This is a genomic window from Nocardia bovistercoris (assembly GCF_015674855.1).
GTDB lineage: Bacteria > Actinomycetota > Actinomycetes > Mycobacteriales > Mycobacteriaceae > Nocardia > Nocardia bovistercoris.
Genome location: NZ_JADMLG010000007.1, coordinates 224834 through 280828 on the forward strand (window position 1 = coordinate 224834; position 55995 = coordinate 280828).

At 68.5% G+C, this 55995-nt stretch carries 62 protein-coding genes (2 of these 62 only partly in view); 46 read left to right on the top strand and 16 right to left on the bottom strand.

Going from position 1 to position 55995, the window contains the following annotated elements:
• The 8 genes from IT779_RS18675 to IT779_RS18710 all read left to right on the top strand — a co-directional run.
• Nucleotides 1–636 carry the 3' portion of an alpha/beta fold hydrolase gene (locus IT779_RS18675; RefSeq protein ID WP_196150624.1) on the top strand. It extends 183 nt beyond the left edge of the window, so 636 of the gene's 819 nt are visible here — the last part of the coding sequence; the start codon falls outside the window, past its left edge; the stop codon is at nt 634–636.
• A 129-nt stretch (nt 637–765) separates the two neighbouring features.
• Entirely contained in the window at nt 766–2190 is a 1425-nt protein-coding gene (mshA, locus tag IT779_RS18680; RefSeq protein WP_196150625.1) for a D-inositol-3-phosphate glycosyltransferase, read from the top strand.
• Between the two features lie 15 nt (nt 2191–2205).
• On the top strand, nt 2206–2724 hold the full coding sequence (locus tag IT779_RS18685; RefSeq protein WP_196150626.1) for a type III secretion system chaperone family protein: 519 nt from the start codon (nt 2206–2208) through the stop codon (nt 2722–2724).
• A 176-nt stretch (nt 2725–2900) separates the two neighbouring features.
• Nucleotides 2901–3794, top strand: a complete 894-nt coding sequence (locus tag IT779_RS18690; RefSeq protein WP_196150627.1) for an ROK family protein — start codon at nt 2901–2903, stop codon at nt 3792–3794.
• Nucleotides 3795–3873: 79 nt separating this feature from the next.
• Nucleotides 3874–4614 carry a phosphoglyceromutase gene (locus tag IT779_RS18695; protein WP_196150628.1) on the top strand — a complete coding sequence of 247 codons (741 nt, stop codon included), beginning with the start codon at nt 3874–3876 and terminating at the stop codon, nt 4612–4614.
• Nucleotides 4615–4736: 122 nt separating this feature from the next.
• Nucleotides 4737–6788, top strand: coding sequence for a CocE/NonD family hydrolase (locus IT779_RS18700; RefSeq protein ID WP_196150629.1), 2052 nt, complete (start codon nt 4737–4739; stop codon nt 6786–6788).
• 246 nt (nt 6789–7034) lie between these two features.
• Complete coding sequence (locus IT779_RS18705) at nt 7035–8270, top strand: sensor histidine kinase (RefSeq protein ID WP_196150630.1); 1236 nt, start codon at nt 7035–7037, stop codon at nt 8268–8270.
• Entirely contained in the window at nt 8267–8956 is a 690-nt protein-coding gene (locus IT779_RS18710; protein WP_196150631.1) for a response regulator transcription factor, read from the top strand. The genes IT779_RS18705 and IT779_RS18710 overlap by 4 nt, the downstream gene beginning before the upstream one ends.
• A 63-nt stretch (nt 8957–9019) precedes the next feature.
• Here the strand turns inward: IT779_RS18710 and IT779_RS18715 are convergent, their stop codons facing one another.
• On the bottom strand, nt 9020–9352 hold the full coding sequence (locus IT779_RS18715) for a hypothetical protein (protein ID WP_196150632.1): 333 nt from the start codon (nt 9350–9352) through the stop codon (nt 9020–9022).
• A 152-nt stretch (nt 9353–9504) separates the two neighbouring features.
• Complete coding sequence (locus tag IT779_RS18720) at nt 9505–10332, bottom strand: hypothetical protein (RefSeq protein WP_196150811.1); 828 nt, start codon at nt 10330–10332, stop codon at nt 9505–9507.
• A gap of 119 nt (nt 10333–10451) precedes the next feature.
• Here IT779_RS18720 and IT779_RS18725 point away from each other — a divergent pair, with 119 nt between their 5' ends.
• From IT779_RS18725 to IT779_RS18765, 9 genes are all read left to right on the top strand, one after another.
• Nucleotides 10452–11483 carry a Ppx/GppA family phosphatase gene (locus IT779_RS18725; protein ID WP_196150633.1) on the top strand — a complete coding sequence of 344 codons (1032 nt, stop codon included), beginning with the start codon at nt 10452–10454 and terminating at the stop codon, nt 11481–11483.
• Nucleotides 11480–13603, top strand: coding sequence for a hypothetical protein (locus IT779_RS18730; protein WP_196150634.1), 2124 nt, complete (start codon nt 11480–11482; stop codon nt 13601–13603). Before IT779_RS18725 ends, IT779_RS18730 begins: the two co-directional genes overlap by 4 nt.
• A gap of 42 nt (nt 13604–13645) precedes the next feature.
• Nucleotides 13646–14536 (top strand): sugar phosphate isomerase/epimerase family protein, encoded by an 891-nt coding sequence (locus tag IT779_RS18735; RefSeq protein ID WP_196150635.1) that lies wholly within the window; start codon nt 13646–13648, stop codon nt 14534–14536.
• A gap of 93 nt (nt 14537–14629) precedes the next feature.
• Nucleotides 14630–15529: a thioesterase family protein gene (locus IT779_RS18740; RefSeq protein WP_196150636.1), complete on the top strand. Its 900-nt coding sequence runs from the start codon at nt 14630–14632 to the stop codon at nt 15527–15529.
• 56 nt (nt 15530–15585) lie between these two features.
• A complete protein-coding gene (gene proC / locus IT779_RS18745) occupies nt 15586–16428 on the top strand; it encodes a pyrroline-5-carboxylate reductase (protein WP_196150637.1) in 843 nt (280 codons plus the stop codon).
• Between the two features lie 270 nt (nt 16429–16698).
• A complete protein-coding gene (locus IT779_RS18750) occupies nt 16699–16983 on the top strand; it encodes a helix-turn-helix domain-containing protein (RefSeq protein WP_196150638.1) in 285 nt (94 codons plus the stop codon).
• 241 nt (nt 16984–17224) lie between these two features.
• Nucleotides 17225–17326: a 30S ribosomal protein bS22 gene (locus IT779_RS18755; RefSeq protein WP_003402602.1), complete on the top strand. Its 102-nt coding sequence runs from the start codon at nt 17225–17227 to the stop codon at nt 17324–17326.
• Between the two features lie 217 nt (nt 17327–17543).
• Nucleotides 17544–18617 carry an NAD-dependent epimerase/dehydratase family protein gene (locus IT779_RS18760; RefSeq protein WP_196150639.1) on the top strand — a complete coding sequence of 358 codons (1074 nt, stop codon included), beginning with the start codon at nt 17544–17546 and terminating at the stop codon, nt 18615–18617.
• Nucleotides 18614–19639 carry a lysophospholipid acyltransferase family protein gene (locus IT779_RS18765; protein ID WP_196150640.1) on the top strand — a complete coding sequence of 342 codons (1026 nt, stop codon included), beginning with the start codon at nt 18614–18616 and terminating at the stop codon, nt 19637–19639. The genes IT779_RS18760 and IT779_RS18765 overlap by 4 nt, the downstream gene beginning before the upstream one ends.
• A 15-nt stretch (nt 19640–19654) precedes the next feature.
• On the opposite strand, the gene IT779_RS18770 is transcribed toward IT779_RS18765, so the two are convergent.
• On the bottom strand, nt 19655–20587 hold the full coding sequence (locus IT779_RS18770) for an HAD family hydrolase (protein WP_232541901.1): 933 nt from the start codon (nt 20585–20587) through the stop codon (nt 19655–19657).
• A 205-nt stretch (nt 20588–20792) separates the two neighbouring features.
• Between IT779_RS18770 and IT779_RS18775 the strand changes: the two genes are divergently transcribed.
• The 5 genes from IT779_RS18775 to IT779_RS18795 all read left to right on the top strand — a co-directional run bounded on the left by IT779_RS18775 (nt 20793) and on the right by IT779_RS18795 (nt 26243).
• On the top strand, nt 20793–21077 hold the full coding sequence (locus IT779_RS18775; protein WP_196150641.1) for a glutaredoxin family protein: 285 nt from the start codon (nt 20793–20795) through the stop codon (nt 21075–21077).
• Between the two features lie 264 nt (nt 21078–21341).
• Nucleotides 21342–22202, top strand: a complete 861-nt coding sequence (locus IT779_RS18780) for a redox-sensing transcriptional repressor Rex (RefSeq protein WP_196150642.1) — start codon at nt 21342–21344, stop codon at nt 22200–22202.
• On the top strand, nt 22199–23653 hold the full coding sequence (locus IT779_RS18785; RefSeq protein WP_196150643.1) for a glutamyl-tRNA reductase: 1455 nt from the start codon (nt 22199–22201) through the stop codon (nt 23651–23653). The genes IT779_RS18780 and IT779_RS18785 overlap by 4 nt, the downstream gene beginning before the upstream one ends.
• Nucleotides 23650–24681: a hydroxymethylbilane synthase gene (hemC, locus tag IT779_RS18790; RefSeq protein ID WP_196150644.1), complete on the top strand. Its 1032-nt coding sequence runs from the start codon at nt 23650–23652 to the stop codon at nt 24679–24681. Before IT779_RS18785 ends, hemC begins: the two co-directional genes overlap by 4 nt.
• Complete coding sequence (locus IT779_RS18795; protein WP_196150645.1) at nt 24678–26243, top strand: bifunctional uroporphyrinogen-III C-methyltransferase/uroporphyrinogen-III synthase; 1566 nt, start codon at nt 24678–24680, stop codon at nt 26241–26243. The genes hemC and IT779_RS18795 overlap by 4 nt, the downstream gene beginning before the upstream one ends.
• 1 nt (nt 26244) lies before the next feature.
• Here IT779_RS18795 and IT779_RS18800 read toward each other — a convergent pair whose 3' ends face one another.
• Nucleotides 26245–26538, bottom strand: a complete 294-nt coding sequence (locus IT779_RS18800) for a hypothetical protein (RefSeq protein ID WP_196150646.1) — start codon at nt 26536–26538, stop codon at nt 26245–26247.
• A gap of 218 nt (nt 26539–26756) precedes the next feature.
• Between IT779_RS18800 and hemB the strand changes: the two genes are divergently transcribed.
• The 6 genes from hemB to IT779_RS18830 all read left to right on the top strand — a co-directional run bounded on the left by hemB (nt 26757) and on the right by IT779_RS18830 (nt 30023).
• Nucleotides 26757–27734, top strand: a complete 978-nt coding sequence (gene hemB / locus IT779_RS18805) for a porphobilinogen synthase (protein ID WP_196150647.1) — start codon at nt 26757–26759, stop codon at nt 27732–27734.
• A gap of 5 nt (nt 27735–27739) precedes the next feature.
• Complete coding sequence (locus IT779_RS18810) at nt 27740–28258, top strand: hypothetical protein (RefSeq protein ID WP_196150813.1); 519 nt, start codon at nt 27740–27742, stop codon at nt 28256–28258.
• Nucleotides 28259–28581: 323 nt separating this feature from the next.
• Nucleotides 28582–29145, top strand: a complete 564-nt coding sequence (locus IT779_RS18815) for a hypothetical protein (RefSeq protein WP_196150648.1) — start codon at nt 28582–28584, stop codon at nt 29143–29145.
• A complete protein-coding gene (locus IT779_RS18820) occupies nt 29142–29405 on the top strand; it encodes a hypothetical protein (protein ID WP_196150649.1) in 264 nt (87 codons plus the stop codon). Before IT779_RS18815 ends, IT779_RS18820 begins: the two co-directional genes overlap by 4 nt.
• Nucleotides 29406–29529: 124 nt before the next feature.
• Nucleotides 29530–29694 carry a hypothetical protein gene (locus tag IT779_RS18825; RefSeq protein WP_196150650.1) on the top strand — a complete coding sequence of 55 codons (165 nt, stop codon included), beginning with the start codon at nt 29530–29532 and terminating at the stop codon, nt 29692–29694.
• Between the two features lie 110 nt (nt 29695–29804).
• Nucleotides 29805–30023, top strand: coding sequence for a hypothetical protein (locus IT779_RS18830; RefSeq protein ID WP_196150651.1), 219 nt, complete (start codon nt 29805–29807; stop codon nt 30021–30023).
• A 22-nt stretch (nt 30024–30045) separates the two neighbouring features.
• On the opposite strand, the gene IT779_RS18835 is transcribed toward IT779_RS18830, so the two are convergent.
• Complete coding sequence (locus tag IT779_RS18835) at nt 30046–30438, bottom strand: hypothetical protein (protein ID WP_198428662.1); 393 nt, start codon at nt 30436–30438, stop codon at nt 30046–30048.
• A gap of 181 nt (nt 30439–30619) precedes the next feature.
• Between IT779_RS18835 and hemL the strand changes: the two genes are divergently transcribed.
• The 8 genes from hemL (at nt 30620) to IT779_RS18875 (ending at nt 37654) form a co-directional block, all read left to right on the top strand.
• Nucleotides 30620–31957, top strand: a complete 1338-nt coding sequence (hemL, locus tag IT779_RS18840; RefSeq protein WP_196150652.1) for a glutamate-1-semialdehyde 2,1-aminomutase — start codon at nt 30620–30622, stop codon at nt 31955–31957.
• 248 nt (nt 31958–32205) lie between these two features.
• Nucleotides 32206–32874, top strand: coding sequence for a histidine phosphatase family protein (locus IT779_RS18845; RefSeq protein WP_196150815.1), 669 nt, complete (start codon nt 32206–32208; stop codon nt 32872–32874).
• Nucleotides 32871–33515 (top strand): TlpA disulfide reductase family protein, encoded by a 645-nt coding sequence (locus IT779_RS18850; protein WP_196150653.1) that lies wholly within the window; start codon nt 32871–32873, stop codon nt 33513–33515. Before IT779_RS18845 ends, IT779_RS18850 begins: the two co-directional genes overlap by 4 nt.
• On the top strand, nt 33512–34327 hold the full coding sequence (locus tag IT779_RS18855) for a cytochrome c biogenesis CcdA family protein (protein ID WP_196150654.1): 816 nt from the start codon (nt 33512–33514) through the stop codon (nt 34325–34327). The genes IT779_RS18850 and IT779_RS18855 overlap by 4 nt, the downstream gene beginning before the upstream one ends.
• Complete coding sequence (resB, locus tag IT779_RS18860; RefSeq protein WP_196150655.1) at nt 34324–36003, top strand: cytochrome c biogenesis protein ResB; 1680 nt, start codon at nt 34324–34326, stop codon at nt 36001–36003. Before IT779_RS18855 ends, resB begins: the two co-directional genes overlap by 4 nt.
• Before the next feature lie 2 nt (nt 36004–36005).
• Nucleotides 36006–36974: a c-type cytochrome biogenesis protein CcsB gene (gene ccsB / locus IT779_RS18865; protein WP_196150656.1), complete on the top strand. Its 969-nt coding sequence runs from the start codon at nt 36006–36008 to the stop codon at nt 36972–36974.
• An 81-nt stretch (nt 36975–37055) separates the two neighbouring features.
• On the top strand, nt 37056–37334 hold the full coding sequence (locus IT779_RS18870) for a type II toxin-antitoxin system RelE/ParE family toxin (RefSeq protein ID WP_196150657.1): 279 nt from the start codon (nt 37056–37058) through the stop codon (nt 37332–37334).
• An 11-nt stretch (nt 37335–37345) separates the two neighbouring features.
• The gene (locus IT779_RS18875) at nt 37346–37654 is read left to right on the top strand and encodes a HigA family addiction module antitoxin (protein WP_196150658.1); all 309 of its coding nucleotides are present in this window, start codon (nt 37346–37348) and stop codon (nt 37652–37654) included.
• Between the two features lie 173 nt (nt 37655–37827).
• Here IT779_RS18875 and IT779_RS18880 read toward each other — a convergent pair whose 3' ends face one another.
• Both IT779_RS18880 and lppU read right to left on the bottom strand, forming a co-directional pair.
• Nucleotides 37828–38274, bottom strand: coding sequence for an SRPBCC family protein (locus tag IT779_RS18880; RefSeq protein ID WP_196150659.1), 447 nt, complete (start codon nt 38272–38274; stop codon nt 37828–37830).
• Between the two features lie 100 nt (nt 38275–38374).
• Entirely contained in the window at nt 38375–39010 is a 636-nt protein-coding gene (gene lppU / locus IT779_RS18885; RefSeq protein ID WP_196150660.1) for an LppU family putative lipoprotein, read from the bottom strand.
• 384 nt (nt 39011–39394) lie between these two features.
• On the opposite strand from lppU, the gene IT779_RS18890 reads away from it, so the two are divergent.
• Both IT779_RS18890 and IT779_RS18895 read left to right on the top strand, forming a co-directional pair.
• Nucleotides 39395–40000: a hypothetical protein gene (locus tag IT779_RS18890; protein ID WP_196150661.1), complete on the top strand. Its 606-nt coding sequence runs from the start codon at nt 39395–39397 to the stop codon at nt 39998–40000.
• Between the two features lie 83 nt (nt 40001–40083).
• On the top strand, nt 40084–40791 hold the full coding sequence (locus IT779_RS18895; protein ID WP_196150662.1) for a hypothetical protein: 708 nt from the start codon (nt 40084–40086) through the stop codon (nt 40789–40791).
• A gap of 1 nt (nt 40792) precedes the next feature.
• Here IT779_RS18895 and IT779_RS18900 read toward each other — a convergent pair whose 3' ends face one another.
• Together IT779_RS18900 and IT779_RS18905 are read right to left on the bottom strand one after the other, a co-directional pair.
• The gene (locus IT779_RS18900; RefSeq protein ID WP_196150816.1) at nt 40793–40984 is read right to left on the bottom strand and encodes a hypothetical protein; all 192 of its coding nucleotides are present in this window, start codon (nt 40982–40984) and stop codon (nt 40793–40795) included.
• A 120-nt stretch (nt 40985–41104) separates the two neighbouring features.
• Nucleotides 41105–41317, bottom strand: a complete 213-nt coding sequence (locus IT779_RS18905; protein WP_196150663.1) for a BldC family transcriptional regulator — start codon at nt 41315–41317, stop codon at nt 41105–41107.
• 295 nt (nt 41318–41612) lie between these two features.
• Between IT779_RS18905 and IT779_RS37885 the strand changes: the two genes are divergently transcribed.
• From IT779_RS37885 to IT779_RS18930, 5 genes are all read left to right on the top strand, one after another.
• Entirely contained in the window at nt 41613–41882 is a 270-nt protein-coding gene (locus IT779_RS37885; RefSeq protein ID WP_232541902.1) for a DUF4229 domain-containing protein, read from the top strand.
• Nucleotides 41879–42964, top strand: coding sequence for an L-cysteine desulfhydrase Cds1 (gene cds1, locus IT779_RS18915; protein WP_196150665.1), 1086 nt, complete (start codon nt 41879–41881; stop codon nt 42962–42964). Before IT779_RS37885 ends, cds1 begins: the two co-directional genes overlap by 4 nt.
• Nucleotides 42965–43062: 98 nt before the next feature.
• Entirely contained in the window at nt 43063–43281 is a 219-nt protein-coding gene (locus IT779_RS18920; protein WP_196150666.1) for a helix-turn-helix domain-containing protein, read from the top strand.
• On the top strand, nt 43281–43871 hold the full coding sequence (locus IT779_RS18925) for a Clp protease N-terminal domain-containing protein (RefSeq protein ID WP_196150667.1): 591 nt from the start codon (nt 43281–43283) through the stop codon (nt 43869–43871). Before IT779_RS18920 ends, IT779_RS18925 begins: the two co-directional genes overlap by 1 nt.
• A gap of 46 nt (nt 43872–43917) precedes the next feature.
• Nucleotides 43918–44301: a phage holin family protein gene (locus tag IT779_RS18930; protein WP_196150668.1), complete on the top strand. Its 384-nt coding sequence runs from the start codon at nt 43918–43920 to the stop codon at nt 44299–44301.
• A gap of 5 nt (nt 44302–44306) precedes the next feature.
• Here the strand turns inward: IT779_RS18930 and IT779_RS18935 are convergent, their stop codons facing one another.
• Both IT779_RS18935 and IT779_RS18940 read right to left on the bottom strand, forming a co-directional pair.
• Nucleotides 44307–45176, bottom strand: a complete 870-nt coding sequence (locus tag IT779_RS18935; RefSeq protein ID WP_196150669.1) for a 1,4-dihydroxy-2-naphthoate polyprenyltransferase — start codon at nt 45174–45176, stop codon at nt 44307–44309.
• 72 nt (nt 45177–45248) lie between these two features.
• Nucleotides 45249–45704 (bottom strand): SRPBCC family protein, encoded by a 456-nt coding sequence (locus IT779_RS18940; protein ID WP_196150670.1) that lies wholly within the window; start codon nt 45702–45704, stop codon nt 45249–45251.
• A 131-nt stretch (nt 45705–45835) separates the two neighbouring features.
• Here IT779_RS18940 and IT779_RS18945 point away from each other — a divergent pair, with 131 nt between their 5' ends.
• Entirely contained in the window at nt 45836–49270 is a 3435-nt protein-coding gene (locus IT779_RS18945; protein ID WP_332838859.1) for an AfsR/SARP family transcriptional regulator, read from the top strand.
• Nucleotides 49271–49329: 59 nt separating this feature from the next.
• Here IT779_RS18945 and IT779_RS18950 read toward each other — a convergent pair whose 3' ends face one another.
• The 5 genes from IT779_RS18950 to IT779_RS18970 form a co-directional block, all read right to left on the bottom strand.
• Entirely contained in the window at nt 49330–50154 is an 825-nt protein-coding gene (locus tag IT779_RS18950) for an ABC transporter permease (protein ID WP_196150672.1), read from the bottom strand.
• Nucleotides 50151–51143 (bottom strand): ATP-binding cassette domain-containing protein, encoded by a 993-nt coding sequence (locus IT779_RS18955; protein ID WP_196150673.1) that lies wholly within the window; start codon nt 51141–51143, stop codon nt 50151–50153. Before IT779_RS18955 ends, IT779_RS18950 begins: the two co-directional genes overlap by 4 nt.
• 216 nt (nt 51144–51359) lie before the next feature.
• The gene (gene menE, locus IT779_RS18960) at nt 51360–52493 is read right to left on the bottom strand and encodes an o-succinylbenzoate--CoA ligase (protein ID WP_196150817.1); all 1134 of its coding nucleotides are present in this window, start codon (nt 52491–52493) and stop codon (nt 51360–51362) included.
• Between the two features lie 427 nt (nt 52494–52920).
• Nucleotides 52921–53313 (bottom strand): VOC family protein, encoded by a 393-nt coding sequence (locus IT779_RS18965; protein WP_196150674.1) that lies wholly within the window; start codon nt 53311–53313, stop codon nt 52921–52923.
• 73 nt (nt 53314–53386) lie between these two features.
• Entirely contained in the window at nt 53387–54298 is a 912-nt protein-coding gene (locus IT779_RS18970; RefSeq protein WP_196150675.1) for a 1,4-dihydroxy-2-naphthoyl-CoA synthase, read from the bottom strand.
• Nucleotides 54299–54591: 293 nt separating this feature from the next.
• On the opposite strand from IT779_RS18970, the gene IT779_RS18975 reads away from it, so the two are divergent.
• Together IT779_RS18975 and menD are read left to right on the top strand one after the other, a co-directional pair.
• Entirely contained in the window at nt 54592–55038 is a 447-nt protein-coding gene (locus IT779_RS18975; RefSeq protein WP_196150676.1) for a DUF6918 family protein, read from the top strand.
• A 396-nt stretch (nt 55039–55434) separates the two neighbouring features.
• Nucleotides 55435–55995, top strand: the beginning of a protein-coding gene (gene menD, locus IT779_RS18980; RefSeq protein WP_196150677.1) for a 2-succinyl-5-enolpyruvyl-6-hydroxy-3-cyclohexene-1-carboxylic-acid synthase. Its footprint extends 1074 nt past the window's final position; 561 of the gene's 1635 nt are visible here — the first part of the coding sequence; it begins with the start codon at nt 55435–55437; the stop codon falls past the right edge of the window.

A 55995-nucleotide genomic window follows, 5' to 3' on the forward strand; every position in this document is an offset into this window, starting at 1 on the left:
GGATATTCCGGTGCGCCCGAGTCGGGGTACGACGATCCGAAGAACTGGGCCGCCGATATCGCCGCGGTGCTCGCGGCGGAGGGTGTGACCACCGGCGCGGTGCTGCTCGGCTGGTCCTACGGCGGCATCGTGGTATCGGACTATCTCGCCGCGCACGGTACGGGTGCGGTCGCCGGTGTGGTGTTCACGGGGTCGATGGCCAATATCGGCCGCGATGTGCCGGGGGCGTTGACCGGTGTCGCGTTGACGCGGGCCATGCCGGGTGTTTTCGAGGAGCGCGCGGGTCGCGCGGCGCGGGCGTTCGCGGAGTTCGGCGACGCCAATACCGGGCCGGGGGAGCGCGGCGTCGACGCGCAGCGGTTCTACGGCGCGAGCCTGGCGACCCCGCCGCGGGTGCGCAAGGCGCTGTTCTACCGGACGGTCGACAACTCCGACATGCTGCGCGCGCTGGATGTGCCGGTGCTGGTGTTGCACGGCACCGACGATCCGGTGGTGCCGGTGGAGAACGGCCGCTACATCCTGGCGACCGTGCCGGACGGGCGCGGTTCGTTCTGGGACGGGGCGAAACACGGCCTCTTCATCGAGGACGAAGCACGATTCGTCGCAGCGTGCGCCGAATTCATCGATTCGCTATAACCGCTGGTCGAACACTTCTTCGAGGAGTGGAGTATCGGAGGGTGAGCGATATCACGCGTATCCTGTGATGGCTGTCACTTGGCCGCCCGTGGTTGCGGGAGGGGTGGGCGCACCGTGCACTATGGATGTGTGAGTCAACGCCCGGATTTACGGCCCGAACGGATCGCCGTGCTATCGGTGCACACCTCACCCCTCGCCCAACCGGGCACCGGCGACGCGGGCGGAATGAACGTGTACGTGCTGCAAACGGCCGTACAGCTGGCCCGTCGCGGCATCGAAGTCGAGATCTTCACCCGCGCGACCGCGTCGAATCTGCCGCCCGTCCAAGAGGCGGCGCCCGGCGTGCTCGTGCGCAATGTTGTCGCCGGCCCATTCGAGGGTCTGGACAAACAGGATCTGCCAACGCAGCTGTGCACCTTCGCGGGCGAGGTGCTGCGCCAGGAGGCGCGGCAGCAGCCGGGTCACTACGACCTCGTGCATTCGCACTACTGGCTGTCCGGCCAGGTCGGCTGGCTGGCCAGGGACCGCTGGCGGGTGCCGCTCGTGCACACCGCGCACACGCTCGCCGCGGTCAAGAACGCCGCGCTCGCCGAAGGCGACTCCCCGGAACCGCTGACCCGCGAGATCGGGGAGAAGCAGGTCATCGCCGAATCCGACCGCATGATCGCCAACACCGCCGAAGAGGCGCGGCAACTGGTCGAGATGTACGGCGCGCGGCCGGACCGCATCGATGTGGTGCCGCCGGGCGCAGACCTCGCGCGCTACCGGCCCGGCGACAAAGCCGCCGCCCGCGCGCTGTTCGGGCTCGATCCCCGCGAACGCGTCGTCGCCTTCGTCGGGCGCATCCAACCGCTCAAGGCCCCCGACGTGCTGGTGCGCGCCGCCGCCGAATTGCTGCGCGCGCCCGACGCCGAGCGGGCCGGGCGGCTGCGGGTGCTGATCGTCGGCGGGCCGTCCGGCACCGGCCTCGACCGCCCCGACGCGCTCATCCACCTCGCCGCCGAACTCGGCATCGCCGACCGCGTCACCTTCCTGCCGCCGCAGCCGCCGCAGCGGCTCGTCCAGGTGTATCGGGCCGCCGACCTGGTCGCGGTGCCGAGCTACAACGAATCCTTCGGGCTGGTCGCCATCGAGGCGCAGGCCAGCGGAACCCCGGTGCTGGCCGCCGACGTCGGCGGACTCGGCACCGCGGTGCGCCACGGCGAGACCGGCCTGCTGGTCCCCGGCCACCGCATCGCCGACTGGGCCGCGGCCATGGGTGATCTGCTCGGTGATCCGGAACGCTTGCGTCGCATGGCGATCCGCGCCGTCGACCATGCCGCCAAGTTCTCCTGGGAGCACACGGCCGACGGCCTGCTCGCCGGGTATTCCTCGGCCATGGCCGAATTCGACGCGCACCGGCGGCGCGCCGTCGTGCTCGACGGACCGTACGGTGTTCCGCGTGTGGATCCGCGCGACCGGGTACCCGGCGAACGCGCGAGCCTCGCAGGCCAGGTGCGCGCGTCGACCGGATACCCGTCGCTGCGGCGGCGCCGGATGGGAATACCCCGCTGACATGGAGCCGCGACTATGACACCGACACCGGAGACGCCCGCCCCCGATATCGCGCGGGTGATCGACGAGACGCTGAGCGATCGCGAAATCGAGTACACCCGACCGAGCGACGACGTGTTCGTCGTCGTGCTGCCGGGCGAACGCAAACTGAAGACCACGCTCATGCTCACCGTCGGCAAGCACGGCGTGCGCGTCGAATCGTTCGTGTGCCGCAAGCCCGACGAGAATTTCGAGGGCGTCTACAAATTCCTGCTGCGCCGCAACCGCAGGCTCTACGGGGTGGCCTACACGCTGGACCGCGTCGGGGACATCTACCTGGTTGGCCGCGTCGCCGCGCACGCGGTCACCACCGACGAACTCGACCGGATCTTCGGGCAGGTGCTGGAAGCGGTGGACGCCGACTTCAATGTCCTGCTCGAACTCGGCTTCGCGGAATCCATTCGCAAGGAATGGAAGTGGCGGGTCTCGCGCGGCGAGTCGCTGAACAATCTGCGCGCCTTCGAACATCTGGTGGACGCCGAGGACAAACCCTGACCTCACCGCGTTCGAGCCGACCCGGCTGAAGCGATGAGGCCACCCGACTGAGCCGATGAGGCCGACCCGGCCGCGTGACAGGGTTACTCAACCGTTACCGTTCCCCTCCGTTATGAATGTCAGGGGACCGCGAATTCGTCGCGGTCCCGGATCTTTCGACGCTGGGGGTTGGAGATATGACGGCGCTCGCACTGGACATCGGGGCGACGAAGATGGCTGTCGGGCTGGTCGGCCCGGATGGCGTCACCCACGAGGTTGGGCGCATCCAGGTGCCCGAGGCGGGGGTGTGGGAGGCGTGCGCCGGGCTGCTGCGCGCCGCCGCGAACGGGGCCGAGATCGAGGTCGTCGGCATCGGGGCGTGCGGTCCGGTCGACGCGCCCGCCGGCGTGATGCAGCCGCTCAATATCCCGGAATGGGCCGACGGGTTCCCGATCGTGCCCGCCGTGCGCGAACTGTTTCCGAGCGCCTCGGTGCGGTTCGCGATCGACGGTGTGTGTCTGGCGTTGGCGGAGCGGCATTTCGGCGCGGCGCGGGAGACGCCGGACGCGCTGGCCATGACGGTGTCCTCCGGTATCGGCGGCGGTGTGATCGTCGGCGGCATGGTCGCGGTCGGGCACACCGGGAACGCGGGCCATATCGGACACGTGGTGGTGCCCGGCTCGACCGACCCGTGCGCGTGCGGCGGCGTCGGCTGTGTCGAGGCCATCGCCAGCGGCCCTTCCTCGGTGCGCTGGGCGCGTGAGCGCGGCTGGGAGGGGACGACCGGCAAGGAACTGGCCGAGGCGGCCAACGAGGGTGACCGGATCGCCAAGGCCGCCCTGCGCCGGGCCGGTATCGCGCTCGGCCAGGCGATCGCGTCGGCGGCCGCGCTGCTCGATGTCGACCTGGTCGTGGTCGGCGGCGGCTTCGCGCAAGCCGGTGAGCCGCTGTGGCGTCCGATGCAGGAGGCGCTCGGGGCGCACGCGCGCATCGGATTCCTGCGCGATCTCCAAGTGGTGCCATCCGAGCTCGGCGAGCACGCAACGCTGGTCGGCGCCGGACTGCTGACCGCGCTGTCGAACGGGGGCTGACGGCGGTCTCGGTCGAGCCGGTGTGCGGTACGTCGCTCGAGCGGCGTACCGGATTCCGTGTCGTGCCAGAATGGGCCGCATGACGTACACCCTCGTGCTGCTGCGCCACGGCGAGAGCGAATGGAACGCCCTCAATCTGTTCACCGGCTGGGTCGATGTGCATCTGACCGACAAGGGCATCGCGGAGGGCAAACGGGCGGGCGAGCTACTCGCCGAGCGCGGCATCCTGCCGGATATCGTCTACACCTCGCTGCTGCGCCGCGCCATCGGCACCGCGAATCTCGCGCTCGACGCCGCCGATCGGCACTGGATTCCGGTGGTGCGCGACTGGCGGCTCAACGAGCGGCACTACGGCGCGTTGCAGGGCAAGAACAAGGCGCAGGTCCGCGACCAGTACGGCGACGACCAGTTCATGCTGTGGCGGCGCAGCTACGACACCCCGCCGCCGCTGATCGATCCCGCGGACGAGTACAGCCAGGACGCCGACCCCAGGTACGCCGATATCGAGGTGCCGCGCACCGAATGCCTGCTCGACGTGGTCAAGCGCATGGTGCCGTACTGGGAGTCGACGATCTCGAAGGATCTGCTGGCGGGCAAGACGGTACTGGTCGCCGCGCACGGCAATTCGCTGCGCGCGCTGGTCAAGCACCTGGACGGGATCTCCGACGAGGACATCGCGGGCCTGAACATTCCCACCGGCATCCCGCTGCGGTACGAGCTGGACGAGCAGTTGCGTCCGGTGCGTCCGGCCGAGTACCTCGATCCCGAGGCCGCGGCGGCGGGCGCGGCCGCGGTCGCGAATCAGGGCGGCGGTAAGTAGCCGTTCCGGGCTCTTCCGCCGCGAACGCCGGAGTTGGTCGCTCGAACAGTTCTTGATCTACCAGCGAGTAGGTTTAGGTATGCTTCTCGGCATTCTCATGTTCGAGAGGTGGATCACGTCCGATGAAGTACGCGTTTCGCGCCGCGGTGGCCTCGGTCGCCGCCGCCATGCTCGTTCCACTGCTGAGTACCGGCGCCGCCGCCGCACCCGTCTCCACCGGACCCGACGGCGGCGCGGCGGGCGCGGCGTGGACGGCGACCGAGGACGCTGTCCAGCCGTATCCGAGGGTGTTCATCGAATGGGACGTGCCCATCACGATGAGCGACGGAACGGTGTTGAAGGGCAATGTCTATCGCCCCGCCGACGCCTCGGGCCGCCCGGTCGACGTGCCGACCCCGACGGTGGTCAACCTCACCCCGTACACGAAGTTGGTGTCGAATCTCGCCGACCACGCGCAGTCCATCCCCGGACTCTCCGACGCGCTGATCGACCTGCTGCGCCGCTTCGACCTCACCGGCACCCCGCTGTCCGGCCTCACCGACCTGACCAAGGCGTTCGGCGGCGGCGAACTGCGCAATTTCTCCGTCGACCGCCAGTTGATCCAGGGCGGTTACACCCAGGTCGTCGTCGACGTGCGCGGCACGGGCTTCTCGCAGGGCGAGTGGGATCTGCTGCGCGACCGCGAACAGCAGGACACCGTCGAGGTGATCGACTGGGCTTCGCGACAGCCGTGGTCGAACGGGCGCATCGGGATGAGCGGGCTGTCCTACTCCGCGATCAACCAGGTACAGGCCGCCGCGAAACAGCCGCCCGCGCTGCAGGCCATCTTCCCGGTGGTACCGGGCAGCGATCTGGTCAACGACGTGCTCGCGCCCGGCGGCGGTTTCGGCTTCAGCTTCATCCCGCTGTGGCTGACCTCCATCAACACCCTGAAATGGGTGCCGGATCTGCAGTCCGTCGTCACCGGACAGTTCGACTGGCAGTGGCTGGCCGATCGCTCGGCGTCCCCGCTGACCTTCATGGACGTCTTCCTCAACGCCTACACCTCGACCCGTTTCCAGGACGCGGACCCGCGACTGATGGAACTGCTCAACGATTCCAGCGATGCGCGGCAGCAATATCTGAGCGATCCGAGCGCGATTCGCGTGCCGACCTTCGTGGTCGGCGGCTGGCACGACCTGTTCACCTATTCCGAATCCAAGATCTACAACGAGATTCCGCTGCCGCCCGGCCACAAACAGTTGTTGATGGGCAATACCTACCACCTGAATTCCGGCAACGAGTACGGCAAGCCGGGTCTCCCGCCGCGCATCGATGTGCTCCAGCGCGCCTGGTTCGACAGGTGGCTCAAGGACATCGACAACGGCATCGACGGGTACGGCCCGGTGACCCTGCGTCAACAGGGCGGCGGCTGGGTCAGCGCCTCGGGTTTCGGTGATTCGGCGACCGGCGACGAGGTCGCGACGCACCGCAGGATGTACCTGTCGGCCGCGCGCAGCGGCACCGCGGCAGGCTTGTACGACGGATCGCTCTCGGCGACACCGGTTTCCGGCGACGCCCAGTTGACCGTCGCGCCGGGGTTGACCAACCTGTGCTCCAACGACGCGGCCCAGGGCAGCGCGGGCCTGCTCTCGATCATCGACGGCTGCGCGAAGGATTCTCGGATCGCCGAGACGAACGCGCTCACCTTCACCAGCGCGCCGGTGACCGCGGATACCGCCGTCTCCGGTCCGATCGCGGTGCGTCTCAACACCGTTCAGGACGCCGCCGACGGGTACTGGACGGTGACCGTCAACGACGTCGCGCCCGACGGGCAGTCCACCGTGTTGTCCTCCGGCCAGTTGATGGCCTCGCTGCGCGCGATCGACGAGGCGAACAGCACCCGCTCGGCCGACGGCGACTACACCGACCCAAGGCCCTTCACCTCGCTGGACACGCGGCAGCCGACCGTGCCCGGCGAACCGACCGTGCTCGATATCGCCCTGACCGCGACCGAAGCCGTGCTCCGCCCGGGACACCGGTTGCGCGTCGACGTTTTCGCGGGCAACTTCCCGAAGGGACTTCCGGTACTGCCGATGCTCGTCGACACCGGTCTGCGGCCGCAGCATCTGCGACTGGATCCGAGCGAGCCGAGCTTCGTGAACATACCGCTGCGTGGTAACCCGGGCTGGTGATCCGCGCCGGGCGCGCGAGGGTTCGCGCGCCGGGATTCCCTGCCTACTGTCCGGTCGGATTTCGGCTGCCGCGCACGACTTTCGCGGTGGCCGATTTCCGCTTTCAACGGGGATGGATTCGGAGTCGCATCGGTATGTAAAACAGTTCGTAAACGGGCGGCTAACGGCCTTGGAAGTGGTCGTGACCTGCGCGAAACTTCCTGTACCCCCCGTTGGGTAGTCGGTCCCCGACCGTACGATTCAGGAGTGAGCGTTCCGCAGGCCGTGTTGTTGGCAGTCGTCGCGGCTGTCGTCGGCCTGGCAGTCGGCGGGCTACTGATTCCGTATGTGAACGCCCGCCAGGCCGCCCGCCGCCAAGCCGACTCGGGGCTGACCATGTCGCAGGTGCTCGACCTCATCGTGCTCGCCTCCGAGAGCGGAATCGCGGTCGTCGACGAATACCGCGATGTGCTCTTGGTTAACCCGCGCGCCGAGGAATTGGGCCTGGTCCGCAACCGCCTGCTCGACGAGCGCGCCTGGGCCGCGGTGGAGAAGGTGCTCGCCTCAGGGGAGTCCGCCGAATTCGACCTCACCGCCAAGAATCCGCTGCCGGGCCGGAGTCGGATCGCGGTGCGCGGCGTCGCCCGACCGCTCTCGCCCGAGGAGACCACCTTCACGGTGCTGTTCGCCGACGACGACTCCGAACAGGCGCGGATGGAGGCCACCCGCCGCGATTTCGTCGCCAATGTCAGCCACGAACTCAAGACCCCGGTCGGCGCGATGAGCCTGCTCGCCGAGGCGTTGCTGGAATCGGCCGACGACCCGGAGGCCGTGCGGCACTTCGGCAATCGGGTCCTCGACGAATCCCGGCGGCTCGGCAAGATGGTCACCGAACTGATCGCGCTGTCGCGGCTGCAGGGCGCGGAGAAACTGCCCGAACTCGAGGTGGTCGACGTCGACACCGTCGTGATGCAGGCCGTCGACCGGTCGCGCACCGCGGCCGAGGCGGCGGGCATCACGGTCAGCACCGACCGGCCGAGCGGGCTGGAGGTACTCGGTGACGAGACCCTGCTCGTCACCGCGCTGTCCAACCTGGTCGAGAACGCGATCGCCTATTCGCCCGCGGGTTCGCACGTGTCGGTGAGCCGGTCGCTGCGCGGCGACCACGTCGCGATGGCGGTCACCGACCGCGGCATCGGCATCGCCAAGGAAGACCAGGAGCGGGTGTTCGAACGATTCTTCCGCTCCGACAAGGCGCGCTCGCGCTCCACCGGCGGCACCGGCCTCGGACTGGCTATCGTCAAACACGTGGCGGCCAACCACAACGGTGAGATCACCCTGTGGAGCAAGCTCGGCACCGGATCCACGTTCACCCTGCGAATACCCGCGCACCGCGAGTCCGACGGCGAAGAAGACGCCGACGGCGTCGTGGTGAGCATGAGAGAAATCAGCCCGCGTCCTTCGGGGGCGGGCAGACCCAACGGTGTGGAGGCACGCAGATGACCAGTGTTCTGATCGTCGAGGATGAGGAGTCGTTGGCCGATCCGCTCGCGTTCCTGCTGCGCAAGGAGGGCTTCGAGGTCACGGTGGTCGGCGACGGGCCGTCCGCGCTCGCCGAATTCGACCGTTCGGGCGCCGATATCGTGCTGCTCGATCTCATGCTGCCCGGCATGAGCGGCACCGACGTGTGCAAGCAGTTGCGCACCCGCAGCGGCGTGCCGGTGATCATGGTCACCGCGCGTGACAGCGAGATCGACAAGGTGGTCGGCCTGGAACTCGGCGCCGACGACTATGTCACCAAGCCGTATTCGGCCCGCGAGCTGATCGCGCGCATCCGTGCCGTGTTGCGCCGCGGCGCGGGCGACGAGATCGACGGCACCAACGAGAGCGGCGTGCTCGAGGCCGGGCCGGTGCGGATGGACGTGGACCGGCATACGGTACTCGTCAACGGCAAGCCGGTGACCTTGCCGCTCAAGGAGTTCGACCTGCTCGAGTACCTGCTCCGCAATTCGGGCCGGGTGCTGACCCGAGGCCAGCTCATCGACCGCGTGTGGGGTGCGGACTACGTTGGCGACACCAAGACCCTCGACGTGCACGTCAAACGGTTGCGTTCGAAGATCGAGGCCGATCCGGCGAAGCCGGAGCACCTGGTCACCGTGCGCGGTCTGGGATACAAGCTCGAGGCGTGAGCTGCGAGGGGCCGCGTCCGCACCGGCGGCGCGGCCCTCGTCGGCTCAGCCGAAGTGGTCGGCTCAGGGGAAGTAGGTCCAGGCGGGGCCGATACCGGGGACATCGACGAGCTGCAGGGTGATCCAGCCGAGGTCGTCTTCCTGCATGCACGCGTAGATCGGCACGTCGGCGCCGTTGCCGCGGCAGGCGATGGTGTGGTTGACGCCGTAGGGGCTCACGATGACGTTCTTGCCCTGGGCCTTGGCGTTCAGCGCGCTCGGATCGAGCCCGGAGACGAAGGTCGCGGTGAAGTCCGCGTACTTGGCGGGATCGCCGTTGGGCTCAGCGTGCGCGACGCCGGTCAGTGCGAAGGTGGAGCCGAGTGCGATTGCTGCGAGAGTGAACGCTTTCTTCATGACCGAGCATCCAACCCGAAGTCGGTGAAGTTCGCATGGCGAGCAGGTGTCCGCAGGGGTTTACTCAAAGTTTTCGGACCGGCCATCCGCTTCGGACGCGGTGCGATCGGCTGTCGAATCGCCTGCTCGTGAGCAAACCCACAGCGGGGTGTTCAGGCGGGCGTCGCGTTCGGCCGCGATTGCTCGGCATTGCGCTCGGCGTGCACCGTCGCCGGATGGACTGCGACGATGCCGAGCCCTTCCCGCCGCTTGCAGTATCGCGCCAGCTCCGCGTACGCGGGCTCACCGAGCAGTTCGGTCAGTTCGGGACCGTAGGACTGCCACACCGGGCGCTCGCCGACGTGCGCGTCCGGTGAACCCGTGCAGTACCAGTCCAGGTCGAGGCCGCCGGGACCCCAGCCGCGTCGGTCGTATTCGGTGATCACGGTGCGCAGGATCTGCACGCCGTCCGGGCGGTCCACCCATTCCTGGGTGCGCCGGATGGGCAACTGCCAGCAGACATCGGGTTTCACGGTGTGCGGGAGCAGGCCGCGCCGCAGCGCCATCGTGTGCAGGGCGCAGCCGACGCCGCCCGCGAAACCGGGACGATTCAGGAAGACGCAGGCGCCTTCGAAGCGGCGGGTGCGCAACGCGGGCTCGTCCTCGAGTTCGTCGAGCTCCAGATAGCCCTTGCGGGTGATCCGGCCCTTGGCGTTGGTGGCCTCGTCCATCAGCTGCCAGTCCTCGGGTGTGAGCATTCCCACAGCATCCGCGAGGCGATCTCGGTCGTCTTTGTCGGACAGGAAAGCGCCGTGTGAACAGCAGCCGTCGTCCGGGCGATCGGACAGGATGCCCTGGCAGCTCGGCGTGCCGAAGACGCAGGTCCAGTGCGAAAGCAGCCAGGTGAGGTCGGCGGCGATCAAATGCTCGTCATTAGCTGGATCGGTGAACTCGATCCACTCGCGCGGGAAGTCGAGATCGACCTCGGGACTCGGATCGATCTTCCCCGCTGGTAAGGGGCGGGTCGCGCTCACGGTTTCGCCGCGTTCGGTCACACTTCGAGACGCTAACAGTTCGATCGCCTGGCCCGCAGTTCAGGCTGACCCAGTACCGTATTCATGTGCGCCTTGGGGTTCTCGACGTCGGAAGCAACACCGTCCACCTGCTCGTCGTGGACGCCCACCGGGGTGGTCACCCCATGCCGATGAGCTCGACGAAGGCCACGCTGCGGCTTTCCGAGAACATGGACGACGTGGGGCGGATCACCATCGAGGGCGCCGAACGGCTCATCTCGACCGTCGCCGAATTCGCCAGCATCGCCGAGACCTCGCAGTGCGTGGAACTGATGCCGTTCGCCACCTCCGCGGTGCGTGAGGCGAAGAACTCCGAGCAGGTCCTGGCCCGGGTGCGCGCCGAGACCGGCGTGGATCTGCAGGTGCTGGCCGGGGTCGACGAGGCGCGGCTGACCTTCCTCGCCGTGCGCCGCTGGTACGGCTGGAGCGCGGGCCGGATCCTGAACCTCGACATCGGCGGCGGATCGCTGGAGATGAGCAACGGCGGCGACGAGGAGCCCGATGTCGCGCTGTCGTTGCAACTCGGCGCGGGCAGGCTCACCCGCGACTGGCTGCGCGAGGATCCGCCGGGCAAACGCCGCGTCGCGGTGCTGCGCGACTGGCTCGACGCGGAGCTCGTCGCGCCCGCGAGACAGCTGATCGGCGCCGGGCGACCCGACTTGGCCGTTGGCACGTCCAAGACATTCCGATCGCTGGCCAGATTGACCGGAGCTGCACCGTCTGCCGCCGGACCCCGGGCTCGACGTACACTCACGAGCTCGGGTCTGCGTCAGTTGATCGCGTTCATCTCGCGAATGACCGCCGCGGACCGGGCAGAATTGGAAGGTGTCAGTTCCGATCGGTCACAACAACTGGTGGCCGGCGCGTTGATCGCGGAGGCGAGTATGCGGGCACTGTCGCTGGATACCCTCGATATTTGTCCGTGGGCACTGCGCGAGGGGCTCATCCTGCGCAAACTGGATACCGATATGAACGGCGGACCGAGAGCGACACAGTTATCCGGCGCGGCGGGCAGTGGCACGCCGCGCTCCGATGGCGGGCCGCCGCTATCGGGCCCGATCGAAACGGTTTCGTCATGAGTGGTGAAGATTCCAAGCAACTGTCGGTCGCGGAGTTGCTGGCGCGCAACGGCGCACAGGCCGCGAACCAGTCCTCCGGCGGCGGCAGGCGAAGGCGCGGCAGTCGCGGCATCTCGGTCGCCGAGCTGACCGGTGACCTGCCGGTCATCCGGGAAGGCGGCAGCCATTCCGCGCACGCCGCACCGGAGCCGCCCGCCGACGAGTCGCCGTCCTACACCCCGCCCGCGGCCGAGACTCCGAGCTACGAGCCGAGGTCGTGGGAGTCCCCCGGCTACGAGTCGCCGCGCTTCGATCCGGCGCAGTTCGGCGCCGCGACTCCGGAAGCCGCCGCGTCCCCTGATGAGCCGAGCCACTCGCCCGTCTCGGGGCCGATCACCCGATACGATCCGCTCTCCGCCCCCGACCCGCTCGGCTACTCCGCTCGGGTGATGCCGGGCCGGGAGATGCCGGGGCCGACCGCACGGCACAGCGCTCCCGAGGTGGGCGGTGTCGATCCGTCGGCCGCCGCGCCGTACGTGCCGGATGCCGGGGCATACGGTTACGGGGCAGCGCCCAACGGCGCCGAGTCGGGAGCGTACGGGTCGGGGGCCGCGTCCTTCGCGCCGTACGGGTCCGGTTCGACGCCGAACGACCCCGCTGCCGCGCCGTTCGCTTCCGAGTCCGCGTCGTATGCGCCCGGATCGGCGCCATACGCTCCCGAGTCCGCACAGGCCGCGCCCGCGGGGTACGCGCCCGAACAGCCCGCGGCCGCCGAACCGTTGTTGCCGCGCCGCAGTGGGCGCAGGCGCAAGCACGAACCGGACGAGTCCGCCACGCAGGTGTACAAGCTTTCCGATGTCTCCGCCGCGACCCCTCGGCCCGAGCGCGCCCCGCGCAACGGCGTCGCCGGTCGGCTGGAGCGGTCGAGGCCGAGTCGGGCCGCGCGCCGCCGCGCCGCCGAGGAAGCGGAGGAGGGGCCTTCGACAGCGCCGTGGTCGCCGTCGAGCGGCGGATTCGAGGCCACCGGATTCGAGGGCAACGGGACCGGAGGCAACGGAACCGAGAGCCAGGGCTTCGAAGGCAATGGCTTCGAGGGCAACGGTTTCAACGGCGGCGGTTTCAACGGCAATGGTTTCAACGGCAACGGTTTCGAGGGCAACGGTTTCAACGGCGGTGGCTTCGAGGGCGGTGGCTTCGACGGCAACGGACCCGAGGGAAACGGTTTCGCCCCGCATGGTTCCGGCCCGAATGGCTTCGGCCCCAATGGTTTCGAAGCCAACGCCGCACCGCTCGCCCCTCCGGCCCCGCATCCGATGCCCGAGCCGCCCAACCGCAGGTCGCCGCGCCGCGGAGGTTTCGGACCGGACAACCGTGACGATCCCGACCTTCGTGACGAGCGCATCGGCCGTGACGAGCGCAATGGTCGTGACGAGCGCAATGGCCGTGACGAGCGGGGCCGTGGCAATCGCAACGGTCAGGACAACGGCGCGCTCCCCGCGTGGTCAGCGCGAAGACGCAAACCCGCCGCACCGCCGCCGGACGACGCGCCGGAATCCGGTGGTCTCTCGACCGCGGCGTGGTCGCTGGCGAGTCAGGATCAGCAGTTGCTCTCGGGCTCGACGGTCGCGGGCGATCTGCTGCGTGACGGTGTCGAGCGCGCCGAACGCGGTCAGCGCGGCAGGCAGGCGCGCGAGGCCGAGCGGGAGCCGGTGGATCTGCTCGAGGCCGACGGCGGATACACCGATGTCTACGGTCCGTACACCGGCGATATGGATGTGCTCGACGACGACGATCTCGACGAGCCGCCCGCGCGATCCGGCAAGCCGGGCCGGGCCGCGGCGCGCCGCTCGCGCGGCGGTCAGCGCGACGAGCACGAGGCCAATCGCAGGCAGTGGCTGATTCTCGGCGGTCAGAGCGCGGGCGCCGCGATCGCGGGCATGCTGCTGTTCAAGGGTTTCGAGAGCATGTGGGAGATGTTGCCGTGGGTGGCGCTGGCATTGGCCATGATCGTGATCCTCGGCCTGGTCGCCTTGGTGCGCATCCTGCGCCGCACCGACGACATCCTCAGCACGGTGATCGCGGTCGTGGTCGGCATCTTCGTCACATTGGGACCGTTGGCCTTCCTGCTCAGCACGAATTGAACGGGTCGGCGCGAGCGGGGAAGGCCGGGGAGGCGAAGCATTTTGGGTGATGCCCGCGCGCCGATTCTGGTCGGGCTCTCGACGGCTTCGGTGTATCCGCAGAACACCGAGGCGGCGTTCCGGTACGCGGCCGAACTCGGTTACGACGGTGTGGAACTGATGGTCTGGGCCGAACCGGCCAGTCAGACCGTGGAGACCGTGCGGTCCTACGTGCGCGCCTACGAGATGCCGGTGCTCGCGGTGCACGCGCCGTGCCTGCTCATCTCGCAGCGGGTGTGGGGCGCGGATCCGATCGCCAAACTCGAGCGCAGTGTCCGCACCGCGGAGGAACTCGGCGCGGGCTGCGTTGTGGTGCATCCGCCGTTCCGCTGGCAGCGCCGCTACGCGCAGGGGTTCGCGGCGCAGGTGGCCGAACTCGAGGAGACGAGTTCGGTGATCGTCGCGGTGGAGAACATGTTCCCGATGCGCGCGGACAGCCTGTTCGGCCGCAAGGCGGGGTCGGCGCGGCGGTTGGAGCGCCGGGGCGGGCCGGGGCCGGGGGTGACGGCGTTCAGCCCGTCCTACGATCCGACCGACACCGGCTTCCGCCACTACACCCTCGACCTGTCGCACACCGCGACGGCGGGCGCGGATCCGCTGGTGTTGGCCGCGCGGATGGGCGGCGGCCTGGCGCACCTGCATCTGGCCGACGGCCGCGGCGCCGCGCACGACGAACATCTGGTGCCGGGTGAGGGCACCCAGCCGTGCGTCGACATCTGCCGGATGCTGGTCGACACCGGGTTCGCCGGGCACGCGGTGGCCGAGATCAACACCCAGACCGCGCGCACGGCCGCCGCGCGCGCGGACATGCTCGGGCGCACCTTGGATTTCGCGCGCGAACACCTGAACGGCCACACCGCGGCGAACCGGTCGTCGCGGGTCACCCATATGTGAGTTGAATCCCGTTCCAGTCGGAGATACGGCCATGGCGCCGCATCGTTGTACGCTGTACGAATTCCCGTGTGGGCATGGAGGACAGGAGTGAGGATGACGACGGAGCAGATCGCCGAGGCCGCGGTGGCGAAGACGGACGACGCCCCTTTCGGCCGCGTGTGCGCGCTCACCGAACTACCCGCCGTCGATCCCGACACCGGTCGCTACGCGGGCGTCATCGACGAGGTCTGGACCATCGCCACGAAGGTGCACGGCGGCACCATGGTCGCCGCGAGCGCGGCCGCCGCCTCGAATTGGCTGCGCGCGCACGATCCCGCGCTCGCCGAGATGGCGCCCATCGCCGCCAGTTCGGATTTCCTCGGCGCGCCCGAACCCGGCGCGGTGGAGTACGAGGTGCGCATCCGCAAGGTCGGCAGGCAGATCTGTCTCGCCGATACCACCCTGGTCCAGGGCGGCCGCGGGCTGGTCCGCACCGCCCTCACCTTCGGCCGCCTCGACGCCGCCGACCCGGTCCACACCGTCGGCGAACTCGACATGCCCGCCGCGCCGCCCGCCGACGCCATCGGCTTCGAGCCGGGTTCGCGGATGGGCGATATCGTGCACGTCGGACGCGGCGCCGACCTGTTCCTCGATCGCGCCTGGTCGCCGTTCCTCGAAGACCGGCGCGGTGCGCCGCGCCTGCGGCTGTGGATCCGCCCGCGCCCCGGCGACGCGGCCGACGCGGCGGTGGCCATGTACTTCGCCATGATGTCGGCCGACATGAGCCCGCCGGTGCCGATGAACCTCGGCCACTTCGGCTGGGCGCCAACCGTGCAGATGACCACCTACCTGCGTCGCAGGCCGGCGCCGGGCTGGTTGCGCGTGATCGCGACCACCAACGAGGTCGGGCAGCGGATGTTCGATGAGGACCAGTTGGTGCTCGACTCGACGGGCGCGGTGGTCGCTCAGAGCAGGCAGTTGGCGCTCGTCCCTTCGGGTTTCCCCGGCGCGTGACGCGGGGGTCGCCCGGTTTCGGTGGCGCGCGGCGGTCCCGTCTAGCCTTACCTCCCATGACGAGAATTGCGGTGATCGGTGGCGGTCGCATCGGGGAGGCGCTGGTCGCCGGATTGCTCGAGTCGGGGCGGGCGACCAAGGATCTGGTCGTCGTCGAGACCTTCGCGGACCGGGCCGAGCTGATCGCGGGCCGCTTCGGTGTGCGGGTCACCGAGTCGGTCGAGGACGCCGTGGTCGGCGCCGACCTGCTGGTGATCGCCGTGAAGCCCGGCGATGTGGACACCGTGCTCACCCAGTTGGGTAAGGCCGAACTCAACGTCGGCGACCGGGATCAGGTGCTGGTATCGCTGGCCGCGGGTGTGCCGACCGCGCGCCTCGAGGCCAAACTACCCGCGGGCTTTCCGGTGGTCAGGGTCATGTCGAATACGCCGATGCTGGTCGGGCAGGGCATGAGCGTGCTCGCGCCGGGTCGCTACGCGCGTCCCGAGCAGTTGGCCCTGGTCACCGACATGCTGGCCGCGGTCGGCAAGGTGGTCACGGTCGCCGAATCCCAGATGGACGCCGTGACGGCGCTGTCCGGCTCGGGGCCCGCCTACTTCTTCCTGGTCGTCGAGGCGCTGGTGGACGCGGGCGTCGGGCTCGGCCTGTCCAGGGAGGTCGCCGACCAGCTCGTCGTGCAGACGATGATCGGCTCGGCCGCCTTGCTCGACGATTCCGGCCAGTCCGCGGTGGAGTTGCGCGCCGCCGTGACCTCGCCCGCGGGCACCACCGCCGCCGCGCTGCGCGAACTCGAGCGCGGCGGAGTGCGATCGGCCTTCCTCGAGGCGCTGCACGCGGCCAAGCAGCGCTCCGCCGAGCAGGGTGTCGGCGACGGTGTCGCGGGCGGCCCGCTGGCGTGATCGCGCCGGATCCGAGATCCCGTCGTGATCGACAGTCGCCGGATCGCGGCGCATCATGGATAGAACTGTGACGGGAAGAAGAACCGCCGATAACGCAAATCGAACACCGCGCGTCCGCATGGTGACTCGCCGATGCCCAGCGAGCGACGCTGATTTCTCACACCCGTCGCAGTAATCCCACTGGCAACGCTAAGCTTCAAGGAGCACGTGCGTGTCTGTTCCGCCGGTGGGGAAGCCGGCGGCGCGGACGTGCCGGAGGTCAATGGTGCAATGATGTCTTCTAACAAGATGTCTGCGAACAGTTCGGGGTCGTCCCCCGGTTCGTCGGGCCCTTCCAGTAGCCGCGTGAGTACCGGGCAGCAACCCGTACTCGGTGGTGGGACGCAATTCCTGACGGTCGCCGAGGTGGCGAATCTGATGCGAGTGTCGAAGATGACGGTCTATCGGCTCGTGCACTCGGGTGAACTGCCCGCGGTTCGGGTCGGGCGGTCCTTCCGGGTACACGCGAAAGCGGTGCACGAGTACTTGGAGACGTCCTACTTCGACGCCGGATAGCCAGGGGCGGTACCCGGTGGGTGGTCGCGCGGTCGCGCGGCTCCCACCGGTGCCGCCGTCGACAGGGTCCCGCGAATGCCCTCGCGGGGCAACGGTAAGATAGACCCTCGGTTCGTGTTCGTCCGTCGGCGGCGCCGCTTTCGTGGTGTCCGGCGCAGGCCGACGGCGCGGACGCCGAAAATAGCGCGCGTCGAGAGCGTGCGTGCCGACCAGCCGAGTAGAGAGAACGCGAGGAAACCCTATGGGTTCTGTGATCAAGAAGCGTCGCAAGCGCATGTCGAAGAAGAAGCACCGTAAACTGCTTCGCCGTACACGTGTGCAGCGGCGCAAACTCGGCAAGTAAGGCTCGCGCGCTCCGAGATCTCGAATGATGAGGCCCGTCACCCGCAGGGTGACGGGCCTCACCTTTTGAAACAGCAAGATTTGAAATGGTCGGATGTATCCGGTGACTGAAGTCATCGTTAGAAGCTGGTTAATACTCTCGGAGTCGCGGTCGCCTGCGGTTACGCTGGAACCGCCAGGAAATGGAATGAGGTACCTCGTAGGTGGGATCCGGTGCGATGGGATCTGAGGTAAGAGGTGGCGACACGCCCAGAGTGGTGATGGTGACGGGCGCGAGTCGATTCTTCGGCGGCAACGCCGTGGCCAAGCTCGCGCAGGACCAGGGCATCGAACGGGTCATCGCGGTGGACACCATGACACCGACCCGCGAGTTGCGCCGCCGTATGGGACGCGCGGAATTCGTGCGCGCCGATATTCGGAATCCGTTGATCCGCAAAGTGATCAGTGGGAACGAGGTGGATACTGTGGTGCACGCCGCGGTATTGTCGCGGCCCCCTGCCGGTGGCGGCCGGGCGGTGATGAAGGACCTCAACGTATTGGGCGCGATGCAATTGTTCGCGGTTTGTCAGAAGTCGCCATCCGTGCGCCGCGTCGTGGTGCGCTCCACCTCCGCGATTTACGGTTGCAGCGCCAAGGACCCCGCGAAATTCACCGAGGAAATGAGCGCACGCAAGCCGCCGCGCGGCGCGTTCGCGCGAGACATGATCGAAATCGAGGGATTCGTCCGCGGCCTGGCCAGGCGCAGGCCCGATATCGCGGCATCGATACTGCGATTCGCGCCGATCGTCGGACCGCGGCTCGCCGGTCGCGGTGTGCAATACCTGCAGTCACCCGTGACCCCCACCGTGCTCGGCCGCAACGCGCGCCTGCAACTGCTGCACGAGGAAGACGCGGTGGCCGCCGTCGTGCACGCCGCGCGCAGAACGCCGGGAGGCACCTACAATGTGGCGGGGGACGGCGCGCTGACGCTGTCCCAAGCGGTCCGGCGAGCGGGCCGACTCGAACTGCCGGTGCCCTTCGCCCTGTTCCGCACCGCCGGACGGGCATTGATGGGTCCGGTGATGCGTGAGTTCACCGGCGAACAGCTCGACTATTTCCACTTCGGATGTGGTCTGGACACCACCCGGATGCGCACCGAACTCCAGTTCACGCCACGCTGGACGACGGTACAGGCATTCGACGACTTCATCGGGGGCGCAGCGTTGCGGCCCGTCTTCGATCCAGCGTGGATCGATGCCGCAGAAAATAAACTGCTCGGCCTGCTCGGGGCCGGTACGGGAGCACAGTCATGAGCCACGTAGCGAAAGTGATTCACCTTCACGACCAGACGGTGGAGTCGCGCCAGCGCGGCGCACCGCGCCGCAGGCCGGAGCCCGCGGTACGCACGGCGCCCAGCGAAGTGACCTCCCTCACCGACCGGCTCGCCGCCGCCGAACCACCGGCGCCGCGATCGGTATCGGATCTGGTGCGCGGTGCGCTCGGCAAACAGATCACCAAGACCGCGGAATTCGCGCGGCGCCGACTCACCGGCGACTACCAGGTCGATGAATTCGGCTTCGACGAGCATCTGCTCGAATCGGTCATCCTGCCCACGCTGCGGCCGCTCTCGGACGCCTGGTTCCGAGTCCAGGTCAGCGGGATGTCGAACATTCCCGAAGTGGGCGGCGCGCTGATCGTCGCCAACCACGCGGGCACCATACCGATCGACGGTCTGATGCTGCAGCTGGCCGTACACGACAACCACGCCAAGCAGCGCGCGCTGCGACTACTCGCGGCCGACCTCATCTTCGAGATGCCGGTGCTCGGTTCGTTGGCGCGCAAAGCGGGCCACACTCTCGCCTGCCGGGAGGATGCCGAGCGACTGTTGCGGTCCGGTGAGCTGACCGGCGTGTTCCCCGAAGGTTTCAAAGGGGTCGGGAAGAACTATGCCGACCGGTACAAGTTGCAGCGATTCGGCCGAGGCGGGTTCGTGGCCGCCGCCGTGCGGACCGGAGTGCCGATCATTCCGTGCTCGATCGTCGGTTCCGAGGAGATCTACCCGAAGCTGGCCGACCTGAAGCCGCTGGCCCGATTGATGGGCCTGCCGTACTTCCCGGTCACGCCCACATTCCCACATCTCGGCCCATTGGGCGCGGTGCCGTTGCCTTCCAAGTGGTACATCGAGTTCGGGGAGCCGGTGTCTACCGCGGGTTACGATCCCGAGGCGGCGGAAGACCCCATGACCATGTTCGAGGTCACGGATCAGGTTCGGGAGACTATCCAGCAGACGCTCTACAAGCTGCTGACCAAGAGGCGAAACCCGTTCACCGGGTAGCGCTTTCGCGGGGGGTTATTTTTCTTTGCGTCGGGTGACGGCGGCGGCCACCGCGCCGCCCGCGGCGCCGAGGGCCAGTGCGGTGGGGACGCCTATTTTGGCGGCTTTGCGGCCGGTGCGGAAGTCTCGGATTTCCCAGCCTCGGTTCTTGGCTACTTCGCGGAGGTCGGAGTCGGGGTTGATGGCCACGGCGGTGCCTACCAGGGAGAGCATGGGGACGTCGTTGTGGCTGTCGGAGTAGGCGGTGCAGCGCTTCAGGTTCAAGCCTTCGCGGATTGCCAGGGTGCGGACGGCGTGAGCTTTGCCGAGGCCGTGCAGGATGTCACCTACCAGGCGGCCGGTGAAGTTGCCGTCGACGCTTTCGGCGACCGTGCCGAGGGCGCCGGTGAGGCCTAGGCGTTTGGCTATCACCTGGGCCAGTTCCACCGGGGTCGCGGTTACCAGCCAGACCTGTTGGCCCGCGTCCAAATGCATCTGCGCCAGTGCACGGGTGCCCGGCCAGATCTTGTCGGCGATGATCTCGTCGTAGATCTCCTCGCCGAGGGCGGCCAGTTCGGCGGTGGAGCGGCCCGCGATGAAGGCCAGCGCTTTTTCGCGGCCCGCTTGCATGTCGGTGCTGCTTTCCTTGCCGGTGACGCGGAACTTGACCTGTTTCCAGGCGACGTCGACCAGGTCGGAGGTCTTGAAGTATTTGCGGGCGGCAAGGCCGCGGGCGAAATGGATGATGGACGCGCCTTGGACCATCGTGTTGTCCACGTCGAAGAAGGCGGCCGCCGTCAGGTCGCGTGGGGCTTCCGGGCCGAGCAGTTCCGGTTCGCCCGCGGCGAGTTCGGCGTCGTGCAGCGACAACGCGGCGTCGGCGCTCGCCTCGCCCGCGAGGTTGGCGCGCACTTCCTCTTCGCTTGGGCCGAAGGGGCTGCGCGAGATCCGGGCGAGCTGGTCTTGCAGGCTCTGACCGAGTCTGCCTTGATTCCAGCGGACCGGAAACTCGCCGAAGCGTCCCGCGATGAATCCCGCCCTCTCGACCTTCGATCGTTCCGGCACCAGTACCTCCGCCCGTCGCGCGAACTAGTCCACACTAGCTGGCTCGGCCGACAGTTTCGCCTAGGACGTGGGGTCGGGAGCGGCGGTGGCGAGGGATTTAATAACGGCCATGACTAGTGAGCGCTCGCGCACGGAGACCAATCCCACACATTCGGTGACACTGTTGACGAGATCGGGCTGCGGACTGTGCGTGACCGCGCTGGAACAGCTGCGTGTGATCTGCGGTGATTTCGGCATCGAACCGGACTCGATCGATGTCGACGAGGTCGCCGGAACCGACCCTGGCCTGCGCGCGGAGTTCGGGGACCGGCTGCCGGTGGTGTTGCTCGACGGGCGTGAGCACAGCTATTTCGACGTGGACGAACCCCGTTTGCGTGCCGATTTGCGTCGCTGAACAAAAGCTGCTCACGGCCGATTCGTCGCGTCGCTGGTCGCGGCGGAAAATGAGGCCGAATTCACCGACTTTGTGAAGGGCTGCACAAGCAGTTACGGTGGTGGCACGCGACCCGCATACCGAGGCTGCGGGCACACCCCTGAAAATCCGAGTAATCCGAACCTTCGACCATGGCACCGGACCGCGCGGGACTTGAGCATCGCACCGGGTCAGAGGTCGAGCGACGAACCGGATGCGAGCGATCCGGGACGAGGAGCCGACGACGTGACAGAGCAGCATGAGGCGCCGGGCGGCGTCTCCGGCAGGGCTCTGCAGCGGACGGCGTCCGGTAGGGACATCCCGCAGGCCACCGTCGCGAGATTGGCCACCTATCTCCGGGTCCTGGCGATGCTGGCCGACGAAGGTGTGCTCATCGTATCGAGTGAGGAACTGGCTGTCGCGGCGGGTGTCAATTCGGCGAAGTTGCGCAAGGATCTGTCCTTCCTCGGCCCCAACGGCGTTCGCGGCGTCGGCTACGACGTCGCGAAGTTGCGGACCAGGATCGAGGACGTGCTCGGACTGTCCGGCGGGCACCGCGTGGTACTGGTCGGCGCGGGCAATCTGGGCCGGGCGCTGGTGGGTTACGGCGGATTCGCGCGCCGCGGCTTCACCGTGGTCGGCATCTTCGACAGCGACGCCTCGGTGATCGGGCGCACCGTGGCGGGTCTCACCGTCCGCGATGTGAAAGCGCTGGACGAGGCGGTCGTCGCTCTCGATCCAACCATCGCGGTCATCACCGTGCCCGACGACGCCGCCCAGGCGGTCTGCGACCGGCTGGTCGCCGCGGGCGTGCAATCCATCCTGAGTTTCGCGCCGAGTGTGCTCATGGCGCCGCCCGCCGTCGAGGTGCGCCGGGTCGATCTCGCGGTGGAGATGCAGATGCTCTCCTTCGAACGCACCCGCAACGCGGAATCCGAGCCGCTGGCCGAGGTGGTCTCGGGCCGGATCGCGCGCCGGGGGCCGAATTCACATGCCGCGCTCGGACATTCCGGGCCACACCAGGCGACCCACGCGGCCGCCGCACATCAGACGACAGCGCGTCAGGCAACGGAGCCAAGCAGCAAAGGTTCGGTGGTAACACCATGAGCGTTCTTCTCGTCGGGATCTCGCATCGCAGCGCGCCCGTGTCGATTCTGGAGAAGGTGGCGATCACCGACACCGACCGACCGAAGCTGATCGACCGGATGCTGGCCTCGAGCCACGTGTCCGAGGCGATGATCGTGTCCACCTGCAACCGCGTCGAGGTCTACGCGGTGGTCGACGCCTTCCACGGCGGTCTCGCCGAGGTCGGTGAACTGCTCACCAGGCATTCCGGTCTGCCGCTGCCCGATCTCACCAAGCACGCCTACGTCCGCTACAGCGAGGCGGCCGCCGAACACCTGTTCGCGGTGGCTTCCGGACTCGATTCGATGGTGATCGGCGAGCAGCAGGTGCTCAGCCAGATCCGCAGCGCCTACGCGTCGGCCGACGCGCAGCAGGCGGTCGGGCGGACGCTGCACGAGTTGGCCCAGCACGCGTTGCGGGTCGGCAAGCGGGTGCATTCGGAGACCGGCATCGACCGCGCAGGCGCGTCGGTGGTTTCGGTCGCGCTGGACAAGGCGCGCACTGTGCTCGCCGCCGATTCCGCGCTCGCGGGCCATGCCGGGGGCGCGGTCGATTCGGCGCTGGTCGGGCGCACCGCCGTCGTGGTCGGCGCGGGCGCGATGGGCGGGCTCGCGGTGGCGCATCTCGGGCGCGGCGGCATCGGCCGGATCATCGTGGTCAACCGGACCATCGAGCGCGCCCGGCGGCTGGCCGAGACCGCGAGCGGGTACGGCGTCGAGTCGAGTGCGCTGGAACTGTCCGGGCTCACCGAGGCCATGGCCGCCGCCGATGTGGTGATCACCTGCACCGGCGCGGTCGGCGCGGTGGTGACGCTGGCCGATACGCACCGCGCGCTGGCCGATCGTGAGCGCGCCGACGGCGCCGAACGTCCGCTGGTGTTCTGTGACCTGGGCCTGCCGCGTGATGTCGAACACGCGGTCGCCGGTCTGCCCGGCGTCTCGGTGATCGATATCGAGACCTTGCAGCGCGATCCGGCCGCGGGCGCGGCCGCCGACGACACCGCCGCCGCGCGCGCGATCGTCGCCGACGAACTCGCCAGATATCTGGCGGGCCAGCGCATGGCCGAGGTGACGCCGACGGTGGCGGCGCTGCGTCAGCGCGCGGCCGAGGTGGTCGAGGCGGAACTGCTGCGGCTGGATTCGCGGCTGCCCGGTTTGGCCGATCCCGAACGCGACGAGGTCGCGCGCACCGTGCGCCGGGTCGTGGACAAACTGCTGCACGCGCCGACCGTGCGGGTCAAGCAGTTGGCCTCGACGCCGGGCGGCGACACCTACGCCGAGGCGTTGCGCGAGTTGTTCGAACTGAAACCCGGTGCGGCGCAAGCGGTTGCGGCGCCGATGGAGATCAGTACGATCTCGGGCGATCCCACCGCCGCGCTCGCCGACGACTTCACCACCGGCCATCCCGGCGCCGAACAGGGGAATCCACGATGACGGCGCCCCTGGACGAGACCAACGGGTCGACCGAGCGGGAAGGCAGGCGCTGGCGGATCGGCACGCGCGGCAGCCTGCTTGCGCGCACCCAGTCCGGCACGATCCGCGACGCGCTGATCGCGGCCGGGCACACGGCCGAACTGGTCATCGTGCAGACGCCGGGTGACCGGTCCGCCGAGCCGGTCAAGGACATCGGCGTTGGCGTGTTCACCTCCGCGCTGCGCGAGGAACTGGCCGCGGGGACCATCGATATCGCGGTCCACTCGTACAAGGATCTGCCGACCGCGCCCGACGCTCGTTTCACCATCGCGGCCGTGCCGCAGCGCGAGGACCCGCGTGACGCGCTGGTGGCGCGCGCGGGCATGGTGCTCGGCGAACTGCCTGCGGGCTCGCGGGTCGGCACGTCGGCGCCGCGCCGGTCCGCGCAGTTGGCGGCGCTCGGCCTCGGACTCGACATCGTGCCGCTGCGCGGCAACCTCGACACCAGACTCGCCGCGGTGCGCGACGGCGAACTCGACGCCGTACTGGTCGCGCGGGCGGGTCTGGCCAGGATCGGCAGACTCGACGCGGTCACCGAGGCGCTCGAACCCGTGCAGATGTTGCCCGCCCCCGCGCAGGGCGCCCTCGCGGTGGAATGCCGCGCGGGCGACGCGGAGCTGATCGAGGTGCTCGCCGCGCTCGACGATCCCGCCACCCGGGTATCGGTCGAGGCCGAACGCGCTCTGCTCGCCGAACTGGAGGCCGGATGTTCCGCCCCGGTCGGCGCGCTCGCCGAGGTCGTCGAATCGCTCGACGACGACGGCAGGATCTTCGACGAGCTCTCGCTGCGCGGTTGCGCGGCCGCCGTCGACGGATCCGAGGTACTGCGGGCCTCCGTGGTCGGTTCGCCGCGGGATGCGGCCGAACTCGGCCGCGCGTTGGCCCGCGAACTGGTGGAGCTCGGCGCTCGCGAGCTCCTCACCGCGGAACCGGAGTCGAGTTCCGCCGACGACTTCACCCATCCCAGCCCAATGGAGAACAGCCGATGAGCAGCCGAGCCACGAAGAAGCACCCCGGTCGGATCCTTTTCGTCGGGTCGGGTCCCGGTGACCCGGCGCTGCTCACCGTGCGCGCACGCGAGGTGCTCGGGCGCGCCACGCTGGCCTTCACCGATCCCGATGTGGACAGGGGCGTGCTCGCTCTGATCGGCACGGCGGTCGAGGAGAACGAGGACGGCACGCGTCCGGTCGACGTGCGTCCCGCGCTCGGTGAACCGGCCGAGGTGGCGAAGACGCTGATCGCGGAGGCGCGCGCCGGACACGACGTGGTGCGGGTGGTCGCCGGTGATCCGCTGACCACCGACGCGGTCATCAACGAGGTCAACACCGTCACCCGTTCGCACATGGTGTTCGAGGTGTTGCCGGGTCTGCCTTCGGGTTCGGCGGTCCCGAGTTACGCGGGCATCGCGTTGGGTTCCGGGCACACCGAGGCCGATGTGCGCGGCGAGGTCGACTGGGCGGCCCTGGCCACCGGGCCCGGTCCGCTGGTGTTGCACGCCACTTCGGGACATCTGGCCGAGACGGCGAGCGCGCTGGTCGAGCACGGCATGGCGCCGCAGACCCCGGTCGCGGTCACGGTGCGCGGCACCACCCGCCAGCAGCGCACCATCGAGGCCACCCTCGCCACGCTCAACAGCGCCGCCTCCGAGCTGGTCGGCCCGCTGGTGGTAACCGTCGGCAAGGTGGTCGCGGCGCGGTCGAAGATGTCGTGGTGGGAGTCGCGCGCGCTGTACGGCTGGACCGTGCTCGTGCCGCGCACCAAGGATCAGGCCGCCGAGATGAGTGAACGCCTCGTCACGCACGGCGCCATCCCCATGGAGGTGCCGACCATCGCGGTCGAGCCGCCGCGCAGTCCAGCGCAGATGGAGCGCGCGGTCAAGGGACTGGTGGACGGGCGCTACCAGTGGGTGGTGTTCACCTCGACCAACGCGGTGCGCGCGGTGTGGGAGAAGTTCGCCGAATTCGGTTTGGACGCAAGGGCTTTCTCCGGCGTGAAGATCGCCTGCGTCGGCGAGGCCACCGCCGACAAGGTGCGCTCCTTCGGCATCAATCCCGAACTGGTGCCGAGCGGTGAACAGTCCTCGGAGGGCCTGCTCGCCGACTTCCCGCCCTACGACGACGTTTTCGACCCGGTGAACCGGGTGTTGTTGCCGCGCGCCGACATCGCCACCGAAACACTCGCCGAGGGTCTGCGCGACCGCGGCTGGGAGATCGACGACGTGACCGCCTACCGCACGGTCCGCGCCTCGCCGCCGCCCGCCGAGACCCGCGAGATGATCAAGACCGGCGGATTCGACGCGGTGCTGTTCACCTCGTCCTCCACGGTCCGCAATCTCGTCGGCATCGCGGGTAAGCCGCACGCGCGGACCATCGTCGCCTGCATCGGCCCGAAGACCGCCGAGACGGCCGTCGAATTCGGCCTGCGCGTCGACGTGCAGCCCGAGGTGGCCCAGGTCGGTCCCCTGGTTGAGGCGCTGGCCGAGCACGCCGCCCGCCTGCGCGCCGAAGGGCTGCTGCCCCCGCCGCGCAAGAAGAGCCGCCGCAGTCGCTAGTTCAGCGGCTGTAGCGCAGCAGGGTGCGCACCAGTCGGCAGGTGGCGTCGGACGGCGGGCGGACGCCGACGAGATCGGCTGTGCGGCGGATCTTCTCGTTGCTCGCCTGACTCGGCAGGTAGGTGCCCGAATCCAGGAGCGCGATGGTGAGCCGCATCGCCTTCAGCCTGCGGTTGTGGGTGACGTACCACTTGCGTGGACGTCCGGCGGGCAGCGGGCGTTTCCGCAGCGGTACGTAGGGCTCGATGACATCGGACTTCGATGTGGTGGATTTCGATATGGTGGTCGTTGGCACGAACGTCCTCCCCTCGCGGTCGGGAGCTTGCCGGTGCGTGATGCTCTGGTGCATGACGCCCTGGTGCACGACGCACCGGCAAGCTCCCTTCGAACACATCTTCGATTATACCGCGTACCACCGACAGAAACCGCTGGCCCGCATGGTTTTCTCGCACCGATAGGCGGCCCGCGCGGGCGGGCGACGGGGTGTCCGGCGGCAGGCGTATCGTGCGAGCCATGACCGGAACAGACCGCCCGCGGCGGTTGCGCCGTACTCCCGCCCTGCGCCGCCTGGTGGCCGAAACCACCCTGGAGCCACGGCAATTGGTGTTGCCGATGTTCGTCGCCGACGGTTTGGACGAAGGGCGGGAGATCGGGTCGATGCCCGGTGTGTTCCAGCATTCGATGGATTCGCTGCGCAAGGCCGCGGTCGACGCGGTCTCGGCGGGGGTCGGCGGACTCATGCTGTTCGGCGTGCCGTGCCCCGAGGACAAGGACGCGGTCGGCAGTCGGGCCAGTGATCCCGAAGGCATTCTCAATCGCGGCCTGCGCGCGCTGTCGGAGGAGGTCGGCGACGCCACGGTGGTGATGGCCGACACCTGCCTGGACGAATTCACCGATCACGGGCACTGCGGCGTGCTCTCGGCCAACGGCGCCGTCGACAACGACGCGACCCTGCACCGCTACGTCGATATGGCGCTCGCCCAGGCCGAGGCGGGCGCCGACCTGCTCGGCACCAGCGGCATGATGGACGGCCAGGTCGGGGCCATCCGGCGCGGGCTCGACGCGGTGGGTCGCACCGACACCGGCATCCTCGCCTACGCCGCGAAGTACGCGTCGGCCTTCTACGGCCCGTTCCGCGAGGCCGTCGCCTCCACGCTGGAGGGCGACCGGCGCTCCTATCAACAGGATCCGGCCAACCGCAAGGAAGCCATCAGGGAATTGGAGTTGGATCTGGCCGAGGGCGCCGACATCGTCATGGTGAAACCGGCCATGTCGTACCTGGACATCCTGCGCGATGTGGCCGATCGGTCGAATGTGCCGGTGGCCGCCTATCAGATCTCCGGCGAGTACGCGATGATCACCGCCGCTGCCGAACGCGGCTGGATCGATCGAAGGGCCGCGATCCTGGAATCGCTGACCGGCATCCGCCGGGCGGGCGCCGATATCGTGCTGACCTACTGGGCCGTCGAAGCGGCACACTGGTTATCGTGACAACTATGCAGTACCCCGTCGGCGCAGGTCCGACGCCGCGTCCGCCCGTGCCCGAGGACGTCCGCACCGCGCGCCAGCTGTGGTGGGCGGTCGCCGCGTTCGGCGTGGTGCAGTTGACCGCCTCGTTGGTGGTGGCGAGCGGTCAGCGCGACGAACTCGCCGACGAGGCGTTCGAGACGTTGCGTGCGAGCGATCCGACGGCCACCGAGGCCACCGCCGACCTGATGGTGATCGGGGTTTTCGGCCTCGCGGCCATCGCGGGTGTGATCATTACCGCGTTTGCTTTGCTGTTCATCCATTTCTTCTGGCGCGGCAAACTGTGGGCGCGCACCCTGCTGACATTCGTCGGGGTATGGCTGGTCATCATCGGGGTGGCCACGTTGTTCGCGTTGGAGTCGGTGGACGGCATAGCGGCGCTGGTCGCGGGTGGTGCGGCGATCGTGCAGGGGGTGCTGGCGGGCGGTGCGCTCTATCTCGGTCACCGACCCGATTCGAATGCCTACTTCCTGATGAACCGCCGGTGAATGTCCGGCATACCGGATGGCCAGTTTGTGGGACGGGCGGTGGCATGTATGGTGAGGGTTGTCACAGTGGACACGGGAACCGGTAGTTGTCGGTCGTACGTTGTTTCGCGTATCGCGAAGACGTCGTCCGCGGAACTCCGGGGGATCGGAGGCAGCGATGCGAGTGGTGATCCAACAGCCGCAGAGCATTCGGCGGGACTTGATCGTTCTGAGCCTCCTCATTCTGTTCGGTTTGATCACCGTCGCGGTACTGCTCTTGCCCAGCGTGGTCGGCTGATCGGCGCCGACACCGCGCGCGGCCCCGCCGCTGCCGGGAGCGCGCGATGACCGAAACGGTGCGCGAGGATACGATCCTGTTCGCCGAACCGGGCGCACGCTGGCGCTCGGTGGCCTACGGACCGGTGTTGTGCGCGGCGGTGCTCGTCGCCGAGATCGTTTCCGGCAGTCCGGTGCACTGGTTCGCGCTCATCTTCTGCGGCACGCTCGTCGCCGGATTCGTCTGGCTGCAGGTGCTCGCCGGACAACGCCACGTCAGCGTCGAACTCACCGAGACGCACCTGCGCGGAGGCACCGAGACGATCCCGCTGAGCACCGTCGCGCAGGTCATGCCGGAACGCGACGACAACTCCTGGGACGATGAGGACTGGGAATCGGCGCGCGCGCTCGGCGAACTGACCGGCGTACCGCGCCGTCGCACCGGAATCGGGCTGAAGTTGCGCGACGGCGGCTATGTACAGGCGTGGGCGCGCGACCATCGCGGATTGCGCGCGGCCCTGGAATCCGTACTCGCAGACCCACCGGCTGTCGATGCCGCGCCCGCGGACACCGCGCCCGGTGGCGCACCGGAATCCCCCGACCGGCACGACGAGAACGGAGGCGACCGATGAGGCAAGGCATCGCGGTGGCACTCGGCGAAGCGGTGATCGTCGTGCTGTGCCTGATCGGCGCGGTCGCGAGTTGGGGCAACGGGACCGTGCACACCTCGTTCGCCCCGAACGGCGACCTGCCCGCATTCGAGGCGACCCGCTATATCGCCCCGTGGCTGGTCTTGTCGGTATTCCTGGTGACCGTGGCCGGGCTGTGCGCCATGGACGCGGCCGCGCGCGTCGGCAGGGCCGTATCGCGTGACCGAATCGGTGGTCGGTAGGCGCCTACCCGACAGCGCCGCAACTCGGTCGGGCATTTCCCCGCCGGCTCGCCGTACGGTATCGGCACATGGTGCGTGGTGTTCGGTTTCGGTGTGGCGGACCCGGGAATGTCCGCTGAAGGCAGTGGTTCTCGGTGTCGCCGTCTGCGGGCTGATCGGCGCGGGACCCGCTGCGGCAGCGGATGATTCGGCCCGCGCACCGGTCGTCGACCCGGTTCCGGGGCTGCTCGGGATCGTGCCGTGTCTGATCACCACCGGTTCGGCCATGTTCTGCGTGGGAATCACCTGATCGCGAGTCGGACCGTAACGGCGGTGGGGATTGCGCCGACATCGGGGTGACGGTTGGGCCGTTGGGGTTCGACTGTGGCTCAAGATATTTCGATCGAAAGGTGCGCATCCGTGCGATTCATGACCGCGAAGTTCGGTATCGGTCTGACGGTGGCGGCGGCCGCTGTCGTCTTCTCCGCCGGTCCGGTCGCGGCCGAACCGAACGACCTGTCGACACGCGCGTCCGCCGAACAGGTGCTGCTCCCCGAGAGCGGTTCGGCGGGCGTCTACAACAACCTCATGTGCTGGCTGCACACGATTTCGGCGGACGTGCCGTGCATGTGGACCTGACGAGCGTTCCGATCCGAACCGGTCAGTTCGTCCAGTTCTGGTAGATGTCGAGGACGCGGCCGTCGCGGGTGCCAGGGGCGTTGAGGTAGACGGTGATCGAGCCGTCGGGATGGGTCGCGGCCTCGGAGATGACCTGCCGCAACGAGGCGTGCACGCCGCCTTCGTCGTCGCGGTAGATCTGGGTGTCGCTGTGCAGGCCCGCGCCGATCCGGCTCAGCGGCACCACCATCGTGATCAGCGCGGGGATCGGGCCGCCCCCGATTCGGGCGGTCTCCTCGTGGCTGAGTCGCAGTCCTACGCGTCCCTGGGCCGGATCGGCGACCGGTTCGGCGGCGTTGGCGTTCGCGCCGAGTGCGAAGATCGCGGCGGTCGCGATGCCGATCGCGAGGGTGACGGTTCTGACGGCGATCCCCATGACTGCGCTCCTCGGTGCGTGCGGATGCGATGACTCACAGAGAGTACGCACGCGAAACTCGCAGGTCACCGATATCGCGGTGATTGGCGGCGCGTGTTGCCGACGGTGGTCGCTGCGGTGTGCATCACTCCACTACACCCTGTCGTCGACTCGTTGTCCCGGTGCTGACAGACTGGAGGCCGTGAGTTCTTCTCCGCGCGTGACCAGGCCCGCCGTACCGGTTTCCGCCCAGCTCTTCGACCGGGCGAGTGCGGTGATTCCCGGCGGCGTCAATTCGCCGGTGCGGGCGTTCGCGTCGGTCGGCGGGACGCCCCGGTTCATCGCCTCGGCGCGTGGTTGCACGCTGACCGACGCCGACGGCAACGAGTACGTCGACCTCGTCTGCTCCTGGGGTCCGATGATCCTCGGCCACGCGCACCCGGCCGTGGTCGACGCGGTCCGCGCCGCCGCGACCGGCGGTTTGTCCTTCGGCGCGCCCACCGAGGCCGAGATCGAACTCGCCGAAGCCATCGCCGAGCGGGTCGAGCCGGTGCAGCGGGTCCGGTTGGTGAATTCGGGCACCGAGGCCACCATGAGCGCGGTCCGGTTGGCCCGCGGGTACACCGGCCGCGCCAAGATCGTGAAGTTCGCAGGCTGCTACCACGGGCACGTCGACGCGCTGCTCGCCGACGCGGGCTCCGGCGTCGCGACCCTCGGCCTGCCGACCTCGCCCGGCGTCACCGGCGCGCAGGCCGCCGACACGCTGGTGCTGCCCTACAACGACCTCGACGCGGTCGCCGCAGCCTTCGCCGCCCACCCCGGCGAGATCGCGTGCGTGATCACCGAGGCGGCCGCCGGGAACATGGGCGCGGTCGCGCCGCTGCCCGGTTTCAACGCCGGACTGCGCGCGCTCACCGAGGCGAACGGCGCGTTGCTCGTCATGGACGAGGTCATGACCGGGTTCCGAGTCTCGCGCTCGGGCTGGTTCGGCCGCGAGGGCGTCGCCGGTGACCTCTACACCTTCGGCAAGGTCATGAGCGGTGGCCTGCCCGCGGCGGCGTTCGGCGGACGCGCCGAGATCATGAACCAGTTGGCGCCGCTCGGGCCGGTGTATCAGGCGGGCACGCTGTCGGGCAATCCGGTGGCGGTGGCCGCCGGGCTCGCCACCCTGCGCGCCGCCGACGACGCGGTGTACGCGGCGCTGGATCGCAATGCCGAACGACTCGGGTCACTGTTCACCGAGGCGCTGTCCGCGGCGGGGGTCGAGCATCAGGTCCAGTTCGCGGGCAATATGGTGAGCGTGTTCTTCGCCGATCGCCCGGTGACCGATTACGCGGCCGCCAAGGCCAGTCAGACCTGGCGTTTTCCCGCGTTCTTCCACGCGCTGCTCGAGGCGGGCGTGTACGCGCCGCCGAGCGCGTTCGAGGCATGGTTCGTCTCCGCGGCGCTCGACGAGGACGCGTTCGACCGTATCGCCGCCGCTCTGCCCGCCGCCGCGTCCGCGGCCGCGGCCGCAACCCCCGAAGGATCCCGCGCGTGAGTTCCGATCAGCCCGACTTCCGGCAGCGAGAGGTTGCCGACCCGCCCGCCGAACCACCCTCGACCATTGATCCACTCGCCACCGCGAGTTCCCCCGACGAGCGCGCACGAGCGGGCGACGCGGCGGCGGTCGCGCTGACCGAAGGCGCCGATGTCGCCGACGCTTTCGTGCGCGCGGCCGAGGACATATCGACCGACGAATCCGCTGCCGAGGCGACCGTCGCGCCCTCGCGCGGCTCCGCGGCGATCATCGGTCCGCGCGCCGAGGACGAGTCCGCGCTCGACGCGAGCGTCGAGACCATCGTGCACGTGCTGCGCCACGGCGAGGTGCACAACCCGAAGGGCATCCTCTACGGCAGGCTGCCCGGTTTCAGTCTGTCGGTGACGGGGCGTTCGCAGGCGGGCGCGGTCGCGCGGTCGCTGGGCGACCACGACATCGCCGTGGTCATCGCCTCGCCGTTGCAGCGCGCGCAGGAGACCGCGGAGCCGATCGCGGCGCTGCACGGGTTGCTCGTGCGCACCGACGAGAACCTGATCGAAGCGGGCAACACCTTCGAAGGGTTGCGGGTTTCGGTCGGTGACGGCGCGTTGCGCAAGCCGAGGCACTGGTGGAAGCTGCGTGACCCGTTCACACCGTCCTGGGGTGAGCCGTATCTCCAGATCGCGCACCGGATGCTGGCCGCGGTCAACAAGGCGAGGGTCGAGGCCGCCGGTCGCGAGGCGGTGCTGGTCTCGCACCAGTTGCCGGTGTGGACGCTGCGCCGTTTCCTGCAGGGGCAGCGGCTGTGGCACGACCCGAGGCAGCGGCAGTGTTCGCTGGCTTCGCTGACATCCCTGGTCTACCAGGGCGACACGCTGGTCGACATCGTCTACTCCGAACCCGCGGGAAGTTCGGATCCGTCGGTGCACGGCGCATGAGCCGGTGCCCCGCGACCGCCGCACGGACGCGCTCGACCTCGGTCGGGCGCGTCGGGCCGGTGCTGCTCGCCTGCGTCGCGGTGATCGTGGTGCTCGCGGGTTGTTCGACCGGGGCGGATGCGGTGGCTTCCGGCGGCACCTTCCAGTTCGTGTCGCCGGGCGGACGCACCGATATCTCCTATGATCCGCCGAGTTCGCGCGGCACCATCGGCGAGCTGTCGGGTCCGGATCTGATGTCGGACGGCAAGACCGTTTCGGTCCGGGATTTCCCGGACCGGGTGGTGGTGATCAATCTGTGGGGGCAGTGGTGCGGTCCGTGCCGGGCCGAGGCGCCTGCGTTGGAAAAGGTGTACGAGTCGACCAAGGATCTCGGGGTCGCTTTTCTCGGCATCAACGTCCGTGATCCGCAGCGGGACAAGGCGCAGGATTTCGTCACCGACAACAAGGTCGGCTACCCCTCGATCTACGACCCGTCGATGCGCACCCTGCTCGCGCTCGGCGGCAACTTCCCGACAAGTGTGATTCCGACCACGCTCGTGTTGGACCGGCGGCACCGGGTGGCCGCGGTCTTCCTGAAATCGCTGCTCGTCGAGGATCTGGAACCGGTCGTGAAGCGCATCGCCGAGGAGGACGGGCGGTGACGGCGCTGGCGAGCGTGGGGGATTCGTTCCAGCAGACCGCGGCGACGGGTCCGCTGCTGCTCGCGCTCGGCGCCTGCCTGCTCGCGGGTCTGGTTTCGTTCGCCTCGCCGTGCGTGGTGCCGTTGGTGCCCGGTTACCTGTCCTATCTCGCGGGCCTGGTCGGCGCCGAATCGCCGCCGGTCACGGTCGCGCAGGCGGGTGGCGCGCGGGTCGCGGCGCGGACCGGACGGTTGCGGGTCGCGGGGGCGGCCGGATTGTTCGTCGCTGGTTTCACCGTGGTGTTCGTGCTCGCCACCGCGACGGTCTTCGGTCTCATCCAAACCTTGAACGTGAATCGTGAACTGCTGCAACGCGTCGGCGGCGTGGTGACCATCGTCATGGGGTTGGTCTTCATCGGCCTGGTGCCCGCCTTGCAGCGCGACACCAGGATGGAGCCGCGCAGGCTGACCGGCATCGTCGGCGCGCCGCTGCTCGGCGCGGTGTTCGCGCTCGGCTGGACGCCGTGCCTCGGGCCGACGCTGTCGGGTGTCATGGCGGTGTCGGCGGGCACCGACGGCACGACGGCGGCGCGCGGGGTCGCGCTGATCGTGGCGTACTGCCTCGGGCTCGGACTGCCGTTCGTGATCCTGGCTTTCGGGTCGGCGACGGCGCTGCGCGGGGTCGGGTGGCTGCGGCGCAATTCCCGCAACATCCAGGTCGTCGGGGGAATTCTGCTGGTCGCGGTGGGGATCGCGCTGGTCACGGGGGCGTGGGATCAGTTCGTCGGCTGGGTTCGCGACGGGTTCGTCTCCGAGGTGACGCTGCCGATATGACCGTGACCGAAACCGCGCCGGAACCCACTTCGGCGCCGCCGCGTCAGTCGCTGCCCGGCCGCGCGCTGGCCTTCGTTCGCAATACCTGGCGCGGGCTGACCAGTATGCGCACCGCGCTTGTGCTGCTTTTCCTGCTCGCGCTGGCCGCGATTCCCGGCGCGCTGCTGCCGCAGCGGAACCTGAACGAGCAGAAGGTCGACCAGTACATCGCCGACCGGCCGACACTCGGCCCGTGGATGGACCGCTTCGAACTGTTCGACGTGTTCTCCAGTTTCTGGTTCACCGCCGTCTACGTGCTGCTCTTCGTGTCGCTGGTCGGCTGCATCCTGCCGCGCTGCCTCGACCACTACCGCGCGCTGCGCACCCCGCCGGTGCGCGCGCCCCGCAATCTGACCCGGTTGCCGCTGCATCACACGCGGACCGTGGCGCAAACACCCGAGCAGGTGATCGAGCGCGCCGCGAGCCACTTGCGCGGGTGGCGCACCGAGGTACGCGACGGCGACGACCGCGCGCGCGACGGCGAGATCACATTGTCGGCGGAAAAGGGTTACACCCGCGAATTCGGCAATCTCGTCTTCCATTTGGCGCTGGTCGGGCTGCTCGTGGCGATCGCGGTGGGCAAGCTGTTCGGCTACGAGGGTTCGGTCATCGTGATCGCGAACGGCGGTCCCGGATTCTGCACCACCTCGCCAGCGGTGTTCGACTCGTTCAAAGCGGGCAATGTCAACGACGGCACCGGTATGACTCCGCTGTGCGTGCGGGTCAAGGATTTCCGGGCCGACTACCTCGACAGCGGTCAAGCCGAGATGTTCACCTCGAATATCGAATACCAGGCGGGCGCCGACCTGCGCACCGACACCTGGCGTACGACCGCGGTCAAGGTGAACCATCCGCTGCGCGTCGCGGGCGACCGGCTCTACCTGCAAGGCCACGGTTACGCGCCGACCTTCACCGTCACCTTCCCGAACGGGCAGACCCGCACCGAGACCATCCAGTGGCGGCCCGAGGACGCGAGGACCTTCCTGTCCAGCGGTGTGCTGCGCATCGATCCGCCCGGCGGCATGTACGCAACGGACGAGGAGCGCCGCCGCAACCAGATCGCCGTCGAGGGGCTGTTCGCGCCGACCGCGCTCTTCCACGGGAACCTGTTGACCTCGTCCTTCCCGCGCATGGACGATCCAGCGGTCGCGGTGGACATCTACCGCGGCGACACCGGCCTCGACACCGGCCGCCCGCAGTCGCTGTTCGCGTTGGATCCCGAGCAGATCAGGCAGGGCAGGTTGAGCAAGGAGGCCAGGGTCAATCTGCGCCCCGGCGAGTCGACCACGCTGCCCAACGGGACCAAGGTGAGTTTCGACGGCGCGCAGGAATTCGTGAACCTGCAGGTCTCCCACGATCCCGCGCAGCAGTGGGTGCTGGTGAGCGCGCTGGCGATGATGGGCGGGCTGCTGGTCTCGCTGCTGGTGAAGCGCCGCCGGATCTGGATCCGGGTCTACCCGGAGGTAGAGACGCCGGGTACCGTGGCACAACGACGTTCCGTAGTAGAGATGGGCGGGCTCGCGCGCACCGACCAAGCCGGTTGGGGCGGTGAATTCGATCGCCTGCGCGAGCGGCTGCTCGACGACACCGAACCACGCGGTACCGCCGCGCGCGACGCGGACCCGACGGGAGAATGACCATGCCGATCGACGAAACCCTCGCCCAGTACAGCGATTTCGCGTTCAAATCGGCGCTCGTCGTGTACGCGCTCGTGGTGACGCTGCTCATCTGGCAGTACGCGACCGCGCGCACCCAGCGACTCGCCGAACAAGAACCCGCCATGGCGGGCGGCCCCGTCGTACGCCCCACCGGGCCGGGCCGCATCGTCGAACCCGTCGGCAAACCGCTGTCCGAACGCCTCGGCAACATGGCGTTCTCGGTGCTGATCGTCGGCGCCGTCCTGCACATCCTGTCGATCGTGTTGCGCGGATTCGCCACCCACCGCTTCCCGCTCGGCAACATGTACGAGTTCGTCACCATGGCGACCGCCGCGGCCACCGTCGTCGGCCTGGTGTTCCTGCGCGAACAGCGCTACCGCGCCACCTGGGTGTTCCTGCTCGTCCCCGTGCTGATCCTGATGTTCCTCGCGGGCACCGTCCTCTACGCCGACCCCGCCCCCGTGGTTCCCGCCCTGCGTTCGTTCTGGCTCCCGATCCACGTCACCATCGTGAGCATAGGCAGCGGCGTATTCCTCGTCTCCGGCGTGGCCAGCCTGCTGTTCCTGTTCCGCCTGCGCCAATCCGAAGGCAACGAATCCGGCGGCCCCCTCGGCGCCATCGCCAAACGCCTCCCCGACGCCCGCACCCTCGACCGCCTCGCCTACAAAACCACCATCATCGGCTTCCCCCTCTTCGGCGCGGGCGTCATCCTCGGCGCCATCTGGGCCGAAGCCGCCTGGGGCCGCTTCTGGGGCTGGGACCCGAAAGAAACCTGCTCCTTCATAGCTTGGGTCCTCTACGCCGCCTACCTCCACGCCCGCGCCACCAGCGGTTGGCGCGACACCAGAGCCGCCTACATCAACATCGCGGGCTTCACCGCCATGCTCTTCAACCTCTTCATCATCAACATCGTGATCAGCGGCCTCCACAGCTACGCGGGCCTCACCTGACCGGGGTCGAGCCGAGTGTTCGGGCGACCACGAGCGAAATGTGGTTGGCCGGCTATGACGTGATGCGTTATAGTTGACTGAGTGATCCAGTCGTTCAGGGACAAGGAGACGCAGAAGCTTTGGATCGATCGATCCGTGCCGAAGCTGGGAACCGTCCAGAAGGTAGCGCTGAGGAAGCTGACGATGCTCGACGCGGCGGTAGAGCTGCAAGACCTGCGAATTCCACCTGCCAATAGGTTGGAAAGGCTCAAAGGTGATCGTGAAGGGCAGTACAGCATCCGCGTCAATGACCAATGGCGGATCTGCTTCGTTTGGGAAGCGGCTGGACCACGCGATGTCGAGATCGTCGACTATCACTGAGAGGAGAGACCATGGCCATTACGGGACCGTTGCCTCCGACCTCTCCCGGCGAGGTGCTCGCGGAGGAGTTCTTGGAGCCGATGCGGATCAGTCAGAACGCTCTCGCGCGGGCGTTGGGGGTGCCGCCGCGTCAGATCAATCAGATCGTGCACGGAAATCGCGCTATCACACCGCGGACAGCGTTGTTGTTGGGGCGCTATTTCGGTACCACGGCCGAGTTCTGGATCAATCTGCAGACGCATTACGACTTGGTTCGGGAACGAGAGAATCTGCACGACGAGTTGGCACGTATCGTCCCTCGTCCGCCGGTGGCGTGCTGACCTGTTCGGCATAGCGTCGGTCTGGGCGGAGGATGACCGGATGCGCCACAGACGCGGCCCCTCGGGGCAGGGGCTGATTCGCGAGAGTGGTCGGTGAGTTCGGCTCAGCGAGGGGCGAAGCAGATTTCAGGCTCGGTGTCTTCATCGAAATCGCCGAGGTGATGGTGACGGGGCTATTCGATTTGTTCGAGTACTTCGCCGAGGCGGGTGAGGGTGGTGCGCCAGCCGCGTTCCATCGCGTTGCGGGCCATTTTCTGGCGGCGGTTCTCGATGTCGAATCCGGTGTGGGTCAGTAGGAGTCGGGTGCCTCGGCCTTCGGGGTGGACGGTCCAGTCCAGGATCCAGCGGGCGGGGAAGGCGGCGCGTAGGTCTACCCAGCTGATCGTCAACTGTTCGTTCGGGCGGGTGGCGAGGACTTCGCAGGCGATCTCGCCGGGTGGGTCGGTGGGGATCGCGAAGATGAAGTGGGTGCCGATCGTCGGCGCGAATCCGGTGGATCGCATCAACCACTGGGCGATCAGGTCGGGGTCGGTGAGTGCGCGCCAGACCGCTTCGGGCCGCCGCGGGAAGAATCTGCCGATTTCGACCGCCGCCGGATCGAGTTCCGCATCAGATGTCATCGGCGCACCGCCTCAACGAATCCGGCCATGTGCCCCAGCATTCCATGTCGGCTCGCGCGAGAGGTCGTCCGCGCCGAACACGCATGCGCCGTCGACGCGTTCACAACCTCGTCACGCACACCACGAACCGCCGCTCCCGGTACACGATGCCGTGGTCGCCCGCTTTACAGGAGTCGGGGCTCGCGGTGTTGTCGCGGACGGTGAGGACGCGGACCGTGTCGGCGGTGGCGGGCGCCGCGCAGTCGACTCGGCGCGGGTTGTGCGGTACCAGGTCGACGCATCCGCCGACCACCCAGTCGATGTCGAGGCACAGCGCCGCACCGACCGAACCGCGTAGGGTGCCGTCGTAGACGCGGTCGGCGTCGCTGGGGCAGCGGTCCGCCGCGGCGACGGTGTCGATGATCTTGTACCGGGAATCGCCCGCGCCGCAGGCGGTTTTGCCGATTCCGTCGGAGTCGAGCCGGACGCAGTCGCCCGCGCCGAGCCGAACCGCCGCGGTGGATTTCTCGGTGTTGCCGCGCATACCGACCGCGAGCGGCGGCGCGGGCTCGGGCGCCGCGACGGCTTCGCCTTCGACCAGCGGGAGGGTCGAGGTGACCGCCGCGTCGTGACTTTCGACGGGTGCGGTGTCGGCGCTCGTGGTCAGCACCGCCGCGGCTACCAGCGCGGTCGAGACTGCCGCCGCGACAACGATTCCCGTCAGAATGATGGTTGCGCGAAGGCGTCTGCGCGGCATGGCTGGTCCTCCAGAACTGGTGAAGCTTGGCTCGCATCGCTATGCGAATCGAATTCCGAGACTTTCAAATCGGAGACAACGAATGCTTACACCATCGCATAGCCGCACGTCGAGGGGATGTCGGGCAACGGTTTTCGCTCACCGCGGTGTCTCGGTGCTCAGTGGTTCGGTCACGATCGCGCAACGGTGAGGTTTCGCGGCGGGCCGGGTTGGGCACAAAGTGAAGGTTGCCGCCGGATCACCGGGCGCGTTGCCCATCGTGTCACCGGGCGCGTTGCCCATCGTGTCACCGGGCGCGTCGCCCACCGTGTCACCGGCAGGTCGTCCCACCATGTCACCGGGCCTGTCGTCCGCTGTCGGAAACACGAAATCGAGGGTTCCTGAATGAAGTTCGGCACCGTGGCCGTCACCGCGTTACTCGCCGTCGCGTCCGTGGCTCTCACCGCCACCGTCGCGGACGCGAAACCGACGAACGAACCGGCCCGCGAGGTGTCGGCCTCGGGTATCGACAACGGCGTCGAATACCGGACGACGCTGGTCGACGGCTCGCGATCGAGTGCCACCTCGGTCGACCGAGGCCGATTCGCGCTCGCGGGCGACCGGATCACGCTGACGGCGGACAGCGGCGCACTCGTCACGGCGATTCCGCTGGCCTACGAGATCTCGGGCAGCCGGGTCGCGGTGGCGCACACCATCGGCGCCGACGGCCGCACCTTGACGCTGACACCCGAGGTCAGCGCCGCGCAGATCGGCGAGATGCAGCCGGTGAGCTCGATGGCACGGCTCATCGCCGAACTCGAGAAGAACGTGGTCGGCGCGGTCGGTGGCGCGGTGCTCGGCGGCCTGCTCGGCGCGATCCTCGGCGTCGGATTCTTCAGTCTGCTGACCGGGCCGATCGGCATGGTGGTCGGCGCGGTCGCGGGCGCTTACGTCACCGGCGGGCAACCTTTCCTCGACGCCATGACCGCCGTGGTGAGCGGCGCGCCGTGAACTCGTGAGCGACGCCGCGCGACCGGCGTCGACCGGGCGATTCCGTGTCCGTGTCGGCGGCTCGATATGGGACGATCGGCGGCGTGACAGCAGAGTTGGCCGGGGTGTCGGCATGGCCGCAGCAATGGCGATGGGATGACGATCTGGTCGACGGTTACCGCGCGCGCGGGATGAGCGGGGTCGCCGTCGAGGAGATCGATGTCGACGGTGTGCGGGAATCCGGCGTGCTGCTGCCGATGCGTCAGCCGCCGCGCTGGCAGGCGGTGGTGTTCGGGTTGATGGGCTTCGTATTCCTCGCCCTGGCCGTGCTGCTCTTCGTCGAGGTGGTGTTGAACCACGACTGGCTCAACCTGCTCGGGGTCGTGTTGTTCGTCGGGATCGGCGCGGTCACCACGGTCGCGTCGTATCGCGGGTTGCTCGCGCATCGCCGGGTGGTGCCCGGTCTGCTGCTCACGCCGACCCGGGTGATCCGGCGCGGCGGCGGCGGCGATCTGCTGGTTGTCGCGTGGTCGGAGATCGCCGAGATCCGGGCCTACACCCGTGACATGAGCAAGCGGAAATGGCACAACATGTTCGGTATCGATGTGCGGGATCCCGATGGGTTCCGGCGGGCCGCGCGTCGCGAGGGCGGCGGCCGGTTGGCGCACACGCCGACCGGGCCGGAGGTCGTCATGGTCTCCGACGCCGTCATGCGGATGAATCCGCTACTCGCCTATCATCTTGTGCGCCACTACTTCCGGCATCCGGAACAGCGCCATCGCATCACGCGGGCGGTGGGTGCCGGAGGGTAGTTCAGCGGTCGCCTTCACCGTCGCGGTGTTGCTGCCGCGAGATCCGCCACAGGAAGTCCGGATCGTCGTCGGGCCCCATGATCTGTTTGCGCCGGGGTGAACGCGGGGGCGGCCCCGACCTCTCCGGGCCGAACGCCTTCCAGCACAGCACCGCGATCACCACGACCGCGATGAGTGCTACCAGGTACATCACGTCGCTCACCTCCTGACAACGAGGGTAGCGGTGCGCCCGCCCGGTGCGCATCGTCGTGCGCGGAATCGATGTGTACCGGTCGCCGTGCGGGTCGCGGGCGCGACCCGCGACGACGGGGTCTCAGCGCGCCGGGCCTGCTTCGGTGGTGAGCGAGGCGAGCAGTTGGAGCACCTCGGATTCACGGAACCGGCGATGTCCGCCGGGGGTGCGCAGCGATCCGAGGCGACCGGCATGGGCCCAACGGGTGACGGTCTTCGGGTCGACGTGGAACATGGCAGCCACTTGGCCCGGTGTGAGCAAGGTGTCCTGGCCGCCGACGGTGATCGCAGTCATAGCAAACCTCTCCGTTCTCGACAGTTCCCTCATCAGAATGGCGTCATCGTTGCATCCCAACCCCCAGGTACGCGAACCACCTACAGTTGGTAAAGGCGAAGTAATGGACAAAACGGATAGGTTTTCGCGCTCATCGGCAGGTCGAGCCGGAGGGCTGCGGCGGGCGGCGGGCGTAGCTTCGCCTACCCTGGTCGGCGTGAGCGACGTAACTCGACCGGACGGCGCATCCGGCTGGCAAACCTCGAATCCTGCGAATTCGCAGCTCTCGAATCCGAGGCGGCGACTCGCCGTCCACCTGGCTCTGTACACGCTGGCACGGCTCGGGTTGGTCGCGGTGCTCACGGTGGTCGTGGTCGTGGTCGCGAATCTGCTCTCCGTCGAGATACGCATGATCGTCGCGATCCTGATCGCGGTGGTCGTCGCGATGCCGCTGTCACTGCTGCTTTTCACGAAATTGCGGTCGAAGGTCAACGCCGATATCGCCGTGGTCGACGAGAAACGGCGCAAGGACAAGGCGCAATTGCGCGCGCGGCTGCGCGGGGAGGACGGGAGCGCCTCGGCGTGAAACAGTGCGATCGCAGCACCCCGCGCGACTGGGTCGACAATGCGGTGCGGTTGATCGACGCCGATACCCAGCGCAGCGCCGACACCCATCTGCTGCGTTATCCGCTACCGGCGCGATGGGGTGTGCAGCTGTATCTGAAGGACGAGTCGACCCATGTCACCGGCAGCCTGAAACATCGGCTGGCGCGTTCGCTGTTCCTGTACGCGATCTGCAATGGGTGGGTCACCGAGGGCACGACGGTGGTGGAGGCCAGCTCCGGTTCGACGGCCGTGAGCGAGGCGTATTTCGCGAGCATGCTCGGCCTGGATTTCGTCGCGGTGATGCCTGCGAGCACCTCGCCGCGCAAGATCGCGCTGATCGAGGCGCACGGCGGGCGCTGCCATTTCGTGCGGCATCCGCCCGATATGTATGCCGAGGCGGCGCGATTGGCCGAGGAATGCGGCGGCCACTATCTGGATCAGTTCACCAATGCCGAGCGGGCCACCGACTGGCGGGGCAACAACAATATCGCCGAGTCCATTTACGAACAGTTGGCGCTGGAAACGCATCCGGTGCCGGAGTGGATCGTGGTCGGCGCGGGCACCGGCGGCACCAGCGCGACGATCGGCCGGTATATCCGGTACCGCAGGCACGCCACGAAACTGGCCGTGGTCGATCCGGAGAATTCGGCCTTCTTCGGCGGATACGAGACCGGTGATCCCGCTTATCAGACCGGCATGGCTTCGCGAATCGAGGGGATCGGCAGGCCGAGGGTCGAGCCGTCGTTCGTCGGTCAGGTGGTCGACCGGATGATCGAGGTGCCCGACGCGGCGTCCGTCGCGGCGGCGCGGCGGGCCAGTCGGGTGATCGGCCGCCGGGTCGGCGGGTCGACGGGCACCAATCTGTGGGGAGCGTACGCGTTGATCGCCGAGATGGTCGATCGGGGCCGGACCGGCAGTGTGGTCACGTTGATCTGCGACGGCGGCGATCGGTACGCGGGTACCTATTACGACGACGCGTGGGTCGCTGGGCAGGGGCTGAGTCTGGCCGAGCCCACCGAGGTCATCGAGAACTTCCACGCCACCGGCGTGTGGAACGGCTGAGCCGGGTCTGTAGAACTTCGATTCCGCAGGGATGTCGCGCGGCCGTTGTCGTCAATTTTTGTTGACAACCCTGCGCATCGTCAATCAAAATTGACGACATGACAGAGGCAACCACGCTCGCGGCGGCCGCGGGCAGTCCCGACCCCAAGGTCGGGCTGCGCGCGGTGCTCGCACTCCGCAGGCTGCTCGAACGCCTCGAAGCCATCCAGGTCCAGAACGCCAGGAGTCAGGGCTGGTCCTGGCAGGCCATCGCGGATGCGCTCGAGGTCAGCAAGCAGGCAGTTCACCAGAAATACACGAGGGGCGGGAGCCGCTGATGTTCGAACGATTCAGTAAGTCGGCGCGGATCGCGGTGGTCGCGGCGCAAGAGGGCGCGCGGGAAGTAGGCAGCTCCGATATCGATGTCGAGCACGTCCTGCTCGGACTGCTCGAAAACGCCGAACCCGAAGTGAAAGCCCTGCTCGCCGAGGTCGGCCTCACCTACGATGGCGTGCTGCGCACCCTCACCGAGCAGGGCGAGGTCACGCCGGGCACGACCGGCGAACCGCTCGGCGCCGAGGACGCCGAAGCACTGCGATCCATCGGGATCGACCTCGACGCCGTGCGCAGATCGCTGGAAGCCACCTTCGGCGAGGACGCGCTCGACCGCCCGGTCCCCGAGTCGCGCGGTTTCCTCGGTCGCTGGTTGCACGGCGGGCACATCCCATTCACTCGCGACGCCAAGAAGATCCTCGAACTGGCACTGCGGGAGGCGATCGCGCGCAAGGACCGCAGCATCGAATCCGGGCACGTCCTGCTCGCCATCCTGCGCGCGCCGAACCGGACCACCTCGGCCCTGTTCGGCGGCCAGGACGCGATCACCGCGCTGCGCCCGAAGGTGCAGGCGCTGCTCGACCGTGCCGCGTGAGTCACGAATCCCGCGCGGCCGCCCGTGCGCGACTTAGCATTGGCTCATGCAGTTAGTGATTCGGCTGGTCATCAACGCCGTGGCCATCTGGTTGGCTGCGGCCTGGGTCAGCGGCATCGAGATCAAGAGTCCCGAAGACGACACCACCACCAAGATCGTTGTCGTGCTGGCCATCGCGGCGGTCTTCACGATCGTGAACGCGCTGGTCAAACCGCTGGTGAATTTGCTGTCACTACCGCTGGTGGTGCTCACCCTCGGATTGTTCCTGTTGGTGGTCAACGCGCTGATGCTGATGCTCACCGCGTGGATCACCGACGCGTTCTCCGATTACGGCCTCGCCGTCGACGGGTTCTGGCCCGCACTGTGGGCGGGCATCGTGATCTCGCTGGTGAACTGGGTGCTCGGCATCCTGGTGCCGGACGGCGACTGACCCGCTCAGGCCAGGCCGACGGCGAGAGCCGACAGCGCCGACCAGAGCAGCAACGCCAGTCCGGAATCGCGCAGCGCGGGAATGAGTTCCAGACCGTTCCCGCCACCGCGCACCGGGGAGTTGGCCCGCACGGCCAGCGGCACGGCCAGCAGGCCGACCAGCGCGAACGGCGTGCGCGCGACCAGCGCGACGGTCACAAGGAACGGGACCGCGAGCAATGCCATATGCAGTGTTCGCGTGCGCGGATCGCCGAGTTTCACCGCGAGCGTGGTCTTCCCGGACGCGGTGTCGGTGGGGATGTCGCGCAGGTTGTTGGCGACGAGCACGGCGCTGGAGAACGCGCCGACGCCGACCGCGAGCGCCGCGCCGACCCAATCGACCCGCTCGGCCTGCACGAACTGGGTGCCGAGGACGGCGATCAGCCCGAAGAACACGAACACCGCGATCTCGCCGAATCCGCTGTAGCCATACGGTTTGCTGCCGCCGGTGTAGAACCACGCGCCCGCCAAGCAGGCCGCGCCGACCAGCAGCAGCCACCAGGCCGTGGTGAGTGCGAGCACGAGTCCGAGGACCGCGGCGAGGCCGAGGCTGAGTATCGCGGCGTTCTTCACCGATGCGGGGGAGGCGAGCCCGGAACCAACGAGGCGCAGCGGCCCGACCCGCTCGTCGTCGGTTCCTCTTATGCCGTCGGAGTAGTCGTTCGCGTAGTTCACCCCGACGATCAGGGCGAGCGAGACCAGCAGTGCGAGAAGGGCTTTCCACCACTCGAAACCGTCGATGGAGGCGGCGGCCCCGGTTCCCGCGAGCACCGGCGCGATCGCGTTCGGCAGGGTCCGAGGGCGGGCTCCCTCGAGCCATTGCGCTGCTGTAGCCATGCGCCGAGCCTAATCCGCCGCCGTCCGGCGCGCCCCGGCCGGCACGCGCGCGCCGATACCGGGTGGCGCCGGTCAGGATTCGGCCGCGGCCTTCAGTCGCGCGAGCCCCTTCTCGAAATCCTTGCCGACGAATTTGTCCATCGAAACTACTTTCGACACAAGCGCCATCAGACCGGTCTGCCGTCCGGTCATCCGCCACGCCACCTCGGTGCCTTCGGCCACCGGGTTCAGCGTGAAGGTGACCTGGTGGACGGCCTTCATCGGCTTCTCGAACTCGAGCCGCACCCCGATCTCGCGTTCGGCGTCGGCGACGATCTCCATATTCCCTGCGCCCGCCTTGCGGTTGCCTTTCCAGGCGTACCGGGCGCCGACACCGGATTCCGGACCGGTGTAGGTGCGGTGCAGTTCCGGGTCGACGTCCTCCCACGGGGACCATTTCGTCCACTCGTGGAAGTTGCCGATCAACCCGTGCACGCGCGATGCTTCGGCCGCGACGACGGCCGTCCTGACCACTTCGAACTCAGCCATGCGGCACAGCGTAGGCCACCGTCGGCCTGGATGTCGGGGGAAAATCCGTGCGACTTCGAACCGTTCGTCTCGCATACGATGACCTTGGAATGTTTCCGGATCAGGGCGGCCGGTACCGCCGAAGTCGAATCGTGACGACGCCCGCAGGCGAGCCGGTGGTGGTCGGCCTGCTGGGCGATGTCGTGCTGCGCCGCGACAGCGCGCTCGAAGCCGTGCCCGGCGCCCGGTCGCGGTTGCTGCTCACCTCGCTGGCCCTGCGCACGGGGCGCAGTCGCAGCGCGCAGGCGCTGATCGAGGATGTCTGGGGTGAGCAGCTGCCGCGTTCGCCGATGAACGCCCTGCACACCCAGGTGTCGCGGCTGCGTTCGGCGCTGCCCGACGGCGCGCTGGAGATCGGTCCCGCAGGCTATCGGCTCACGCTCGCGCCCGACCGGGTCGACCTCGCGCTGGCGGGCGATCTGTGCTCGCGCGCCGCACGGGCTCGCGAGGGCGGCGACGCCGTCGGCTGTTTGGACACGGTCGCCGCGGCGCGGGCGCTGTGGCGCGGAGAACCCGGCGCCGACCTGCCGTCCGGCGAGGTCGCCGACGCCCTGCGCGAATCGGCCGCCGCCCGCCTCGCCGCGCTGGACGAACTCGAACTCGCGGCGAGACAGGACATCGGCGACATCGACGGCGCGCTGACCCTGGCCCGCCGCCGCGCCGCCGCCGACCCGTTCGACGAGACCGCACAACTGGCGCTCATGCGGTTGCTCGCGGCGGCGGGCCGGGTGGGCGAGGCGCTGGAGTCCTTCGCGGCCTTCCGCGCGGATCTGGCGGACCGGCTCGGGGCCGATCCGGGTCCGGCGTTGATCGCCCTGAACACCGCGATCCTGCGCGGTGAACCGGTGGTGTTGCCCGATGGCACGGGTCGCAGGGCGGGGTCGGAGCTCACCGTGGTTTCGCCGGACGGTGTGGACGAGCGACGCGCGTTCGCGAGCGCCGCTGACGGGCTCGGCGCGCGGACCGCGACGCCGGAACTCACGGTCGTCGACGAACCAGGCCCGGTGGTCGGCGAACCAGCGGCGCGCGAATACGTGGTTCCCGCCGCCGTCGGCCTGCGCGCGGCGCCCAACGCGCTGCTCGGCAGGGAAGGCGATCTCGACGCGATCGAAGCGCTGCTGCGTGATTCGCGGGTCACCACCGTGCTCGGTCCGGGCGGCACCGGCAAGACCCGGGTCGCCAACGAGGTCGGTGCACGGATGGCGCGGTCGTCGCAGGTGGTGCTGGTCGAACTCGCGTCGGTGCGCGCCGAGGCCGAGCAGGCCCGCTTGGAGGTGGAGGCTGCGATCAGCGCCGCGCTCGGCCTCAGCGACATGAGTCTGGACGCCACAACACTGCGTGCGGGCATGGCCATCGGGCCGCGGCGACGGCTGCGCGAGGCGGTGGCCGCGCGTTCCATGCTGCTCATCCTCGACAACTGCGAACACCTGGTCGAGGCGGTCGCCGTCGTGGTCGCGGATCTCATCGGCGCGGCGGACCGGCTGACGGTTCTGACCACGAGTCGCGCGCCGCTCATGATCACCGCCGAGACCGTCTACCCGCTGCCGCCGCTGACGATCGATGCCGCCGGATCACCCGCCACCGACCTGTTCGCCGCCCGCGCGCGGGCCGTTCGCCCTTCGGTGCGCCTCGACCCGGATGTGCTCGCCCAACTGTGCCGGACCCTCGACGGGCTGCCGCTGGCCATCGAACTCGCGGCGGCGCGGGTCAGGACGATGAGCGTCGAGGAGATCAACACCAGACTCGCCGACAGGTTCGCGCTGCTGCGCCACGGTGACCGCAGCTCCCCGGAACGGCACCGCACCCTGCACGCCGTCATCGACTGGAGCTGGAACCTGCTCGACGAACCGCAGCGGGTCGCGCTGCGGCGGCTGTGCCGGTTCACCGCGGGGTTCGGTCCTGCGGCGGCCGAGCAGGTCGCGGGCGGTCCCGAGGTCGGTGATGTGGCGGCCGCCGTGGAAGGGCTGGTGAACCAGTCGCTGCTCACCGTCTACGACGACGAGGTCCTCGGCACCCGCTACCGGATGCTGGAGACCGTGCGCGAGTACGGGGAGGAACAGCTCTGCGCGACACCGGGCGAACCGGATCTGGTGATCGAGCGTCTGCTGCGCTGGGCCCACGATTTCGCCGACGACGCGGCCGCCCGATTCGCCCATTGCGACCAGATGCAGCTGGCGCTCGCGGTGACCACCGAACTCGAAAATCTGCTGGCGGCGTTGCGTTACGCGGTGGAACGCGCCGACGCTCGCCGCACCTACACGATCTTCCCGGTGGTCGGCGCCCTGTGGATGATTCGCGGCACCCACACCGAGGCCGCGGCATGGGCGGTCAGGGTGAGCGCGTTCGACGAGACCGAGGGCGGAGTCGAGACCGCGCGCGGGGATCTGATCCTGGCCACCTTCCTGATGGTGTTCCTGCATCTGCTGTACATGCCCGACGAGGTGCGGATGCTGGCTCGTACCCGGGTGCGGGTGCGCAGGTTGCTGCGTACCCGCACCGACCTGTCCGAGGCGTCGCGGTTCGCCGGTGGTTTCATCACCGGCCCGATCGACGGCCGAGGCGCGGCCAGGCGGATCGCCGAGGCCATCAGGTACGGCGACGACGAGACCAGGGCGACCGCGCTGCTGCTGCGTGCGAATATCAAGGAGAACCTGGGCGACGTGCGCGGTTCGACCCGCGACGCGACGCAGGCGCTCGCGGCCTTCCACGACAATCACGTGTGGAGCGTGGCCATGGTGTGCCGCCATCTCGGTCAGGTCTTCGGGCAGATCGCCCGATACGACGAGTCGGTGACCTACTACCGCCGCAGCCTCGGCCTGCTGCTGCGACTCGGCTCCTTCGAGGACACCGTGGAGATCCGCGGCTTGCTCGTCGCGTCGCTGGTCGGGGCGGGTGAATTGGAGCAGGCCGAACGCGAACTACGAACCATGGCGGGCAGCGCCGATCTCGCGGTGACCAACAGCGCGGTGGGCATGCAGAACCTGTTGTTGGCGGGCATCGCGCAGAGTTCGGCCGAATTGTCCTTCGCCAGGGGCGATATCGATGGAGGGCTGCGCGGTTACGACCGGGCACTCGAGTTGTCCGGCTGGCCGAATGCGGGTCCGGGTCCGGGTCCGGGATCGCTGATGACCGCCGCGGGCGCGGTGGACGCCCGAATCCTGCACGGGCGTGCGCGGTCCGCGGCGCCGCTGATCGCGCAGCTGCTCGATCTGGCGCTGACGGTACTCGGCCAGTTTCAGGACCTTCCGCAGGTTGGCGCGCTGTGCTGCGCGGTGGGGTCCTACCTGATCGCGACCGGTCAGGATCGGGAACTCGGTCTGCGGCTGCTTTTCCTCGCCCCTCGGCTGTCGGCTCGGCAGGATCTTCCGAACATGCGCCTCGACCGGCACCTCGCTGCCGCGCGCACAGTATTGGGCGAGGACCGAGTGTCGGTGGCGGCCGCCGGGTCCCGGCGGCGTGGGCGCAAGGAGGCCGCGACGGAAGCCGTCGGATTGTTGCGCGGCCTCAACGAGACGTGGCCGAGGTAGCGACGCGAACGGGAAGGTCCGGTCGCCGTTCGGTGTGAACGGCGACCGGACAGGGGAATTCACGCCTTACGCATGTAGGTGCGCACGGTCAACGGAGCGAACACCGCGACGATGGCTCCGGCGCCGACCAGGGTCCACCCGAAGTGCGCGCCGATGGTGCCGCTGTTCATCAGTTCGCGGCAGGCGTAGATCAGGTGCGAGACCGGATTCACGTTCACGAACGCCCTGACCACCGACGGCATGCTCTCGGTCGGCACGAAGGCGGGGGAGCAGAACGTCAGCGGGAACATGATGAGCATCGAATAGCCCTGCACCGAGGCCGCCTTGTTCGCGATCACGCCGAAGAAGGCCCAGATCCAACTGGTCGCGAAGGAAGCGGCGATCACGAGCACGGCGGCGCCGACGACACCGACCACGCCGCCGTGCGGACGGTAGCCCATGACCAGGCCCATCACCACGGTGAGGACGGTCGCGATGAAATAGCGGACCATATCCGCGGTGAGCGCGCCCGACAGCGCCGAGATGCGGGCGATGGGAAGTGATTTGAAGCGGTCGAAGACGCCCTTGTCCATATCCTCGCGCAACTGCACGCCGGTGGTGACCGAGGTCAGGATCACGCTCTGCACCATGATGCCCGGAATGATCACCGGCAGGTATTTCGGCACGTCGCCCGCGATCGCGCCGCCGAAGATGTAGGTGAACATCAGCGTGAAGATGATGGGCTGGATGATGACGTCGAAGAGCTGTTCGGGATTGTGCTTGATCTTGAGCAGACCTCGGTAGGCCATGGTCATGGTGTTGGCCACGGTCTGCCGCACGGTGACCGGATCGGCTGGCATCGGCAGCGGCCGCGCGGGGGCATCGGTGGTGAGGGTGGCGGTCATGCCGCGCTCCGTTCGGTATCGGTGTCGTTCGATTCGGCCGGGTGGCCGGTGATGGTGAGGAAGACCTCGTCCAGGCTCGGCTTGGAGACGGTGATCTCCTCGACCCCGATCTCCCACTCGCGCAAGCGGATCAGCAGGTCGGTGGTCATATCGGCGGAGCGAAGCGGCGCGCTCAGCTTGCCTGTCTCAGGAGTGATCAGAGCTTGCGCGCCGAGGAAGTCGGTGACGATGCGGTGGGCCTCCTCGAGTTGATCGCGGTCGGCCAGGGTCAGGTGCAGTGAGGAGCCGCCCACCGAGCTCTTGAGTTCGTCGGCGGTTCCGTCGGCGATCACCCGGCCGCGATCGATGACCGCGATCCGATCCGCGAGCTGATCGGCCTCGTCCAGATACTGCGTGGTGAGCACCACCGTCGCGCCCTCGCGGACCAGGCGCCGGATGGTCTCCCACATCTGGGCGCGGGTGCGCGGATCGAGGCCGGTGGTCGGCTCGTCGAGGAACAGCAGCGGCGGGGTCGAGATGAGGCTCGCGGCCAGGTCGAGACGGCGGCGCATACCGCCGGAGAAATTCTTCAGCGCCTTGTCCGCGGCCTCGGTGAGGTCGAACTCCTCGAGCAGCGACGCGGTCTTGGCGCGCGCATCGACGCGGCTCAGGCCGAGCAGGCGGGAGAAGATCATCAGGTTCTCGGTGGCGGTCAGGTCCTCGTCGACCGAGGCGTACTGTCCGGTGACGCCGATCAGCGAACGCACCGCCGACGCCGCGCCGACGACGTCGTGGCCGAAGATCCGCGCCTCGCCGCCGTCCGGGCGCAGCAGGGTGGCCAGCATCCGGATGGTCGTGGTCTTGCCCGCGCCGTTCGGCCCGAGCACCCCGTAGACCGAACCGCGCGGCACCGCGAGGCTGACGCCGTCAACGGCACGCTGTTCCCCGAACACCTTGACCAGGTCGTTCGCCTCGACGGCGAGCACCGAAGTTGGTGTGAATGAAGTCATGCGAACACTGTGGCCCGCTCGACTTGCACCGCCCTTGCGCCGCGATGGCGCGCGCTGTCACGCGCATGGCGCCGTGTCGGTGAGAGCGGCGATCCGCGCGGTGCGTGAGTCGAAGCGGCACCACGCGATCGCGGCTTCGAGGTGCACGCACACGATCGCCTACCGAATGAGAGCAGGCACCGGTGGCCCGAGCTCGCGACGCACGGGCGCCCGGCGTCAGCTCGCCGAACTCGCCAGCAGCAGCTCGCGCAGTGCGGCGCGGTTCGGTTTTCCGGGGCCGTGCAGGGGCAGTTCGTCCACGAGAGCGAGTTCGCGAGGTGCGGCGATGGCGTCGAGTTCGCGCGCCACGTGCTCGCGCAGCTCCTCGAGGGTCGGCTCGGCGCCCTCGGCCGGGACCACCGCCACCGCGACGCGCTGCCCGAGCCGCTCGTCGGGCAGGCCGAGCACCACGCATTCGCTGATGCCGGGATGGGTCACCAGTACGGCCTCAACCACCTGCGGCAGCACGATCAGGCCGCCGGTCTGGATGGCCTCGTCGAGGCGTCCGCTGATCCGCAGCACGCCGTCCTCGAAAGTGCCCGCGTCGTCGGTGCGGAACCAGCCGGGTTCGGCGAAGGCCGGGTGGTCCGGGTTGCCTCGGTACCCGGAGGCGACCATGGCGCCGCCGAGTATCACCCGCCCGTCCTCGATGCGGATCCGCGCGCCGCGCAACGGCACGCCGTCGTAGACGCAACCGCCGCAGGTCTCGCTCATGCCGTAGGTGCGAATTACGTTGATACCGGCTGCTTTCGCGCGTTCGTACACCGGTGTCGGGGTGGCGGCGCCGCCGACGAGGACCGCGTCCATGCCCGCGAGCGCCGCGGCGGCCACCGGCGCGTCCAGCGCCTTGATCAGCTGGGTCGGCACCAGCGACGTGTAGCGCCGCTCGCCGCGCATGCCGGTGATCGCGCCCGCCAGCGCCTCGGGCAGGAACCCGCCCGACACGTCGAGGACGGTGGGTTCGGTGCCCGCGTCGATACTGCGCAGCAGCACCTGGATGCCCGCGATGTGGTGGGTGGGCAGGGCGAGCAGCCAGGCGCCCGGACCGCCGAGCCTTTCGTGGGTGGCGGTGACGCTGGCGCGCAACGCGGACGCGCTCAACATGGCGCCCTTCGGCACGCCGGTGGTGCCCGAGGTGGTGACCACGAGCGCGATCTCGTCATCGATCGGCTCGCCGGGCAGCAGCGCGTCGCTCAGCCTGAGCGCTTCGCGCCGGTCGCTGGTCGGGATCGGCAGCCACGCCGGGCCGTTGCCCTCCAGCGCCTCGCGCAGATGCGGTATCACCTCGCCGACGTTCGACCCGGTCGGCATCGGCAGTGTGCGCAGCGTTTCGCTCACGATCGCGCCTCGCACGAGCCGAGGTCGAGTGGAGTCGTCGCCGCGGTGCTCGCGGTTCGCTCGATAGGGCTTCTCATGGCGCTCGAGGTTGTCTCGCTGCGGAGTGTCACGGTGCCAACGGTTCGCTTGCTGCGCTCCCTCACGGTAGGGATCGTGTCATGCCCGCGCCGCCGCGCGCGGGACGGGTCGGTGTGCCGGGGCGGTGCGCGCGAACTGCGCCCGCCCCCGGGGAATGGGGATCGTCTAGGCCAGACATGGAGACTGCGATTCACTCGTCGGACGGTGGGAATCGGGGGTGACCCGGACAGCGACGGCCGGGGTCCACTCAGCGTTATCGTCCTCGCCGCGCCCACCGTTGGCAACTCGACCCCGCGGCCGCCCGCGCCGCCCGGACCCGCCGCTAGTCCTCCGACCAGCGCGAATCACGCCGGACAGGATGCGAGGGCGGCACCTCGACCAGCACGATCGGCACACCGTCCGGGTCGCGTATCCACATCTCGATCAACCCCCACGGCTCCTCGGCGGGCGCCCGGTCGATCGGCACGCCGTGCAACGCCAACTCCACCGCGGCGGCCCCGACATCACGCACCTGCAACCAGACGGCGCCGGAGAACCCCGTCGGCGCACCGGTCCCGCCGTGCGCGGCGACCTCGATCAGCGACTGACCGGCGAAGAACACGGTGCCGCCCGGATACTCCCGGTACACGCCGAGCCCGAGGGTTTCGCCGTAGAAGGCGAGTGTGGTCCGGTAATCGGCCGGACGCAGGATCACCCGGCTGCTCAAGATCTCCATGTAGGCCCTTCCGCCGTCGGTCACGCTCCGCGTCGAGCATCCCCGCGTCCCGCACGATATCGTTCGCGCGGATTCAGAAGTGCCACGGATACGGCGACCAGTCCGGTTCGCGCTTCTCCAGGAACGCGTCGCGCCCCTCGACGGCCTCGTCGGTCATGTAGGCCATCCGGGTCGCCTCGCCCGCGAACAACTGCTGCCCGACCAGCCCGTCGTCGAGCAGGTTGAACGCGTACTTGAGCATCCGCTGCGCCTGCGGCGACTTGCCGTTGATGTCCGCGGTCCACTCCAGCGCGACCGTCTCGAGTTCGGCATGGTCGACCACCGCGTTCACCGCACCCATGTGATGCATCTCCTCCGCGGTGTAGGCGCGACCGAGGAAGAAGATCTCCCGAGCGAACTTCTGCCCCACCATCTTCGCCAGGTACGCGCTGCCGTACCCGCCGTCGAAACTGCCCACGTCGGCGTCGGTCTGCTTGAACCGCGCATGCTCCCGACTGGCCAACGTCAGATCGCACACCACGTGCAAACTGTGCCCACCCCCCGCCGCCCACCCGTTCACCAGCGCGATGACGACTTTCGGCATGAACCGAATAAGCCGCTGCACCTCGAGAATGTGCAACCGCCCCGCCCGCGCCTGATCAACGGTGTCGGCGGTGTCCCCCGCCGCGTACTGATACCCGCTACGCCCCCGAATTCGTTGATCCCCACCGGAACAGAACGCCCACCCCCCATCTTTGGTGCTCGGACCGTTCCCGGTGAGCAACACCGCCCCGACATCCGCGCTCATCCGAGCGTGATCGAGCGCCCGATAAAGCTCGTCGACGGTATGCGGCCGAAAAGCATTGCGAACCTCTGGCCGATCGAACGCGACCCGCACCGTCCCCTGCTCGATATGCCGGTGATAGGTGATGTCGGTCAGATTCTCGAACCCGGGAACGGCTCGCCAAAGCGCCGGATCGAAAGACTGCGTCGAATCGATAGTCACACCACCGATTATCGCCACCCCACCCACACCCACCTCGACCCCACCCTCGGCAACCCCGCCGAGCACCCTCCCCGACCGCGCCCGCACCCCGCCGAAACCGAGCCGGACAAGCAACCGAGCCCCCCGAACCCACAGCGCCGAAGACAACGCAGAATAGATCCAGCGCGCGCGGCAAGCTCACACGTGCGAAGGTGAAGCGGACCCGTTGCCGGGTTTGCGTCTACAAACTCCTCGCGTCGATGCGTATAGTGACGTGCGCTCGTTCATCGACACCAATCCGGAGGAACCTGAAAGTGGTTGCTGCACTGTCTGAATCCCTGCTCGACGAGGCCAAGAAGCCGGCATTCCTTGCCGACGCCAAAGAAGTTCTGGACGCCGAGGTGTCAGACAAGGGTGGTGCGTCCGGCCTGGCTGTGAAGGGTGGATACGCCGCAGTCAAGAAGATCAGCCCGTCCATCGTCCCCGACGCGCTGGAATCGCTGGCCCCCAAGTTCGTCGACCAGCTCGACCCGTTCTGGCAGGAGTACTCCGCCGCCGGTTCGGGCAGCTTCGCCGACCTGCTCGTCTCCAAGTCCGACGTGGTCGCCGAGGCGTTGCTGTCGGTCACCGACGCCCGCGCGGAAGCCTCGAGCCGCCCGGCCCTGCAAAAGGTCTACTCCTCGATGCGCTCCTCCGCGAAGAAGAACGTCATCGAGGCCCTGCCTCGCCTCGGCGACCTGGTCCAGCGCCACGCGGGCTGAGTTTATCGGCGTCGCCTTCGGCGCCGCGGGTTCGCGGCCCTTGATGTCTCGCGTCCCAGCGGTCGATACTTGCTCCTTCGTCGCATCGTATCGACCGCTGGGACGCGAGACGGCCGCGAACCGGTCGCTCGTCGGGCTCGCTCCCGGCGGGGCTGGGTGGGGCTTGGAAGGAGGCACTTGGGGGATGCCGAGGGGGGTGAGGAGTTCGGGTGGGAGGCCGTACATCGAATCGGGTTGGTGGGATCGGGTTCGACGTGTGGCGGGGCAAACCATTGGGTAGGCAAACCGCGTCAGCACCCGGATAGACGAACACCGTCGCCGTCGCAGCCAACCCGTCAACGCCCCTGTGATCAGGGTGACGAAGACGTTCTCACTCCCGTCTGGGAGGCTGGGGTCGTGAACCCGTCAACGGCGCAGGCACAGGTAGTTGTCGACGAATTCGTGCGCGGAGGCGTGCGGGACGTCGTTCTGTGTCCCGGTTCCCGCAACGCCCCGCTGGCATTCGCCCTACAGTCCGCCGACGCGGCGGGTCGCCTGCGACTGCACATGCGCATCGATGAACGCAGCGCCGGATTCCTCGCCGTGGGTCTGGCGGTGGCGGCACAGCGCCCGGTGCCGGTGGTAATGACCTCGGGGACCGCGGTAGCGAACCTCGGACCGGCAGTTCTGGAAGCGAACTACGCACGAGTCCCGCTGATCGTGCTGAGCGCGAATCGCCCTTACGACATGCTTGGCACCGGCGCGAACCAGACCGTGGAACAGCTCGGCTTGTTCGGCAGCCAGGTCCGCGCGACCATCAGTTTGGGCCTCGCGGAGGCCGACCCGGCCGATTCCGCCTACGACAAGCAGAACAGCGTGTGGCGCTCGGCGGTCTGCCGAGTACTGGCCGCCGCGCGCGGCACACGATCGGGGAACGCGGGCCCGGTACATTTCGACATTCCGCTGCGTGAACCCCTG

Excerpts from the sequence above, each read along its gene's own strand:
- IT779_RS18820 (WP_196150649.1), top strand. The coding sequence starts at position 29,142 with ATGAGGCAAGGCATCGCGGTGGCACTCGGCGAAGCGGTGATCGTCGTG.
- IT779_RS18965 (WP_196150674.1), bottom strand. The coding sequence starts at position 53,313 with ATGGAGATCTTGAGCAGCCGGGTGATCCTGCGTCCGGCCGATTACCGG.
- lppU (WP_196150660.1), bottom strand. The coding sequence starts at position 39,010 with ATGCCGCGCAGACGCCTTCGCGCAACCATCATTCTGACGGGAATCGTT.
- IT779_RS18930 (WP_196150668.1), top strand. The coding sequence starts at position 43,918 with ATGCAGTTAGTGATTCGGCTGGTCATCAACGCCGTGGCCATCTGGTTG.
- hemB (WP_196150647.1), top strand. The coding sequence starts at position 26,757 with ATGACCGGAACAGACCGCCCGCGGCGGTTGCGCCGTACTCCCGCCCTG.
- IT779_RS18755 (WP_003402602.1), top strand. The coding sequence starts at position 17,225 with ATGGGTTCTGTGATCAAGAAGCGTCGCAAGCGCATGTCGAAGAAGAAG.
- IT779_RS18905 (WP_196150663.1), bottom strand. The coding sequence starts at position 41,317 with ATGACTGCGATCACCGTCGGCGGCCAGGACACCTTGCTCACACCGGGC.
- IT779_RS18690 (WP_196150627.1), top strand. The coding sequence starts at position 2,901 with ATGACGGCGCTCGCACTGGACATCGGGGCGACGAAGATGGCTGTCGGG.
- IT779_RS18730 (WP_196150634.1), top strand. The coding sequence starts at position 11,480 with ATGAGTGGTGAAGATTCCAAGCAACTGTCGGTCGCGGAGTTGCTGGCG.
- IT779_RS18880 (WP_196150659.1), bottom strand. The coding sequence starts at position 38,274 with ATGACATCTGATGCGGAACTCGATCCGGCGGCGGTCGAAATCGGCAGA.
- IT779_RS18760 (WP_196150639.1), top strand. The coding sequence starts at position 17,544 with ATGGGATCTGAGGTAAGAGGTGGCGACACGCCCAGAGTGGTGATGGTG.
- resB (WP_196150655.1), top strand. The coding sequence starts at position 34,324 with ATGACCGTGACCGAAACCGCGCCGGAACCCACTTCGGCGCCGCCGCGT.
- IT779_RS18955 (WP_196150673.1), bottom strand. The coding sequence starts at position 51,143 with ATGACTTCATTCACACCAACTTCGGTGCTCGCCGTCGAGGCGAACGAC.
- IT779_RS18935 (WP_196150669.1), bottom strand. The coding sequence starts at position 45,176 with ATGGCTACAGCAGCGCAATGGCTCGAGGGAGCCCGCCCTCGGACCCTG.
- IT779_RS18785 (WP_196150643.1), top strand. The coding sequence starts at position 22,199 with ATGAGCGTTCTTCTCGTCGGGATCTCGCATCGCAGCGCGCCCGTGTCG.
- IT779_RS18700 (WP_196150629.1), top strand. The coding sequence starts at position 4,737 with ATGAAGTACGCGTTTCGCGCCGCGGTGGCCTCGGTCGCCGCCGCCATG.
- IT779_RS18715 (WP_196150632.1), bottom strand. The coding sequence starts at position 9,352 with ATGAAGAAAGCGTTCACTCTCGCAGCAATCGCACTCGGCTCCACCTTC.
- IT779_RS18835 (WP_198428662.1), bottom strand. The coding sequence starts at position 30,438 with ATGGGGATCGCCGTCAGAACCGTCACCCTCGCGATCGGCATCGCGACC.
- IT779_RS18815 (WP_196150648.1), top strand. The coding sequence starts at position 28,582 with ATGACCGAAACGGTGCGCGAGGATACGATCCTGTTCGCCGAACCGGGC.
- IT779_RS18925 (WP_196150667.1), top strand. The coding sequence starts at position 43,281 with ATGTTCGAACGATTCAGTAAGTCGGCGCGGATCGCGGTGGTCGCGGCG.
- IT779_RS18850 (WP_196150653.1), top strand. The coding sequence starts at position 32,871 with ATGAGCCGGTGCCCCGCGACCGCCGCACGGACGCGCTCGACCTCGGTC.
- IT779_RS18740 (WP_196150636.1), top strand. The coding sequence starts at position 14,630 with ATGACGACGGAGCAGATCGCCGAGGCCGCGGTGGCGAAGACGGACGAC.
- IT779_RS18795 (WP_196150645.1), top strand. The coding sequence starts at position 24,678 with ATGAGCAGCCGAGCCACGAAGAAGCACCCCGGTCGGATCCTTTTCGTC.
- hemC (WP_196150644.1), top strand. The coding sequence starts at position 23,650 with ATGACGGCGCCCCTGGACGAGACCAACGGGTCGACCGAGCGGGAAGGC.
- IT779_RS18750 (WP_196150638.1), top strand. The coding sequence starts at position 16,699 with ATGATGTCTTCTAACAAGATGTCTGCGAACAGTTCGGGGTCGTCCCCC.
- IT779_RS18875 (WP_196150658.1), top strand. The coding sequence starts at position 37,346 with ATGGCCATTACGGGACCGTTGCCTCCGACCTCTCCCGGCGAGGTGCTC.
- IT779_RS18940 (WP_196150670.1), bottom strand. The coding sequence starts at position 45,704 with ATGGCTGAGTTCGAAGTGGTCAGGACGGCCGTCGTCGCGGCCGAAGCA.
- IT779_RS18775 (WP_196150641.1), top strand. The coding sequence starts at position 20,793 with ATGACTAGTGAGCGCTCGCGCACGGAGACCAATCCCACACATTCGGTG.
- IT779_RS18685 (WP_196150626.1), top strand. The coding sequence starts at position 2,206 with ATGACACCGACACCGGAGACGCCCGCCCCCGATATCGCGCGGGTGATC.
- IT779_RS18950 (WP_196150672.1), bottom strand. The coding sequence starts at position 50,154 with ATGACCGCCACCCTCACCACCGATGCCCCCGCGCGGCCGCTGCCGATG.
- proC (WP_196150637.1), top strand. The coding sequence starts at position 15,586 with ATGACGAGAATTGCGGTGATCGGTGGCGGTCGCATCGGGGAGGCGCTG.
- menE (WP_196150817.1), bottom strand. The coding sequence starts at position 52,493 with ATGCCGACCGGGTCGAACGTCGGCGAGGTGATACCGCATCTGCGCGAG.
- ccsB (WP_196150656.1), top strand. The coding sequence starts at position 36,006 with ATGCCGATCGACGAAACCCTCGCCCAGTACAGCGATTTCGCGTTCAAA.
- IT779_RS18695 (WP_196150628.1), top strand. The coding sequence starts at position 3,874 with ATGACGTACACCCTCGTGCTGCTGCGCCACGGCGAGAGCGAATGGAAC.
- IT779_RS18890 (WP_196150661.1), top strand. The coding sequence starts at position 39,395 with ATGAAGTTCGGCACCGTGGCCGTCACCGCGTTACTCGCCGTCGCGTCC.
- IT779_RS18765 (WP_196150640.1), top strand. The coding sequence starts at position 18,614 with ATGAGCCACGTAGCGAAAGTGATTCACCTTCACGACCAGACGGTGGAG.
- IT779_RS18810 (WP_196150813.1), top strand. The coding sequence starts at position 27,740 with ATGCAGTACCCCGTCGGCGCAGGTCCGACGCCGCGTCCGCCCGTGCCC.
- IT779_RS18710 (WP_196150631.1), top strand. The coding sequence starts at position 8,267 with ATGACCAGTGTTCTGATCGTCGAGGATGAGGAGTCGTTGGCCGATCCG.
- IT779_RS18920 (WP_196150666.1), top strand. The coding sequence starts at position 43,063 with ATGACAGAGGCAACCACGCTCGCGGCGGCCGCGGGCAGTCCCGACCCC.